General features: G+C 67.7%; 28 protein-coding genes (1 of these 28 only partly in view). 17 read left to right on the forward strand and 11 right to left on the reverse strand.

Features of this window, described 5'->3' with window-relative positions; translation table 11 throughout:
• The 7 genes from IPP98_08345 to IPP98_08375 all read right to left on the reverse strand — a co-directional run.
• Positions 1-21, reverse strand: partial view of a beta-ketoacyl-[acyl-carrier-protein] synthase family protein gene (locus tag IPP98_08345; protein ID MBL0179117.1) — the beginning only. 1,221 nt of this gene lie to the left of the window's left edge; only the first 21 of its 1,242 coding nucleotides appear in the window; it begins with the start codon at positions 19-21; the stop codon falls past the left edge of the window.
• On the reverse strand, positions 18-485 hold the full coding sequence (locus IPP98_08350) for an SRPBCC family protein (GenBank protein ID MBL0179118.1): 468 nt from the start codon (positions 483-485) through the stop codon (positions 18-20). Before IPP98_08350 ends, IPP98_08345 begins: the two co-directional genes overlap by 4 nt.
• Positions 485-1,186: a methyltransferase domain-containing protein gene (locus tag IPP98_08355; protein MBL0179119.1), complete on the reverse strand. Its 702-nt coding sequence runs from the start codon at positions 1,184-1,186 to the stop codon at positions 485-487. The genes IPP98_08350 and IPP98_08355 overlap by 1 nt, the downstream gene beginning before the upstream one ends.
• Positions 1,187-1,663, reverse strand: a complete 477-nt coding sequence (locus IPP98_08360) for a flavin reductase family protein (protein ID MBL0179120.1) — start codon at positions 1,661-1,663, stop codon at positions 1,187-1,189.
• 134 nt (positions 1,664-1,797) lie between these two features.
• On the reverse strand, positions 1,798-3,009 hold the full coding sequence (locus tag IPP98_08365; GenBank protein MBL0179121.1) for an FAD-dependent monooxygenase: 1,212 nt from the start codon (positions 3,007-3,009) through the stop codon (positions 1,798-1,800).
• Complete coding sequence (locus IPP98_08370) at positions 3,002-3,253, reverse strand: zf-HC2 domain-containing protein (GenBank protein ID MBL0179122.1); 252 nt, start codon at positions 3,251-3,253, stop codon at positions 3,002-3,004. Before IPP98_08370 ends, IPP98_08365 begins: the two co-directional genes overlap by 8 nt.
• Positions 3,250-3,834 carry a sigma-70 family RNA polymerase sigma factor gene (locus tag IPP98_08375; protein MBL0179123.1) on the reverse strand — a complete coding sequence of 195 codons (585 nt, stop codon included), beginning with the start codon at positions 3,832-3,834 and terminating at the stop codon, positions 3,250-3,252. Before IPP98_08375 ends, IPP98_08370 begins: the two co-directional genes overlap by 4 nt.
• 125 nt (positions 3,835-3,959) lie before the next feature.
• Here IPP98_08375 and IPP98_08380 point away from each other — a divergent pair, with 125 nt between their 5' ends.
• From IPP98_08380 to IPP98_08415, 8 genes are all read left to right on the forward strand, one after another.
• Complete coding sequence (locus IPP98_08380; GenBank protein ID MBL0179124.1) at positions 3,960-4,586, forward strand: hypothetical protein; 627 nt, start codon at positions 3,960-3,962, stop codon at positions 4,584-4,586.
• A complete protein-coding gene (locus IPP98_08385) occupies positions 4,583-5,761 on the forward strand; it encodes an aminopeptidase P family protein (protein ID MBL0179125.1) in 1,179 nt (392 codons plus the stop codon). The genes IPP98_08380 and IPP98_08385 overlap by 4 nt, the downstream gene beginning before the upstream one ends.
• Before the next feature lie 480 nt (positions 5,762-6,241).
• On the forward strand, positions 6,242-8,083 hold the full coding sequence (locus IPP98_08390; protein ID MBL0179126.1) for a carboxypeptidase regulatory-like domain-containing protein: 1,842 nt from the start codon (positions 6,242-6,244) through the stop codon (positions 8,081-8,083).
• A gap of 1,428 nt (positions 8,084-9,511) precedes the next feature.
• Positions 9,512-10,576, forward strand: coding sequence for a hypothetical protein (locus IPP98_08395; GenBank protein MBL0179127.1), 1,065 nt, complete (start codon positions 9,512-9,514; stop codon positions 10,574-10,576).
• 425 nt (positions 10,577-11,001) lie between these two features.
• A complete protein-coding gene (locus tag IPP98_08400) occupies positions 11,002-13,437 on the forward strand; it encodes a hypothetical protein (GenBank protein ID MBL0179128.1) in 2,436 nt (811 codons plus the stop codon).
• Positions 13,438-13,537: 100 nt separating this feature from the next.
• Positions 13,538-14,662 (forward strand): PorV/PorQ family protein, encoded by a 1,125-nt coding sequence (locus IPP98_08405; protein MBL0179129.1) that lies wholly within the window; start codon positions 13,538-13,540, stop codon positions 14,660-14,662.
• Positions 14,663-14,723: 61 nt separating this feature from the next.
• Positions 14,724-16,133, forward strand: coding sequence for a GWxTD domain-containing protein (locus tag IPP98_08410; protein MBL0179130.1), 1,410 nt, complete (start codon positions 14,724-14,726; stop codon positions 16,131-16,133).
• A 67-nt stretch (positions 16,134-16,200) separates the two neighbouring features.
• The gene (locus IPP98_08415) at positions 16,201-17,595 is read left to right on the forward strand and encodes a hypothetical protein (GenBank protein ID MBL0179131.1); all 1,395 of its coding nucleotides are present in this window, start codon (positions 16,201-16,203) and stop codon (positions 17,593-17,595) included.
• 231 nt (positions 17,596-17,826) lie between these two features.
• On the opposite strand, the gene IPP98_08420 is transcribed toward IPP98_08415, so the two are convergent.
• On the reverse strand, positions 17,827-19,632 hold the full coding sequence (locus IPP98_08420; protein MBL0179132.1) for an ATP-binding cassette domain-containing protein: 1,806 nt from the start codon (positions 19,630-19,632) through the stop codon (positions 17,827-17,829).
• Entirely contained in the window at positions 19,629-20,636 is a 1,008-nt protein-coding gene (locus IPP98_08425) for a protoheme IX farnesyltransferase (protein MBL0179133.1), read from the reverse strand. The genes IPP98_08420 and IPP98_08425 overlap by 4 nt, the downstream gene beginning before the upstream one ends.
• Positions 20,637-20,746: 110 nt before the next feature.
• On the opposite strand from IPP98_08425, the gene IPP98_08430 reads away from it, so the two are divergent.
• The 3 genes from IPP98_08430 to IPP98_08440 all read left to right on the forward strand — a co-directional run bounded on the left by IPP98_08430 (position 20,747) and on the right by IPP98_08440 (position 25,925).
• On the forward strand, positions 20,747-22,072 hold the full coding sequence (locus tag IPP98_08430; GenBank protein MBL0179134.1) for an amino acid permease: 1,326 nt from the start codon (positions 20,747-20,749) through the stop codon (positions 22,070-22,072).
• A 194-nt stretch (positions 22,073-22,266) separates the two neighbouring features.
• Positions 22,267-25,506: a TonB-dependent receptor gene (locus IPP98_08435; GenBank protein MBL0179135.1), complete on the forward strand. Its 3,240-nt coding sequence runs from the start codon at positions 22,267-22,269 to the stop codon at positions 25,504-25,506.
• 143 nt (positions 25,507-25,649) lie between these two features.
• Positions 25,650-25,925 (forward strand): hypothetical protein, encoded by a 276-nt coding sequence (locus IPP98_08440; protein MBL0179136.1) that lies wholly within the window; start codon positions 25,650-25,652, stop codon positions 25,923-25,925.
• Positions 25,926-25,953: 28 nt separating this feature from the next.
• On the opposite strand, the gene IPP98_08445 is transcribed toward IPP98_08440, so the two are convergent.
• Entirely contained in the window at positions 25,954-27,048 is a 1,095-nt protein-coding gene (locus IPP98_08445) for an LptF/LptG family permease (GenBank protein MBL0179137.1), read from the reverse strand.
• A complete protein-coding gene (locus IPP98_08450) occupies positions 27,045-28,952 on the reverse strand; it encodes an LptF/LptG family permease (GenBank protein ID MBL0179138.1) in 1,908 nt (635 codons plus the stop codon). Before IPP98_08450 ends, IPP98_08445 begins: the two co-directional genes overlap by 4 nt.
• Positions 28,953-29,044: 92 nt before the next feature.
• Between IPP98_08450 and IPP98_08455 the strand changes: the two genes are divergently transcribed.
• From IPP98_08455 to IPP98_08480, 6 genes are all read left to right on the forward strand, one after another.
• Positions 29,045-35,104 (forward strand): hypothetical protein, encoded by a 6,060-nt coding sequence (locus tag IPP98_08455; protein MBL0179139.1) that lies wholly within the window; start codon positions 29,045-29,047, stop codon positions 35,102-35,104.
• The gene (locus tag IPP98_08460; GenBank protein ID MBL0179140.1) at positions 35,101-36,024 is read left to right on the forward strand and encodes a M28 family peptidase; all 924 of its coding nucleotides are present in this window, start codon (positions 35,101-35,103) and stop codon (positions 36,022-36,024) included. The genes IPP98_08455 and IPP98_08460 overlap by 4 nt, the downstream gene beginning before the upstream one ends.
• A gap of 83 nt (positions 36,025-36,107) precedes the next feature.
• A complete protein-coding gene (locus tag IPP98_08465; protein ID MBL0179141.1) occupies positions 36,108-36,722 on the forward strand; it encodes a ComEA family DNA-binding protein in 615 nt (204 codons plus the stop codon).
• A gap of 61 nt (positions 36,723-36,783) precedes the next feature.
• Positions 36,784-38,532: a type IV-A pilus assembly ATPase PilB gene (pilB, locus tag IPP98_08470; protein ID MBL0179142.1), complete on the forward strand. Its 1,749-nt coding sequence runs from the start codon at positions 36,784-36,786 to the stop codon at positions 38,530-38,532.
• The gene (locus tag IPP98_08475; GenBank protein ID MBL0179143.1) at positions 38,529-39,683 is read left to right on the forward strand and encodes a type IV pilus twitching motility protein PilT; all 1,155 of its coding nucleotides are present in this window, start codon (positions 38,529-38,531) and stop codon (positions 39,681-39,683) included. Before pilB ends, IPP98_08475 begins: the two co-directional genes overlap by 4 nt.
• 12 nt (positions 39,684-39,695) lie before the next feature.
• The gene (locus IPP98_08480) at positions 39,696-40,901 is read left to right on the forward strand and encodes a type II secretion system F family protein (protein ID MBL0179144.1); all 1,206 of its coding nucleotides are present in this window, start codon (positions 39,696-39,698) and stop codon (positions 40,899-40,901) included.
• The last annotated feature ends 57 nt before the right edge of the window (positions 40,902-40,958 follow it).

Consider the following 40,958-nt stretch of genomic DNA (forward strand, 5'->3'; position numbering starts at 1 on the left):
GACCACCACGCGGCGCGTCACGCGTCACGCTCGGCGGCGCGTGCCACGCCGGCCAGCGTCTGCTCGGCAATGCCATGCACGAACACCGGCCCGATCACGACCTCGGCGGCGATGCGGCGAATCAACGGCCAGGGGGGGCCGTCCCAGGTATGCACGATCGTCACGTCACTGCCGCCATCTGCGGTGGGGAGAATGCTCCAGCGCACATCCATTCCGGTGGTGATGCCACCGATGTGCCGGTATCGAACCTCGTGCTTCGCGGCGTCAACCCAGATCCGGCTGCGCCACCAGGTGGGCCAGTTGAGCGGGCCGCCGAAGCGGCGGTACGCCGACATCTCGACGATGCCATCGCCGAAGCGCTCGCCTTCGGTGCGCGTCACGTAGCGATAGTGCGGCAGGATCTCGGGCCAGCGCTCCACCTCGGCGGCATGCGGCCAGACCCGCTCGGGTGGCGCATGCACGAGGCGCCGATCGACGACGTGCATCACTGGTCGGTCCGCCACGCGGCAATGACGCGGGCACCCGGCAACCGCCAGACGTCGACGTCGTGACCGACGGCCTCGCGCGCGATGGCGCGCAATGCGGCGGGATGCAGCCCGCGCGCCAGCGACACCACGCCATCGCTCACCGTGAGCGGATGCATCCGCAGGAAGGGACCCGCGAGGCGATAGCCGAGTGCGGCGAGTCGGGACGGCCGCAGGTCGGCGATCACCACACCCCGCCTGGCGATCGCATCGCACTCGGCGAGCAGCCTGACCGCCGACGCGCGGTCGAGGTGGTGCACCATCTGACTCACCAACACGAGGTCGACGCCCTTGCGGCGGATTGGCAGGCTCCCTGCGCAGCCGAGCAGCACCGGGAGTCCGCCGCGGTGTGCCAACTGGGCCGCGGCCGGAATGCGCTCGAGCCCGGTGGGGACGATCGTCACGCCACGTTTGGCGGCCCAGCGCACCGCGTCGTGCGGCAGATCGCCGGCCCCGGTGCCGATGTCGAGCAGCGTCAGCGTGCGGCCCGCATCACCGGCGTCGAGGAGTCGGCGCAGGCCGGCGCGCATCGCGAGCCGCCCGCCGAACCAGCGATTGCTGCGGGCAATGTCGACCAGCATCCGCTCGACCAGCGCCGGTGGCGTCGTGGGGTCGTCCAGCGCTTCGTGGCCGACCGGCGAGAGGGTGAGCGTGGCCGGCACCTAGAGGGTGTCGGGCTCGGTGTAGCCGCCGCGATAGTAGAGCAACGGCCGACCGTGCTCCGCCGCCGTGCCACCCACCACCTGCCCGATGATCAGCGTGTGGTCGCCCGCCTCGACGGTGTTGACGCGTTCGCAGCAGATGTGGGCCAGCGCGCCGTCGAGCAGAATGCGGCCGAGCGCATCGGGGGCGAAGCCGATCCCCTCGAAGCGATCGGGGTTGCCCGAGGCGAAGCGCCGCGACAACGACTCCTGGTGCGACTCGAGGATGTTGATGGTGTAGTGCGTGGTGCCGAGCAGCACCTCGTGCATCGACGCCGCGTGGTCGATCGCCAGCAGCACCAGCGGCGGTTCGAGCGAGACCGAGGTGAAGGAATTCACCGTCATCCCCGCCGGCCGCCCCTCGGCGTCGCGCGCGGTGACCACGGCGATCCCGGTGGCGAAGCGACCGCAGAGTTGACGGAAATCGTAGCCATCCATACGAGGGACCTTTCGAGAAGCGAGAAGCGAGAAGCGAGAAGCGAAGAACGTGACACGTGAAACGTGAAACGGGCGGTACGAACGTTTCACCACTCACGTCTTACGACCTACGACTTACGACTTACGACCGTCCCCTAAACCACCATCCGCCCCAAAAACCACGGATTCACCACCCGCCACGGCGAGACGAAATCTCCCGTCACGCCGATCAGCGTATCGGCCATCCCGCGGCGGTCGAGGCGTGCCACGGCCCGGTCGAAGAGTCGTGGTGACAACATGGCGTACCCGATCAGGCGCTCGACGATCCACTTGCCGAGGAAGGCGCGGCGGCGGGCATGGCGATAGCTCGCGAGTCGCCCTGCGGTGACTGGTCCGCTCGCCCTGAGCGCCTCGTCGAGCGTCTCGGCGGCGAACGCCGCGCCGGCGAGTGCGCTGCAGACCCCTTCGCCGGTGAACGGGTCGAAGAAGTCGGCGGCGTCGCCAACGAGCAGCAGCCCATCGGCGGTGCTCCGGCGCGACGACGCGGCGAACGGTCCGGTGACCATCACCTCGCGCACGGTGCGCGCAGGATCGACACGACCGTGCACGCCGGGGAGTTGTTCGAGCTGCCGATGGAAGAAGGCGGCGGCGTCGCCGCGTGCCTGCGCCGCCAGCGCCGCGGGAACGACCAGTGCCACGTTGGCGATGCCATGGCCCAAAGGATTGAGTCCGACGTAGCCCGTCTTTCCGACATGCATTTCGGCGACGCGGCCGAGGCCGGTGACGCCCTCGACATGCGCGACGAACGCCACCCGCTTGAGCCATCCCTGCCGATGCAGCCCGGCCTGTCGGGCCACGACGCTGCGCAGGCCATCGGCGCCGACGACGCAGCGCGCCTGGACGTCGTGGCGTGCGCCCGCTGCATCCTCGAGGGTGACGGTCCGTCCATGGGCGTTCATGCCAGAGAGGACGCGCAACGTCGTCTCTTCGTGCACCGTCACCCCCGCGACGCGCGCGGCGTCGAGGAGCGTGGCGTCGAGGATGCGGCGCGGCATCGCCAGGCCGGTCGCTCGAAAGGGGGAGCCGCCGGCATCGGCGAAGCGGCCGATCAACGACGCACCGTGCGCGGCACGGACCCGCGTCCCTTCGAGCGCGGTGCCGCCGTGCGCGTCGAGCGCGTCGAGGACGCCAAGCGTCGCGAGGTGCCGCACGGTCTCGGGGGAGAGGTATTCGGAACAGGCCTTCTCGCGCGGAAAACGGGCGCGGTCGATCAGCGTCACGGCGTGGCCGGCGCGGGCGAGGTGAATCGCGGTGGCGCTTCCGGCCGGGCCTGCGCCGACGATCACCACACCGGCACGCTCAGCCACTCGACGGCCCTTCCGCGAGGAGCGCGGCAATGCGCGCGCGCAGCGCATCCGGGCACTCGGTGCCCGCGCCCAGCCGCTGCAGGCGGCTCCGGAAGGCCTGCTCGTACCGGCCGATCTGGGTGCAGTGCCGACAGCGGGTCAGGTGGCCCTGCATCCGCTCGACGCTCTCCACTGGCAACTCGCCGCGCAGGAAGGCGTCGAGTTCGGCGAGCGCGTCGGTGCAATTCAATTCCGGGTCGCTCATGGGGTCGGCTCCGTGGGGCGGATCAGTCCGCTCTCTTCCGCATAACGCCGCAACTGCCCCTGCAGGATCCGTCGGGCGCGGAAGATCCGCGACTTCACGGTCCCGAGCGGGATGCCGAGGGCCTCGGCGACTTCGGCGTAGGGCATCCCTTCCAGGTCACTCAGCACCACCACCTCGCGGAACTCCTCGGGGAGTTGGTCGAGTGCCGCCAGGACCTCGTCGTCCACCAGCTCGGCGAAGAAGCGCCCTTCGGGGTCCGGGTCGGCCAGGTCGGGCAGCTCCGGGATCGCCTCGACATCGACTGGCTGGGCCCCGCGCCGGGCGCTGCGCCAGCCGGTGATGAACTGGTTGCGGAGGATGGTCACCAGCCAGGCGCGCGCGTTGCTACCGGGGCGGAAGGAGCCCCAGGCCCGCAACGCGCGGAGCATGGTGTCCTGCACCAGATCTTCCGCGGCGGCCGGATTGGTGGTCAGCCGAAGCGCCACCCGGTAGAGGGTGTCGAGGTGGGGCAGGGCTTCGGTTTCGAAGCTGGGCGGGGGGCGCTCAGGGCATGGAAGGCTAGGTGGGTGAGCGGTGAACAGTGACCGGTGAGGGTGAGGGTGAGGGGGTGGTGCATCCCGAGCGTCGCACCCCAGACACTCCAGGTCCCGCCTGGCCGCCGCATCGCCATCACCCCTCACCCCTCACCCTGTTAAGATCGTCGCCAATGCTTTCCTCCGTCCCCGCCCTCCTGCCGCTCTCCCTGTTGGAAGCGGTCCAGAACATCGACACTCCAGCCGACGATGGACTCGGTGCGCTCCAGGATGAGCTCGCTTCGAAGCGCCTCGGCCTCTCGCCCACGGTGGCGGCGCAGGTCGCGCGGTACCGGCAGCGCGCCGTCGACGGCGAGCCGGTGCCGGCCGACGAGGTCCTCGCGGTCTTCCGGCTGGTGGGTCGCCGCCCCGATGCGGGGCTGGTGTATGCCGACGCCGGGCGGCGGGCGGCGCGCTATGCCGCCAAGGAAATCGGCCCCGGGGTGAAGGGGATGTTGGCGGTGGCCCCGGGGAAGCGGACCAAGCTGGCGATCGGGCTGCGGGCGGCGTCGAAGCTGTCGCAGCGCTGGTTGCTGGCGGACCTGCAGCCGGCCGACGGGTTGGCGCGCTGTGAACTGCTCGACTCGTTGCCGATGCAGGCGCGCGAGGATGGGGTGGCGTGTGCCTTCTACACCGCGGCGCTGGCCGAGCTGTTGCGGCTGGTGGCGGGGGTGGAGGGGGCCATGGTGCATCGCAGCTGTCGCGGTCGCGGCGACCGCAGCTGTGTCTGGCTTGCCGCAGAGGCGGGGGGATACCAATGAGCGCGTTGGACACGATCGATCGGGCGATGGTCACGTCGACCCTGGAGCGGCTCGGCGCGGACGGCTGGCTGCTGTTCGACTTTCACGGCTGCAACCCGGTGGCGCAGCGACTGCTGCCCGGCGGCGGGCTGGTCACGCGGCGGACTTTCGTCTGGATTCCGCGGCAGGGGCCGATGGTGGCGATCGTGCACAAGATCGAGATGCAGCCGTTCCTCGGCTTTCCGGGGACGGTGATCCCGTTCGCGCGGCACGCCGAGCTGCAGGCCGCGCTGGAAGGGACATTGCGGGGGAAGCGGGCGGCGATGGAGATCTCGCCGAAGGACGCCGTGCCGTATCTGGACCGGATTCCCTGGGGCGTGGTGGACCTGCTGCAGAGCCTCGGCGTGACGGTGGTGCCGAGCGCCGACTTGGTGACCCGCTTTGCGGCGACGTGGAGCGAGGCCGAGGCGGCGGAGCATATGCAGGCGGCGGAGCTGCTGCGGGAGATCGCGCTCAACGCCTTGCACGGCGCGGTGCGTCGGGCGGGGACGGGGCTGCGCGAATCGGCGCTGCAGCAGGAAGTCGTCGCGGCGATGGAGGGGGCGGGGATGTTCCTCACCACGCATCCGATCGTCGGCTTCGGGCCGAACGCCGCGAACCCGCACTACGAGCCGCGTCCCGGGGCGGACCGTGCGCTCGAGCCTGATCAGGTCGTGCTGCTCGACCTCTGGGGCGGGATGCGCGAGGGGGCGGTCTTCGCGGATCAGACGTGGATGGGCTTCTCGGGAAGTGCCGTGCCCGAGCGGGTGCAGACGGTGTGGACCACGGTGCGCGACGCCCGTGACGCGGCGATCAGCCGGATGCAGGGACTGGCGGCGTCCGGGGCGCCGGTGCAGGGGTATCTGGGCGACCAGGCGGCGCGGCAGGTGATCGAGGCGGCGGGCTTCGGCGAGTATTTCGTGCACCGGACGGGGCACTCGATCGACCGCGACCTGCACGGGTCGGGGCCCCACCTGGACGACTACGAGACGCACGACGACCGCGCGATGCTGCCCGGGACGGGCTGTTCGGTGGAGCCGGGGATCTATCTGCCGGGCGATTTCGGGGTCCGGAGCGAGATCAACCTCTATTGGGGGGCGTCGGGGATCGTGGTGACGCCGGGGGAGCGGCAGGTGGAGCTGATCGTGCCTACTTGAGATCGGTTAATCGATCATCGATGATCGATCATCGATGATCGATACGTAGATCTCAATAAGGGACGGGGCTGTTTCATTCGGTGACCTCCGTAGGCTGGTTGTTCGCAATCTGTTACGCTTGCTTGACACTCGCCCGAAGCGCGGGCATATTCATCTCATCCCGGCACTCAGTCGGGGCTTTCCGATCGTCACAGACAGAGTAGACCCCAGGAACCGCGCGGGTTTCAGGCGTGTTGACGTCACCCCCCAGGTGGCTTCGTGCGCCGCCGGTTCCCCGATCCACGACGCTCCCGTCGTGCGGCATCGGATTCACCGTCTCTCCACGCCAGTGGAGCGACGCAGTACGCGGTCCCAGCGTCGATTGGCGCCGGTGACTGGCACGAAGGAGCGGCATCTCCAGTGTTTACGCCTTCGGAGGACGGTTCAATGACTCAGAATTGTGTGAGAGCCCTCGCCCGCACAGCGCTTGCGCTTGCGGCGGTGGCATTCGGGGCAGGCGCCTCGACCCTTCACGCGCAGGGCTCGACCGGCAAGATCGACGGTCGCGTCAAGGACGCCGCGGGACAACCGCTGGCGGGTGCGCGCGTGATCATCGTCGGGACGGCCTTTACCGCGACGACCAACCAGCAGGGGTACTACTTCTTCAACAGCGTCTCGGCTGGTTCGGTGACGCTGCGGGCGACCTACATCGGCTACAAGTCGTCGCAGGTCGAGAATCTCCGCGTGCTCTCTGGCCAGACGTCCCCCCAGGACATCATCATGGAGCAGAGCGCCGTGAACGTCGGCGACATCACGGTGACGTCGGCGGCGCAGCCGCTGGTGCCGCGTGACCAGGTGGCCACCAAGCAGCTGATCGACGGCGGTTTCGTCGACAAGCTCCCGGTGGACAACGTGTCGCGCGTGCTGCAGCTGCAGCCGGGTGTGACCACCACGAACGGTGGCGGCATCTCGGTCCGCGGTTCGCGGACGGACGAGCAGAACACCTACATCGACGGCGTGCCGGTCCAGAGCGGTGTCCGCTCGGGTGGCGCGTCGGGCGGCTTCTCGGCCGGCATCAGCGTCGTCGCGGTGAACGGCTTCGAAGACGCCTCGATCACCACCGGCGCCGCGTCGGCCGAATTCGGCAACGCGCAGGGCGGTATCGTCGCCATCACCACCAAGACGGGCGGCTCGAAGTTCGCCGGCAACGTCTCGTGGGAAACGGACATGCTGGCGCCGGCCCGCTATCGCGGCGGCTTCAACATGTTCCAGGGCGGCTTCGGCGGTCCGATCAAGGGCGCGCTGACGTTCTACGTCTCCGGTCGTCTCGAAGGCTCGCAGGGCGGCAACCGCGGCTATCAGGCGTGGGAGCTGCCGACCTGGGCGCCGGTCGGGATCGACACGACGTTCACGCTGCCGAAGACCTTCGGCAACGTCCGCTCCGACTCGATTGTGGTCCCGGTCTACCAGTACGCCGTGATCTCGGGCGAGTGCGACAAGATGGACTTCGTCACCAACGCCGCGCTGCAGGCGATGCGCGACAACTACGGCCAGAGCTGCGCCTCGAACTCGTCGCGCAACGGCGGCGTGAACACGCAGTACAACGGCACCGCCAAGCTGAACTACACCTTCGGCGGCGGCTCGCGCATTTCGGCGACCTACCTCCTCTCGGGCAACCAGGCGCGCAATCGCAAGGCTGACGGCTTGACCGCCGGTTCCGAGAACTGGTCAAACGTGGCGACGCTGAACTGGAACCAGCAGCTCATCCGCGGGGCGTCGAAGTCCCTCTCGATCGACGCCTACGCGTCGTACCAGTGGAACTCGTCGTTGGCCGGCCGCATCACCGATGCGTCGGAAGCCGGCAGCCGTGATCCGGCGTTCGGCATCCTGCTCAAGAAGCTTGACTACGTCTACACGGCGGACAACTTCCCGCTCGACTCGACGTTGCTCAAGAACATCCTGAACAACAAGGTGACGAACCGTATCGGTCTCACCGACCGGATCAACACCTCGCAGTACTCCGCCCAGGGCAATTACAACCTGACTCACCAACCAAGGCGTGCCGACAGTCGACGGCATCGGCTACGGTGCCGGCGGCGGTGGCTACGACAACGCCGTCAACTACCAGATCGAGAACCGCAAGGTCTTCAAGGCCAACCTCGACTGGCAGGCCGACCGCTACAACCGGATCAAGTTCGGTGGCGAGTACACCGGCTACGACATTACCGCGTACGGTGGCGGCAACATCTCCACCTATCTCGTGAAGCCGTACCGCTACAACTTCTTCGCCGAAGACCGCATCGACCTGGGCGACGTGATCGTCGTCGGTGGTCTGCGTTATGACTACTTCCTGTCGAACGCACGCCGCTGGAAGGACTTCCCGCGCATCTCGACCGCGCCGGGCTTCACGCCCGACTCGCTCGACAACTTCCTGGTGACCGATCCGTCGCACGATTACATCTCGCCGGCGATCCAGGTGGCCTTCCCCGTCACGGAGAAGACCAACTTCCGCCTCTCGTACCGCCACCAGGCGCAGTCGCCTGACCTCGGCCTCGTCCTGCAGAACTCGCTGACCGACATCGATGCCGGCGGCGCGAACTCCCGTTCGAACTGGGGCGGCGACCTCGACTTCGGCAAGACGATCCTGTTCGAGTTCGGCGTCCGTCATGCCTTCTCGGATGACATGGTCCTCGACCTGGCCGCGTACAACAAGGACAACCTGGCCAACGCGTCGTACCAGTTCTCCTTCCCGGTCGACCCGGTTGGCGGGCAGCCGACGCGTATCTTCCAGGCCCAGAACTCCGACTTCGGCAACACCCGAGGCCTCGACCTCCGCCTCGATCGCCGCATCGGCAACTACGTGAACGGCTCGCTGTCCTATTCCTTCCAGGACACCAAGAGCACCGGCTCGGACCCGACGTCGTACCGGAACTTCTACGAGCCGCTCCCGGGCAACCGCGCGCCGCTCGCGGCCACCACGACGACCTTCTCGCGCCCGCACACGATCGCCGGCTCGTTCCAGGTCACCCTCCCGGCTGACTTCCAGCAGGGCTCGGTGCTCGGTGCCGTCCTGAAGCGCACCGGCTTCTACGCCACCTTCCGTCTCGCCTCGGGTACGCCGTACACACGGTGCGACCCGACGGACCCGGGTTCGATCGGCGTTCGGAGCGGTGGCAGCTGCGCCATCGAGCCGGCGCAGTCGTCCTTCCTTGGCGCGCGTCTCCCGGCGGCGAAGGAGTTCGACCTCCGTGTCACCAAGAACTTCCAGCTCGGCAAGTTCGACATGACCGGCTACCTCGACGGCCGCAACATCCTGAACCTGAAGGTCGTCAACTCGGTGTGGAGCACGACCGGGACGACCACGAACGGTGCCCAGCAGGATCGCGAGTGGAATGCCGACTCGCTGACCTACGCAACCTTCGGCACCCAGAACGGTTTCCGTCGGGTCTCGGATGCCGCCCTGGTCCTGCCGACGACCGACGCGGCCTGCGCCTTGTCGGGCAACGGCACGAACACCACCGGCCCCCAGTGCTTCTACTACCGGAAGTCGGAGCAGCGCTTCGGCAACGGTGACGCGATCTACACGCTCGCGGAGCAGCGCGTCGCGTCGGATAACAACCGGGCGGCAGGCAGGCACATCAGCAATTACGTGGGCGCCGGTCGGCGTCTGCGCTTCGGCCTTGAAGTGAACTTCTGACCCCGGCCGGGGGGAGCGGGCGGTCATCCGACCGTCCGCCCTCTCCGGACGACTATATCAGACGCGAGGAATCAATGCACGCACTGCGTGGTATGCAGAAGATGTTCGTCGGGGCCGCCCTGACGATGTTGGCGCTCGGCCTGGCGCCGAGCACGGCTTCGGCCGGGCCGGCACCGGGGACGAAGCAGCAGCCGTACCGTCTCTTTGCCCGCTCCACGGGATTCATTGCCACCAACCGGGTCTTCTACGGTCTTGGCACGCGTGGTGAAATCGGTGCCGACTCGTCGGGCACCGGCACCACCGCCGGCGGCAACTGGCCGCGTGGCACCCAGAACTCCTACATGTTCAACTCCGGCTTCCAGTTTGCCGGCATCATCCGCGGCACCAAGCCGGCGAATCCGTGGGGTGGCGACACCTCGGCGGCGCTGCTCTTCGACGCCTCCGGTACCCACAAGCACGGCGCCGAGGTCATGCCGATCTACAACGGCCAGAATCCGGCCGACGTCGCCATCTGGCCGGAAGTCGCCAAGGTGCCGCAGGGCGACGAAAGCGAGTTGCTCTACAGCCCGCTCCTTCGCGGCCAGGTGAACGCCTCGCAGGGTGACGTCTACTGGATCTCGTGGGACGGCGACCCGGCGTTCATCGCGCAGCGTCCGCATCCGCTCGGCATTCTGGCCGAGCACCGCGGCGTGGCGTGGAACTACCCGACGGGCAACGAAGACATCCTGTACTTCATCATCACGTACTACAACATGACCTCGCTCGACCCGGCGGCGTATGCCAGCCACCGGCCGGCGATGCGGGACCTGCTCATTGCGCAGGCGCAGAAGTTCCACGCCATGAACAACGCCAAGTTCGGCATCACGTTGCCGACGGCCGGCTACACGATCGACCAGCTGTTTGCGGCCTATGCGGCGGACCCGGACGTCGGTCCTGGCGGCGGCGGCAACTATGCCGGCGTCAACCTGCCGTTCGCGATGGGCTTTGCCTACAAGGGGCGTTCGACCGTCCGGCGCCTGGGTCTACGATCCGTCGATCTTTGCCCCGCCGTTCTTCCAGGGCATCGGCTTCGTCGGGATGAAGTACCTCAAGGGCCCCGAGGGTCCGGGCGAAATTCAGCTCTTCTCGAACACCTGTAACGGCGGCTGCTTGCCCGACCCGGGCCAGGCCAAGCAGGTGTGGCGCTACCTCGCCGGCAAGAACGACGTCAACGTCGGCGACCAGGCTTGCACGATCAATGCGCCGGAAATCAATCACGTTTGCTTCGTGTTCACGGGGACCCCGGGCGTCGACATCCGGATGTTCGAATCCGCCAAGTCGTCCTCGCTGGCCCCGGGCGCTTCCGCCTCGGTCGTCATCGCGTTCGTCCACGCGGCGCCGGTCCTGATCCCCGGCTTCGCGCCGACGACCTCCACGTCAATCACGCCGGGCATCCCGACGCTGACGGCCTCGGTCGACTCGATGACCAAGTACAACGGCGCCAACAAGGTCGACTCGATCGCCGGTTTCCTCGGCTACTCAGACCTCCCGCCGTTCGGCAACAGCGATGGCATCCCGCAGCAGGGTGAGTTCTCGGGTTCGCCCGAACTCCCTCTACGGCAAGGCGCTCGTGGCGCAGACGGTGTTCGACGCCAAGTTCCTCCTCCCGTTCTCGCCGGAGCCGCCGGAGTTCTTCCTGATCCCGGGCGACGCCCAGGTGACGATCCTGTGGAAGCCGTCGGTCTCCGAGACCACGGGTGACCCGTACTTTGCGGTCGCCGGTTCGGCCACGACGACGGGGCCTGGCGGCACCGTCGCGAACAACCTGTACGACCCGAACTACCGCCGCTTCGACGTCGAAGGCTACCGCCTCTATCGCGGCCGCCTCGACGGCCCGGGGTCGCTCAAGCTGCTGAAGCAGTGGGACTACAACAACACGACCTTCAAGGACTTCGGCGGCCTCGTCATCGAGGGCGGCAACCTCGGTGACGCGGTCAACTGCGCTCCGGAAATCGGAGTCATGACCGCCTGCCGTGCGGCGTTCACGCCGATCACGCCGGGCGTCACCTCGACGGTCTCGTTCACCTACGACCTCGTCGGTCCGCTGGTCCAGGTCAACTACGGCGGTCGCGACAAGTTGGCCACCGGCGGCGTCGTGCTGAACCCGGGCGCGGCCGACTCGGCGCTGACCCGTGACGGCTTCCCGCAGCTGTCGAACAGCGGCGTGCCGTTCGTCTACACCGACACCGACGTCCGGAACGGCGTGCGCTACTACTACGCCGTCACGGCCTTCGACGTGAACTCCCTCCGATCGGCGCCCTCCTCGCTGGAGTCGGCGAAGATTTCGAAGCAGATCGTCGTTGGCGCGCCGGCCTCGAACGTCACGAGCAGTGGCAATGTCACGATCCTTGGTCCCTTCGGCCGGGGCGCCGCTGCGCTCAACGACCCGACGGCACCGACGATCGACCCGGCGACCGGCAAGTTCAGCAAGAAGTTCCAGCCGTCGAACGCGCTCTCGATCTCCCTCGGGGCGTTCGTCACGCAGGTGCTGAAGGCCGGCGAAGTTGCGGTTCGCCTCGACTCGATCAACCTGCTGTCGTCCTCGTCGGGTGCGTCGGGCAATGCCGATGCGCTCCAGTTCTTCTCGGTGATCGGGCCGACGGGTACCACCAAGATTTCCATTCCCGTCTCGATTGACCAGGCGAGCTACACCGAGCGTACCGTCACCGGTTCGTTCCTCGCGCTCGAGGCAGATCCCGACCTGGCCGGCGAATACGGCGGCGGCGCCGGGTACAACATCCCGGGCGGTTACACCCTGCACACGCAGGCGGGCTATATGACTGGCGTGAAGGGCCGTGGCTGCGTGAACGGTTCCGCCTCGACGGTCTTCGGCACCGGCCGTCAGTGCGACTACAACGGGCCACGCTGGTTCATCGGGGACAACGAGACCAAGTCCAACCCGAACAGCGCCAACCCGGGCAATTTCAACTTCGGGAATGCCGTCACGCAGGCCCACCTCAACAACGTTGGTGAGCTCGCGGGCGTGGCGAACATGTACATGCCACTCGAGTATGAGAACATCACCTCGGCGCACCGTGACATCGCGAACTCGCTGTCGCCGTTCCAGACTGCCGCGGATGTCCGCGTCTACTGGGGTGCCGCCGGCAAGATCGACTCGGTCATTGACCTGACGCACAACGTGGTGGTGCCGTTCTCCACGAACATTGGCGCCTCCTGGGGCATCTTGAACTCTGGCGTCACCGGGCACGACAACCGCCCGGAGCACAGCTTCACGGACTTCGGCTGCGTCATGCCGCTGAAGCCGACCGCCGCCTGGCAGGCCAACGCGCCGTGCACCGGCGCCACGGTCCAGCTGGTCAACACGGCGATTCCCGGTCCGGTGGTCATCGCGACCGGCGCGAGCCCGACGTTCACCACGCTCCGCACCGCCACGGCGCAGCCCAACGCCGGATTCGGTCTCTACCTCAAGGGCCACATGTACACGGTGGAACTTGCGGGCGGTGCGCTCCCGGCGTCCGGCACGCAGTGGACGGTCCGCGACTACATCGGCGGCGTCCGCGGCGGCAACGGCAATGCCGGCCAGTACGGTAATTACGCCTTCACCTCCGCGGCCTTCCGCCCCTTCACGGCGGTTGGTGCCTCGATGAAGTTCCAGTTCACCGTGACCAACTCGGTCGACGCGGTGACGGATGAGGCGCTGGCCAAGGTGCACACCGTTCCAGATCCGTACTATGTGACCTCCGCGTTCGACCGTCAGGTCGTCTCGAAGGTGATCAATTTCGTGAACGTGCCGACCGGCGCCCGGATTCGCATCTACACCACCAGTGGCATCCTGGTGCGGATCCTTGACGCCGCTGCGGATGCCCAGACCGGCACCGTGACGTGGGACGTGCGAAACCGCTCCAACCAGTTCGTGGCCTCGGGTGTGTACTTCTATCACATCGAAGCTGAAGGGAAGAGCAGGGTTGGCCGGTTGACGGTCGTCAACTTCGCCCAGTAGCGGTCGCCCGTAGGAACCACTGCCCGTCACGGGCAACCGATTCACTCGAGGTGTGGTGGCCAGCTCAGGCCGGCCACCGCACCACAGGAGACGAGACCAGATGATCCGGCATTCCGTCGCACGCGTTGTTGCCCTCACCCTGTTGGCTGCCACCCCCGCCGTTGTCGGGGCCCAGTCGACCGCGGTCAAGCGCGACAACACCGGCTACGGCACCACGGCCGCCGAGTTCCTCCTCATCGGAGCGAACGCACGCGGTATGGCACTCGGCGGCGGCTACCTGCCGCTGGCGACTGACCTTGGTGCCTTGTACGCCAACCCGGGTGCCCTCGCGCTGCTCAAGCGCGCTGGCGTCCAGGGATCGCAGTTGAACTATGTCGCCGACACCAAGCTGAACTGGGGCGGCGTCGCCACCCCGTACGGCGGCGGCTCGGGCGCCATCGGCTTCTCGATCGGGAGCTTCGGCTTCTCCGACCAGCCGGTGTACACCCCGCAGCAGCCGAACGGCACCGGCGAGTTCTACAGCGTCTCCGAGACCTACGCGGCCATGACCGTCGCGAAGAACTTCTCGGACCGCTTCTCCGTCGGCATCACCGCCAAGGGGGTCTTTGACCGCCTCGGTCAGGTGAGCGGCAACGCGTTCGCCGTCGACTTCGGCACGCACTTCCACTCGCAGCTCGCCGGCAAGCCGATTCGCTTCGCCTTCGCGCTGACCAACCTCGGCACCAACCTCACGTACAAGGGCGACCCGTTGAAGGTCACCTCGGTGCGCGACACCCTCCCGGGTGACGGTGACGTTCCGAGTGGTCCGGTGGCGTCGACGCGGCTGACCTCGCCGTTCTCGTTGCCGACCAAGTTCGCCGTCGGCTTGGCCTACGATTTCATCTCGACCTCGGACGCGCGCCTCACGGTGACGTCGGAGTTCAACCAGATGCGGTCGAACAAGGCCTCGTTCTCGGCCGGTGGCGAGTTTGCCGCCGAGCGGGTCGGTGGCTCGCCGTTCGGGGTCGCAGTCCGCGGCTCCTACACGTCGAACCCGTCGCTGGCCTATTCCTCGGCTGGCGTCGCCTTCGAGAAGCAGACCGATGACAAGTCGGCCGGTCTGGCGCTCGGTGGCGGTGTGTCGCTGGCCTCGCGCGGCGGCTTCGCGCTCGGCTTCGACTACGCCTGGAAGAAGATGGGCGCCCTGGGCGACGTCTCCTTCTTCACCGTTTCGTTGGGCTGGTAATCATGCGGCTCGAGCTCGTTCGGCAGGCTGACCTTTCCGGCGCCCTGGGGGTGGCACGGTGTTGAACGCCGTCGTCATGCTCGCGGCGCTGGCTGCCGGTGGAAGCGCCTCACAGCGCGACCAGGGGCTCGAGCTGGGAGTGACCCGATTCTTCCTCCCGGCCTCGGGGGAGACGCAAGTCCTCACCCAGGCCGGGGTGCCGTACCTCTTTGCGTCCGCGATCGGCTCGGGCGCCGACGCCCACGTCACCTACACGGTGACGGTCAAGGTGGTCGATGATCGCGGCACGGTACTGACCAGCGAGTCGTTCCAGCGGAGCGCGCCAGCGATGGCGCGGATCCCCGGCGCCGCTGGAGTGGAAAATTTCCGGTTCCTGCTCAAGCCCGGCACGTTCGTGATGCATGTGTCGGCCCGGGACTCGTTGACCGGGAAGACGATTGCCGATTCCGTGCGACTCGAGGCCTACGCCTCGGCGCCCACGGCGTCGGATCTGATGCTCGCGAACGAGATGCGACAAATGCCGGCAGGTGACACGACCTCGATGCCTGGGGAAGTCGCACGCGGCAATTACCGGATTCGCACCGCCCCGATGCTCCGGGTGGACATCGTCAACTCGAACATGGCGTACATGCTCGAGGCCTATTCCGCCACGGAGACCCACGGCGAACTTCGCCTGGCAATCCGGAAGCGGGATGGCACGACGGTGGCCGATCTTCCCCCGACGCGTCAGACCATTCCCGCCGGTGGCGGGCTGTTCAAGGGGCAGTTCTCGGTCGAAGGGTTGCCGGACGGCGACTACCTGATGCATGCCACCCTCGCGGTGGCCGGCAAGACGGTAACGATGCAGACGCCGTTCGTCGTCTCGCCCGCCGAGGAGGCCTTGAAGCGCAGCGTGGCGATCAGTCAGGCGAATCGTGGCACCGACGAGGGCTACTTCAATGCCCTCCCGGATGATTCGCTCGACGCGGCCGCCGAGGTCCTGTTCCTGACCGGCGCCCCGTCTCGCGAGCTGAACGTCTACAAGCAGGATATGTCGATGGCCGCGAAGCGTCGCTTCCTGATCGATTTCTGGTCGAGTCGCGACAAGAACAAGGCCACCGTGAACAATGAAGACCGCATCGCCTTCTACCAGGCCGTCGCCAACGTCAACCAGAAGTATGGCGAGCGCGGGCGGGTGGGTTGGAAGACCGATCGTGGTCGTGTTGCAGTGAAGTTCGGATCGCCGCCCAGTGAAATCCTGGCGCGACCGTCCGATGGCCGGGCGCCGCCGTATGAAGTGTGGCGCTACACGGTTGGCAAGCCGATCTGGTTCATTTTTGCCGACCGAGGCAACCAGGGCAACTTCATTCTGTTGAAGTCGAACGAGTTCCGGGAACCGGGATCCGCAGCCAACTGGCTGGAAATCCTGACTCCCGAAGTTGCCGACGAGATTGGCCGCTGGCTTGGCGTCAACCTCTCGAATGTGCCCTGAGTCTGGGCGCCACCATGTTCACCGATGAGTGCCCGAAGCACTCCGCTCTCTCCTGAGGAGTTTGACTATGAAGAAGATGGTTCGTGGGGCGATCGCCATCCTCGCGCTCTCGGGTCTGTCAGGATGCGTTGACGACCCCCTTCTCGACCTGAATACCGAACCCGTCGAAGTGCGGGCCAACCCGATCGTGCTGAACGTGAAGCAGGGGGACTCGTCGGCCGTGCTGCTCCGACTGATCAACCCGCTGAACAACGGCGTGCGGACGAGCTTCACGATCTCGGGCGCCGGGGCTGGCATCGCCGTCCACTACGATCCCCTCTACCGCCCCGAATATGTTGACGGCTCGGATACGCTGATTGTGCCGCTCGACAAGTCGCAACAGCGCTACTTCGTCCTCGGCGTGACGCCGGGTGAGTACACCTACACTGCGACGGCGGGCGGCCTCTCGGGGACCTTCAAGGTCCGCGTCGAACCGACCAACCTCGGCGCGGCCCTCTCGCGCACGACCGGCGTCGCCGGCGACGAGGTCACCATCACGGCGCCGAATGCCACCCGCTTCACCCAGACTGCCACGGTGACCTTCGCGACCGGTTCCAACGCGATCTCCTCGCGCTCGGCTGACGGCAAGACGATCAAGGTCCTGGTCGGCCCCGGCGTGACCGGTGCCGCGACGGTCGCTGGCGTCACGATGGATTACCTGACGGCAGCGGGCAACCTGACGCTTGCCTCGACCAACACGATGACCACCCCGGCGCTCCTGGCGGCCCCGACCACGTTGTCATCCGCCACGCCGAACATCGGCGCGCCGGTCACCGTCACGCTGGGCGGCTCAGTCCGCTTCCGCCGCGATGGCAAGGTCTTGATTGGCGGCGTGGAGGCCGGGATCACCGCTCTCAGCGCCGACTCTTCGACCGCGACGATCGTCCCTGCCTTGGGTTCGAGTGGCGATGTGACCTACACGGGAGTCGCCCTCTCATTCTTGAGCTCGGTCGCGCTCGCCCTGCCATCTGACGGCAAGACGATCGTTCCGACGGCCACATTCGGCGGCCCGACCTATGCCGGCGCGGATGCCTTTGCGACGGCTCCGACGGTCGTCTTGCCGACCGTGATCGGGCAGAGCCTGGTGACCACCGACAACGGCTCGACCTGGGGCACGCCGTCGCAGTGCACCGCCCTCGGTCTGGACAACTGCCGCATCTACAAGATCGTTGTGCCGGCCGGCCAGACGTTCGACGTGCTCGGTCGCTGGAACTCCGATGCGGACATGGGCATTGTGCGGTTCACCTCGACATTCACTGGCGCCTATGTCGCTGACAATTTGGGCCAGGACGCCAGCCGGTCGGAGCATGGCGCCCTGACCAACCTGACCGCCGGGACGTACTACATCGGTACGGGTTGGTTCGATTACGGCACTCCGCCGCTGCCGTCGATCGTCCAGCTGATCATCAAGCGGACGAACTAGGCGGACGATCACCAAAGACAGTAGGAATCGCCCCCGTCCGGGACATCGGACGGGGGCGATTTCGTTGGGGGGAGGAGCGATACCCGGCGCCGTCATCCCGAGCGGAGCGAGGGACCTGCGTGATAGCGAATGGGCCAAGGCCTGGCCCATCCCTGACTACGCAGGTCCCTCGCTCCGCTCGGGATGACACCAATCGCAGCCCGTTCGCCGTTCGCTATTCGCCGTTCGCGGTCACCCCTGCTGCTTCAACGCCGCCAACGCCTCCGCCAGGTTCTCCCCGCCGCGCCACTGCATCTGGAAGAGCCGCGCGTAGATGCCGCCGCGCCGCAGCAGCTCGGCGTGCGTCCCTTCCTCGACGATCTTGCCGGCGTCCAGCACGACCAGCCGGTCGGCGCGCTGCACCGTGCTGAGCCGGTGGGCGATGATCAGCGTGGTGCGCCCCACCAGTAGCCGTTCAAGCGCCATCTCGACCAACCGCTCGCTCTCGTTGTCCAGCGAGGACGTCGCCTCGTCGAGCACCAGCACCGCCGGGTCCTTGAGCACGGCCCGCGCGATCGCAATTCGCTGCCGCTGGCCGCCAGAGAGCTTGACGCCCCGTTCGCCGACCACGGTGTCGTATTGCTCGGGCAGGTTCACGATGAATTCGTGGGCATTGGCCACCTGGGCCGCCGCCACAACGTCTTCTGCCGAGGCGTCGGGGCGGGCATAGGCAATGTTCTCGCGCACGGTGCCGCTGAAGAGCGCCGGCTCCTGCGGGACGATGCCGATGGCGTGGCGGAGGTCGGCGAGCGTGAGGTCGCGAATGTCGATCCCGTCGAGACGGATCGCACCGCCGTCGACGTCCCAGAAGCGGGGCAGCAGCGATGCCAAAGTGGTCTTGCCGGCGCCTGAGGGGCCCACCACCGCCACGACCTCGCCCGGGGCAATGCGCAACGTCAGGCCCTGGATGGTCGGCTCTGCCGCGTCCGCCCTGTAGGCAAAGGTGACGTCGTCGAAGGTCACCGCCCCGCGCACCGGGTGGGGCAGCGGGACAGGGATCGGCGGGTCGGCCACCGGCGAGACGGTCTCGAGCAGCTCGAAGACCCGCTGCGCCGCACCCACGGCCTCCTGGTACGCCGAGAAGAAGGTCGCGAGCGCGCCAAAAGCGGCCGCGATGCTCACGGTGTAGAGGAGGAAGGAGACCATCTGGCCAGGGGTGAGCTGGCCCGAGAGAACCAGCCGCCCGCCCATCCAGAGTACCGCCGTCACCGCGGAGAAGGTGGTGAAGGTGATCACGCCGAAGAAGGTGGCGCGCACCCGCGCACGGTGCAGGGACGCCGTCACCACCCGCCCGACGCGCGTGGCGAAGCGCTCGCGCTCGTACGGCTCCTGCGCAAATCCCTGCACCACCCTGATCTGACCGAACGCCTCCTCGGCGAGTGCGGTCGAGTCGGCCAGCTGGTCTTGCACCGACGTGGTGATCGACTTGAGCCGCTTGCCGAAGATCAGCGCCGAGAGGGCCACGATCGGCACCACGCCGACAGCGGTCAGCATCAGCTTCGGCTGCATCCAGGTGAGGATGACCACGCCACCGACCAGTGCCAGCAGCTGCCTGGTGAAGTCGGCGAGCTGGTGCGAGAGAATTCCCTGCAGCAGACCGATGTCGACGGTGAGTCGCGAGGTCAGCTCGCCGGTGCGTCGGTCGGCGAAGAAGCCGGGCGGCATCTCCAGCAGCTTGCCGAAGAGCTCACGGCGCAGGCCGGCCACGGCGCGTTCACCGGTGGCCGAGAGGAAGTAGGTCTGGATGTAGTTGAGGACGGCGGTGGTCGCGAAGATGGCGAGGAGGCCGAGGGCGATCTGATCAAGCAGGTGGCGATCGTGGCGCTCGAACGCGGCGTCGAGGAGGTAGCGGACCACCAGCGGGAAGGAGAGCGCCAGACACGACGACAGCAACAGTGTGACCCCTGCGATCAGCAATCCGCGCCGATACGGCCGCACCCTCGGCCAGAGCCGGAGGAGCGGCTTGGGCGATGGGGGGCCCTTCCGCGGGGCGCTCAGCTCAGTGGTCGGTGTGGGCGCCGGACGCCGCGGGCGGCATCGGGAGTCAGTGGCGTGGCGCTGCCGAGCTGGATCTCCTGCGCCTGAATCGCGCGGTGGCCGAACGGCACCCAGCGATCGACGGCCATGGCGACGAAGAGCAGCGCCAGGTAGGAGAGCGAATACTTGTAGAGGCGCCAGGTCGTCGGGGTGACCCCCTCTTCCTTGGCGATCACCCAGCAGAGCTGGAGGAAGCGGGCGCCGAGCAGGGTGGCGGCCACGCCGTAGAAGAGCCCCTGGATGCCCACCACGGCCGGCATCAGCGTGAAGGGGATCAGCATCAGGGTGTAGAGCAGCATCTGCCGCTTCGTCTCGGGGACGCCGTGCACGTTCGGCATCATCGGGATCCCGGCGTTGCCGTAGTCGCGCTGCTTGTTGAGGGCCAGCGCCCAGAAATGCGGCGGGGTCCAGTAGAAGACGATCGCGAAGAGGTAGAGCGCGCCGAGGTCCACCGACCCGGTCATCGCGGCCCAGCCGACCAACGGCGGGAAGGCGCCGGCGGCCCCACCGATCACGATGTTCTGCGGCGACGAGCGCTTGAGCCACACCGTGTAGATGAAGACGTAGAAGAGCAGGCCGGCGAGCGCGAGCCAGGCCGAGAGCGGATTGACGAAGGTCCAGAAGAGCGTGAAGGCGACGGCGCCGAGGGTGATGCCGAAGAGGAGGGCGGCGTTGGCCGGCATCCGACCGGACGGGACCGGGCGCAGCTTGGTCCGCGTCATCCGGTCGTCGATGTCCCGATCGAACCACATGTTGATCGCGTTGGCGCCGCCGGCCATCAGGTACCCCGCCAGCGTGACCCAGCCGATCAGCGCCCAGCCCGGCATGCCGGCGGGGGTGATGAACATCGGGGCGATGGTGGTGACCAGCAGCAGCGAGATGATCCGCGGCTTGGTCAGGGTGACGAGGTCCGCCAGCAGGGAGGGCTGGGGCAGGGCCACGGCGTTGGGGGCAGCGTCAGTCATGGATCTATTGTTCCTCACGGTCGTCGCCCCTAGGCGCGACGGCCTCATGGTGTCAGTTTTCCAACCGGGCAATCTACCCCGCCGTCGGACCCCCCTCAAGGAATTCCCCCATGGACGAGCGCCTGCCGCGTCATCTTGGCCTCTGGAGTGCCGCCGCCGTCCTGGTGGGGACGACGATCGGGAGCGGGATCTTCCGCGTGCCGCGGGAAGTCGCGGCCGCCCTGGGCGATCCGAAGGCGATGCTGCTGATCTGGGTCGTGGGTGGCATCGTCACCCTGACGGGGGCGCTGACGATCGCCGAACTGGCAGCGGCCTACCCGCGCTCGGGGGGGATCTTTGCCTACATCCTCGAGGCCTTCGGGCCGTTGCCGGCCTTCCTCTACGGCTGGGCCGAGTTGACGGTGATCCGCGCGGCGGCGATCGGCGGGATCTCGCTGGTCTTCGCCACCTACCTGGGGGAGTTCTTCCCGCTGGATGACCGCCAGGAGCGCTGGGTGGCCTCCGGGGTCATTCTGCTGATCGCCTTGCTCAACTATCTGGGGGTGGGGCTGGCGTCGCTCCTGATGAACGTCACCACCATCCTCAAGTACGGCGCGATGCTCGGGCTGGGGCTGTTCGCCTTCACGGTGGGTGGCGGGACGGTGGCCAACTTCGTGACCCCCTCCCCGGCCGCCACGGTGACCCTCTCCACCATGCTGACGGCGCTGGTCCCGATCATGTGGACCTACGATGGCTGGTCCAACCTCTCCTTCATCGGCGGCGAGGTAAAGGAGCCAGGGCGGAACCTCCCGAGGGCGCTGATCCTCGGCACGGTGGCGATCGTGGCGATCTATCTCTTCGTGAACGCGGCCTACCTCTACATGATCCCGGCTGCCGAGATGGCCACGATCCAGCGAGTGGCGTCCGAGACGGCCTCCCGGATTGCGCTCTTTGGGGGGGCCGGGGCGGCGATCATCTCCGGGGTGGTGATGATCTCGTGCTTCGGCTCGGTCAATGGCTCGGTGATGACCGGCCCGCGGATCTTCTTCGCGATGAGCGAGCAGAAGCTGATCTTCCCGGTGATTGCCCGGGTCTCGCCCCGCTTCCAGACCCCCTCGGTGGCGATCTGGCTGACGGCGGCGCTTGGCGTCACCTATGTCATGCAGAACTCGTTTGCCGAACTGGCCGACCGCTTCGTGCTGGGGTCGTGGCCGTTCTACGCGATGGCGGTGGCGGGGGTCTTCGTGCTCCGGAAGCGGAGCCCGGACGTGGAGCGGCCCTACCGGACCCTGGGCTACCCGCTGACCCCGGCGATCTTCCTGCTGGCCTCGCTCGGGATGGTGGCCAACGCGCTGCTGTCGAATCCGGCCCAGAATGGGGTGACCTTCGGGATCATATTGGTGGGGGTGCCGGTGTATTTCGTGTGGCGGCGGTTTGGGGGGCCAGGGAGGGCGTGAGTGGTGGGGGGGGCCCCCTCCCCTCCCCCTCCACCTCTGTCATTCCCCTGCCTGACCCGTGACCCCCCTTGGGGGCGTTGCTTGCGCGACCTCCGATCGGGAACGACATTTCGCCTGCCGCTTTTGGGGGTGCCGGGTCCCTGACCCGGGCCCCTGCGACGGCCCCTCTTTTCCGCAATTCTTCAGGAGCAACGATGCAACGCTTTCTTCGTTTGGCACTGGCAGTGTCGAGCGCGATCGTCGCCATGCTGGCGCTGCCGACGGTCGGCCGCGCGCAGGGTGTCACGACGGGCGGTATTGCCGGTACGGTGATGGACTCGGCCGGCGGAGTGCTGGCTGGCGCGACGGTCCGGATCACCAGCCCGTCGACCGGCTTCGTGCGGGTCACGACGACGCGCGAGAACGGTCGCTATGTCGTCACCGGTCTCGAGACCGGCGTCTACCGTGTCGCGGTGGCCGCGATCGGCTTCGGCCCGCAGGCCCGCGAAGGGATCCGGGTGCTCCTCTCGCAGACGGCCCGTGCCGACTTCCTGATGGGCCGCCAGGCGGTGACGCTGCAGGAAATCGTCACCACGGCCACGGCTGCCAGCTCCGAGTTCGCCCCGACGCGGACCGGTGCGCAGACCTTCATCTCCGACTCCTCGGTGCGGCGCCTGCCGACGCTGAACCGGCAGCTGCAGGACTTCGTCCGGTTGACGCCGCAGGTGGTGACCAACCCGGCGCCCGCCAACGCGGGTGAAGTGTCGATCGCCGGCCAGAATTACCGTTACAACGCGATCCAGGTCGACGGCACCACGCAGAACGACAAGTTCGGCCTCTCCGACACCGGCGAGCTCGGTGGCCAGGCCAACGGCCGCGGCATCTCGCTCGAGGCGGTCAAGGAGTATCAGGTCGTCGTCTCGCCGTACAACGTGACCCAGGGCGGCTTCACCGGCGGCTTGATCAGCGCCGTGACCAAGAACGGCACCAACAAGTTCGCTGGCACCGGCTTCTACACGACCCGCAACCAGGACCTGGTGCCGAACGTGCCGCTCTATGCCGGCGCCAAGTTCCTCCGCCGGCAGTACGGCGGCTCGCTCGGCGGCCCGATCATCAAGGACAAGCTCCACTTCTTCGCCGCCGCGGAAGGCAACACCAGCAACCAGCCCGCGTTCGGCCCGTACATCGGCCAGCCGCAGGACGCCGGCCAGCAGCTGCGCGTCGACCAGGCGCTGGTGGATCGCTTCAATGCGGCGCTGGCGCAGTACGGGATCCAGGGTGGTTCGGGTGGGCAAGAGTTCAACAAGAACCCGATCACCAACCTCGTCGGCCGCCTCGACTGGGCGGTGTCCTCGAAGAACCGCGTGGTGCTCCGCGGCATCTACAACAAGTCGCAGGGCGATGACTTCTCGCGGTCGGCCTCGACGTTCACGCTCTCGTCGAACCGCTTCAAGCGCGACGAGTGGTCGTCGTCGATCACCGGCCAGTTCTTCTCGAACTTCAACAACGGCGCGACCAACGAATTGCAGCTCGGCGTGATCCGCCAGCGCTTTGCCCGCGTCTTCGACAACATCGGCCCGCAGGTCACGGTCACCAACATCCCGTCGCCGGTGGTTGCCGGTGCGCTGGTGGCGCTCCGTGCCGGTCCGGACTCGAACTCGCACATCAACCAGCTCGACCAGGACGTGCTCGAGTTCCGCAATGACTTCACCATCCCGGTGGGCAACGGCCACCTCGTGACGCTCGGCGCCCGCGCCGAGGTCTACAAGATCCGGAACGCCTTCTGGCAGAACGCCTTCGGCTCGTGGCGCTTCGAGTCGCTCGAGGCGCTCGAGGCCGGGACGCCGTTCGCGTACGGCGTCGGCGTCGGTCGTGGCGACCCGATTGCCCGCTTCACGACCTCGAACCTCTCGTTCTACCTGCAGGACCAGTGGACGGTGAATCCGTCGCTGACGCTGACCTACGGCGTCCGCGCGGAAGTGCCGCGCTTCAAGGACAAGCCGACGGTGCTCGAGGCTGCCTTCACGGACTTCGGCCGCAAGACCGACGAGATCCCGACCAACACCAACATCAATCCGCGCCTCGGCTTCAACCTGACCCCTGGCGGCTCGGACGGGAAGACCCAGTTCCGCGGCGGCGTCGGCTTCTTCTCCGGCACCCCGTCGTACGTCTGGATGTCGAACCTCTACACCGCCAACGGCAACAGCGGCATCGCCCAGTTCACCTGCCCGCAGGCGATTGCGCCGGCCTTCACGACGGAAAACGTCCTGAACGCCCCGCAGGTCTGCGCGAACGGCTCGGGCCCGGGCGTCGGCACCACCATCGGCACGATCAACACGGTCAACCCGAACTACAAGCAGCCGCAGGTGGTCCGTGCGACCTTCGGCATCGACCACAAGCTGCCGTGGGGCCTGACGGGCACCATGGACGCCGTCTACACCTACGCGACCAAGTCGCCGTTCATGGTGAACCTCGAGCTCGCCGATCCGACCACGACCGACATCGACGGTCGCGTGATGTACGGCACGCGCAACGCCACCACCGGCGTCCCGACCACGATCGCCAAGCACGGGACCAAGTACGGCGGCACCTCGGGCGGCGGCGTCTACGACCTCACCAACTCGAAGGGTGACTACGCCTACGGCGTGACGGCGGGCTTGGCGAAGCGCTTCGCCGGGTCGTTCGAGGCCAGCGCGTTCTATTCGTACCAGCGCTCGTACTCGGTGGCCGACTTCACCTCGTCGGTCGCCCGGTCGGTGTACCAGAATGGCCGGACTCAGGCGGGGAACCAGCTCGACACCCCGACGGCGCCGTCGGCCTTCGATCGCCCGCACCGCATCACGGCGTCGATGACCTATACGGCCCCGTGGAAGAACTACCCGACCGACATCTCGTTCATCTACATCGGCCAGTCGGGGACGAACTTCGTCTACACCTACTCGGGCGCCAGCAACCGCGGCGACCGCAACGCGGACGGCGTCTCGACCAACGACCCGATCTACATCGCCCCGAGCAGCGCGGAGATGGCGTTCGTGGTGAACGGTGCATTCTCGGCGGCCCAGCAGGCCGCGGCGTACGATGCGCTGCTCAAGGATGAGCCGTGCCTCGCCAAGCAGAAGGGCGAGATCATGGGGCGCAACTCCTGCCGCAATCCCTGGTTCAACCAGCTCGACCTCTCGCTGCGCCAGTCGCTGCCGGGCGTTCGGGGGCAGAAGCTGACGCTCCAGGCCGACATCTACAACTTCCTGAACTTCGTCAACTCGGACTGGGGCCAGTACAGGCAGAACAACCGCTTCCCCCAGGTCTCGCTGCTCAACGTCACCGGCCAGGCGGCCGATGGTCGTCCGACGGTGACGATGGACACGCGCATCGCCGACCGGAGCTTCCGCTATCCGAAGGCGCTCAACACGGTCTCGTACTGGCAGGGTCAGCTCTCCCTGCGGTACGCCTTCTGATCGGGTAGTCGATTCCGCATCACCACAGGCCCCCGGGCGCTTCGGCGTCCGGGGGCTTGTGGCGTTCAGGAAAGATGCGGGTCCGTTGAGGAGCGGTTGATCCCCGCGCCGTTCCGTGGAGCAGTCCTCGCCACGGAGCCCGGATGCCGCTGGTCCACCATCGCTGGAATCCGCAGTGCCCGGCGCGCGAGGCCACCGCGCACCACGCCGTCTGGCTTCGGGCCCGGATTGGCTCGGTGCTGATCGACTGGCCCGGCATCGCCCTCGACGCAGTCGACTGTTCGGCCGACGAGGTCACGCTTGCCGTGCGGGCGCGCGACGAGGCCACCGCGCGGGCATTCGCCCTGGCGGTGGAAGCGGAGCTTGGCCGAGCGATCGCGCGAAGGGGAGGGAGGTTGGGGATGATCGATGATCGATGATCGATCATCGATGGTCGATCATCGATCGCTAGCTTCTCACCTTCCGCAACAACCCCAGCGCCAGCACCAGAAACACCCCGTTCATTGCCCACGCCGCCACGGTCGGATCGACGTAGTCCTTGCCGCCGATCGCCTTCATGATCTGGGTGCCGGTGAGGTAGACCAGGGTGGTGCCGAGGGCGATCGCGAGGCCGAGGGCGGCGCCGGCGCGCGGGTTGGTGACCGCGAGTGGCGCGCCGAAGAGTGCGACGATCAGGCAGGCGAAGGGCAGGGCGAACTTGAGCCGATAGTCGACGGCAAGCATCCCCGGCTTGGTGCCGCTCCGTTCGAGCAGGTCGAGGTAGTCGCGGAATTCGCCGATCCGCATCTCCTCGCCCTTCTTCCCTTCGTCGAGCAGCATCGTCGGCGTCTCGCGCATCGTCTTGAGCCGGAGCGAGGTGAAGCGCACCGTCTCGACGCGCTGGCCGCTGTCGCCCACCTGGTACATCGCGCCCTGGTGGAGCACCCAGAGCTGCCGACGCTTGCTCCAGCGAGCCGAGTCGGCGCTGATGATCCACCCCTCCGGTTGGCCGGGCGCGGCCTGCGGCGGGGTGAGCAGGACGCCGAGCATGACGCCCTCCTTCCGCTGCAGCTCGTGGATCGCGTAGGTCCAGCCGCTGGTCGAGATGAAGGCGAAGTTGTAGCGACCGAGCGCCGACGACGCATTGAGCCGCTCCTGGTGCAGCTCCTTCTGCCGCGACGACGAGGTGGCGGCCGCTTCCTGCAGCGCGAAGTTCGCCGGCACGGCGAGGGTGGCGAGGAGGAGCATCGGCAGGATCAGCCGCCAGAACGACACGCCGCCCGCCTTCACCGCGGTGAGCTCGCTGTAGCGCCCCATCCCGTTCAGCGTGAAGACCGTCGCGAAGAGGACCGCCGCCGGCAGCAGCGTGGTCATCTGGTACGGCAGGAAGTAGAGCTCGCCGAGGAGGATGTCGGGGACCGGCACGCCCTTCCGGGTCAGCGGGCCGAAGCGCTCGGAGAGATTGATCAGCACCGCGACGAGCGGAATGCCGATCGCCGAGAGGAGGAAGGTCCCCAGCCATTGCCGGAGGACGTATCGGTCGAGGGTGCCGAGCAGCTTCACGCCGCCTCCGGTCGACGGCGACGGATCAGCGACTGCACCGCTTCGCCAATGGCCTGCAGGATGCCGCTGGTGCGGGACGTCCCCATCTCGCGGTTGGCCGATGCCACCATCACCAGCCCGAGCAGGGTGAAGATCACCAGTGGCCCGTACATCGCCACGGCGGCCGAGATGTAGCCGACGTTGGCAAGGTTCTCGCCGCCGATCAGCAGGACGTAGAATCCGAGGAAGATCAGCAGCGAGCCGCCGATGACGAGGCCGATGCCGCTGCGTGGATACTTGAGCGCGAGCGCCATCGCCACGAGCACGAAGCCGAAGGCCGAGAGCGGGATCGCGAACTTCTTGTGATACTCGACGGCGAACTCGCGGGTCGTCTTCAGGTTCCGTTCATCCTGGTATCGCGCGCTGTTGACCTCGACGATGTTCGAGGCGAGCCCGGTGACCGGCGCGACTTCGGTCGGTGGCACGAGGAAGTCTTGCGGTGGCGCGGTCACGGTGGCCTGGCCCGCGCCGCTCAGATCCACAAGCGGTGCCGGCGCCCCGTCGACGGTTGCGGCGGCCGTGGGCGGCGTGACGATCGCGGCCGGCGGCACCGTCGCCGTCGTCTCGGCGGGCAGCGTTGCCGGCCGCGTCTTCAGCACCGGGGCGGTCACGGAATCCGCCGGCTTCGGGGGCGTGGAGTCCGGCTTCACCGCTGAGTCCGGCTTCGCCGCCGAGTCCGGCGTGACGCTTCCCGGCGCAGGCTGCCCCGGCAGGCGGTAGATCACGCCGGGAGGAGGCGTGGCCGGCGTGACCACGGTGCCTCCGGGAGCCGGCATGGCTGGCAGCGCAGGGCGGAAGCTGTCGACCGTCTTGGTGGTCTCCGCTGGTGCGGCCGGGGCAGCGGGTGGCAACACCGGCGGCGTGAGCGCCGTGTCGTTCTTCCCCAGAATCAGCCGCTCGAACCACCGCTCCACCGGCTGATATGCGGCGCAGCGGGTCGGCAGCGCCGGCATCTGGCGGATGGCGGGTGGCGGGAGTGCCGGCAACCCGGCCAAGCGGCGCAAGTCCCGGCGGGTGAGCACCTCGCGCTCGCTCTTTCCCTCCTTCCGGTACCAGGCCGCCGAGTCGATCCCCATCAACAGCTCGCAGCCGGTGAGTTCGCGGTCGCTGCGGTCCCACTGGTTCGAGCTGCGGGTCAACTGGTTGGCGACGCCGGGGACACGGACGCGGTTCACCGCGAAGGTCGTCCGCTCCAGCCGCCCCGGTTCGATCGACTTCACTTCGGTCGCCACGCCGTCGTACAGTGTCAGCACCAGGTCGGTGCCGTTCGGCGCCTCGCCCATCACGCCGCGCATCGCCCGGATGACCCGCGACCCCTGATAGGAGGAGAGGTCGTAGATGGTCACGTCCGTCAGCGCCCCGGAGACCGGGTCGATCTCCGCGGCGCGGAGGACGTACTGGTTCGGCAATGGGTTGAGCACCTGCGGACGCAGGGTGAGCGTCGGCAGCTTCTGGACGACGTCCTGTTGCAACGTCGTGAAACGGGCGTTGCTTCGCGGAACGATCTGGTCGAACACCAGAAAGTTGATCATCGAGATGACGCAGGCGGCGATCAGCGCCGGGCGCGCCATCCGCCAGACCGAGACGCCGTTGGCGTACATCGCGACCATCTCGAGATCGGCGGCGAGCTGGCCGTAGGCGTAGAGGGCCGAGGTCAGGACGGACATCGGCAGGGTCAGGGTCAGCAGGGCGGGGAGGGCGAGCAGGATTGCCTCGCCCATGACGGAAAAGGGGAGCCCCTTCCCGCCGAACCGGTCGATCAGGCTGTAGAGTTGGTTCAGCAACAGCATCCCCGTCAACGCCACGACCCCCCACCCGAACGGGGCGGCGAGGGAGCGCAGGATGTGACGCGAGAGGAGGCGCATGCGGATGTCGTGGGCGTGGTTGTGGCGCCCCGCCGGAGGGGCGTAGTTTTCTGGCCGGTCTCCAAGCTAATCGCTCAGTCCCCCCATTCGCGGTGCCACCCACGCCGATCGCGCTGCTTACGCTGCTGGCCCTGCTGCCGATTGCCCTGGCAGCGCAGGAGCCGGCCCCGACCCTCCCCGCCGTCGCCGCGGACACCGTCCGGCAGCCGCTGACCTTTCGCGTGCCGCCGGCCAACGTCCTCGACACGCTGGTGCGCGCCTCGGTGCTGCGGGCGCCCTGGGTGGTGCCCGGCAGCCTGACGCCGTGGTCGATGCGCGCCACCTTCGACTCGACGCTCGCGGCACGGCTCGCGGTTCGGTCGCGCCAGGCGGCCACCGAACGGCTCCTCGCCGCGCTGCAGACGCGTGACAGCACCGGCCGGCTCGCGGACGATCGCGGATTGTTCGGGCTCCGGCGGCAAGTCGCCGACATCACCTTCGACGGGCAGCTGCGCCTCGAAGTGGCCACGTCGCGGCAGCGGAACCTCGCCTGCACGCCATTGCTGCTGAACGACCCGCTGTCGGGATGTCGCGGCGGATTCACGGCGCCGAAGATCGACAACATCCTGAACTTCGAGGCGCGCGGGGCCATCGGCCAGCGCTTCTTCCTCGACTTCAACCTCGACACGCAGGCCGACTACGGCAGCAACAAGAACGTCATCCGCGCCTGGTACCAGGGCCTCCCGGATGAAGTCGTCAAGCGGATCGAGGTCGGCACCACGACCTTCCGGGCGCCGCGGTCGCGCTACCTCACCGCCGGGATTCCGTCGAACAACTTCGGCGTCAACGCCACCTTCGAAGTCGGGCCGCTCGAGTTGCAGGCGATCGCCGCGACCCAGAAGGGGAGCAACGTCGCCGACCGCACCTACACGATCGGCAGCGAGACGGTGCAGCCGCAGGATCGCAAGACGCGCGACCTCGACTTCGAGGGTGGCCGGTTCTTCTGGACCGTCGATCCCCGCACCCTGCCGGGGTGGCCGGCGGTCGACATCCTGAACGTCGACAACTTGACGATCCCCCCGGCCGAACGGCCCGTCGAGCTGCGTGTCTATCAGTACGTCCCCACCACGCTGGGCGAGGGCGGACAGTACGACGGCATCACCGCCACCGCCCTCAATGGCAGCGAGCAGGCGGGACCCTTCCGCTGGAAGCCGCTGGTCGCCGGCAAGGATTTCTGGGCCGATCCCTCGGGGCTCTGGTTCGTGCTCGCGTCGCGCATCGGGCCGAGCGACTTCCTCGCGGTCTCCTATCGCACCGCCAATGGCGGCACCGTCGGTACCTTCCCGTCCGACGACAATCCGGCACGGGGCGACCAGCTGCTGCTGGTGAGCGCGCCCAACCGGACGGTGGCCTCGCCGGTCTTCTTTCACGCCATGCGGCAGATCTATCGCGTCGCCGGTGGCGACCTCGTCCGCAATTCCACCAAGGCGGCCCTGACCGTCTCGCGGTCGGAGCGGCCGATCGGCGGCACCGGGACCTACCTCGCGCTGCTCGGCATGGCGTTCCCGACCGATCAGGCACTGCTCGACACCGACAACCGTCTCTTCCCGCGACTGCGCGATCCCGGCGCGGATCAGGTGATTCGCGACGTCTTCATGGTGTTCCCGAGCGCGCAGCCGTTCGCCGACCCTCGACTCACCACGTCGGAGCGCAATGACTCGCTCTACCGCACCCCCGAGTATCTCCTCTACTCGCAGGGCCCGCCGTCGAAGTTCGAGGTGCGGCTGCAGTACGACGCGCGCGGCGGCGAGGATCGCGGCTCGCTGATGCTCGGGGCGGTGCAGTTGCGCGAGGAGAGTGAGGAGTTGACGGTCGACGGCCGCACCCTCAAGCGCGGCGTCGACTACAGCATCGAGTATCTGACCGGCAAGGTCACCTTCCTCAATCCCGACGCGCTCTTCGGGTCGCGGCAGTCCACCGTGACGGCGCGCTTCGAGGAGCGGGCCTTCTTCGCCGTGGCCCCGACGACCATCGCCGGGCTGACCGCCAAGTGGCAGGTCGGTCGCTTCGGCACCGTGGAGGCCCTGGGCCTCTATCAGGCCGAGGCCACCGCGTACAACCGTCCGCCGCTCGGCTTCGAACCGACCGCCTCGCTGATCGGTGGCGCCGTCGCCGACTTCCGCTTCAGCGTCCCCGCGGTGAGCCGTTTCATGAACCGGCTCACGCGGCGGAACGGCACTGCCCCGTCCGCGCTCTCGCTCACCGCGGAACTCGCCTTCTCGCGGCCCGATCCGAATCGCTCGGGCGAGGCGTTCCTCGAGGAGTTCGAGAACGACGGCGCCCGGCAACTCCTGTTGAACGAGTTGGCGTGGATCCCGGGCTCGCGACCGAAGAGCACCGCCGGCCTCGACGACCTCGGGCTCGGGTCGTCGTTCGACCTTGCCGACGCGGTGCAGGTCGTCTGGCAGAATCTGATTCCCGACGGGAAGAACGGCGCCGTCCAGATCGCGCCGCAGGACATCGATTCGCTGATCGCGACGACCTCGAGCCGCGTGCAAGCGATCGAGACGGTCTTGTACATGACGCTGCACGCCGACACGGCCGGCGGGCAGGTCGACAGGTCGAACAAGTCGCACTGGAGCCAGCCGCGCCGTGACTTCCGGCCGCGCTGGCGGACGCTGACGACGTCGCTCTCGCCCACGGGGCTCGACATCTCGCGCAACGAGGCGCTGGAGTTCTGGGTGTACGAGGGCGAGACCCGCCCGACGCGGACCTCGGGGATGCGACTGGTGCTCGACTTCGGCAACGTGAGCGAGGACGCCGTCTCGATGGCGCCCGAGAGTTTCACCGTCACCGGCAGCGACACCACCTTCGTCGGGCGACAGTACGTCGGCGTGGGCAAGCTCAACACCGAACGCTCACCGTTCGGCTCGTTCAACGCACGCACCGACGACATCGGCATCCTGGGCGACCGCCCCGACACGCTGCGCGGTCCCGGCGGCGAGGTGGTCGAGAAGCTCGCGCTCTGCTCGCAGCGGCTTTCGAGCGACGTCGCCCTCTATCCCTGGGGTGACCTCGGCGCGCGCTGCTCCAACGGCAACGGCGGCCTCGACGGCGAGGACCTCGACGACGACCTCGTCCTCGACGCGCTCGGCGCCAACGACAACGTCTATCGCTTCGTGGTCGATCTGGCGGACCCGAAGTATGCGGTGCGCGACCGAACCGTCGTCGACGCCGCCGGCCGTCCGGCACACTGGACGCTCTACCGGATTCCGCTGCGGACCCCGGATGCCACCATCGGCTCGCCGGACCTGCGGCTCGTGAAGCAGTTGCGGATCGGCTTCATCACGCCACCCGATCAGGGGCTCGCCGATCCGGTGGTGCGCTTCGGGTTGGCGCGGATGCGCCTCACCGGCGCGCCGTGGATCCGTCGCAGCGATCGTCCGGTCGCCAACCTGGCCGGCGCCACCGCCGAGCCGCGGGGCGAAGTGCTGGTCTCGTCCATCTCGACCGAGAACATCGAACTCGGCTACGTCTCGCCGCCGGGCGTGCGCAACGGGCCGAGCACGATCACCGCGAATGCCGGGTCGACGGTGCAGCAGGTCAACGAGAAGTCGCTGCGCATCATTGCCCGTGACCTGCGCCTCGGCGAGCGTGCCGAGGCCTATACGCGCCTGCCGGCCGGCTCGCAGACCTTGCAGGCGTATCGCGAGTTGCGGGTCTGGTTCCGCGGTCGGGGCCCGGGGTGGGAGAATGGCCAGTTGCAGGCCTTCGTGAAGGTCGGCACCGACGCCTCGAACTTCTATCTCTTCCGCGCGCCGGCGCGCACCACGACGTGGGATCCCGAGGCGGTCGTCGATCTCGAGCGGTGGCGGACGCTGCGGGCTGAACTCGAGCAACGCGTCCTCAGCAACGAGGCGCCGAGCGGGGCCGCCGAGTGCGGTGGCGATCCGACGGCCTACGTGATCTGCGACGGGCCGTATCTGGTGCACATCCGCGACCCGCGCGTCTCGCCGCCGAACCTGAGTGCCATCCAGGAGCTGAGCACCGGCTTCTATCGCACGATCGCGGGGACGCCGATCGCCGAGACGGAACTGTGGGTCGATGACATCCGCATTGCCAAGCCGGTGGCGGAGACCGGCGTGGCCGCGGCGCTCGGCGCCCATCTCGAGGCGAGTGATGTGGCGACGGTCGACCTCGCCTACACGCACGTCGACGGCCGTTTCCGCCAGATCGGCCAGACGCCGAGCTATCGCACCGTCGGCGGAATGTCGGCCTTGGCGACGCTGCAGCTCGACCGCTTCCTCCCGCCGAGCTTCGGTCTGGCGATGCCGTTCCAGATCAACCACTCGTCCGGACGCGTCGACCCCCAGCTGCTCACCGGCACCGACATTCCGGGCGCGGCGCTCCAGGGGCTGCGCCGTCCCCGGAACAGCATCACTTCATGGAACCTGAACGTCCGCCGGATGGCGCCCTCCGCGACGTCGCGGACCATGCGCCTCCTGCTCGACCCGCTGGCCTTCTCGGCGGCGCGGACCGGTGCGTCGACCGTGAACGAATTGAGCGACGCCTCGTCGTCGCTCTGGAACGTCTCGCTCGGCTACTTCCTCTCGACCCCGGCGCGCGGTCGGTCGTTGGGCCTCGGCGGGCTGCCACGACGGCTGCCGAAGTGGCTGGCCCAGAGCGAGGCCGTGCAGGGCGTCGCCAACGGCCGGATCGCCCCGTGGCCGACCTCGGTGCGCTTCGGCTCGACGCTGTCGCGCGCGGTGAGCGACTTCACCTCGTACAGCGTCCCGCTTGAGCGGGCCAGCGACACGCTGCTCCGCCCGGTCACCGCGATCCAGCACCTGTGGCGCAACGATGCCGGCATCGGCTGGCAGCCGATCGGCATGCTGTCGGTCAACGGCAATTGGCAGAGCACCCGGGATCTGCGCCACTACGATGACTCCACTTCCCTGGGCCGACTGGCGGGCGCCTCGCGCCGCGAGTTCGCCGGGATGGATGTCGGGGTCGAGCGCGATCGGGTGATTTCCAGCGCGATCAATCTGACGCCGCGATTCACGAGCTGGTTGCGGCCGCGAGTCGGGACCTCCTCCAGTTTCCTGCTCTCGCGCTCGCTGACGTCGCGCAATCCGGTGCGCGTCCTTGGCGACACCGCCGGGGCGTACATCCTTCCGCAGACCGTCAACAACTCGCGTACCATGGAGCTCGGCCTCTCGGTCGATCCATCGATGCTCGCCCGGCGCCTCCTCGGCGACAGCAGTCGCGCCTCGCGCTGGTTCGGGCAGTTGCGTCCCATCGAGTTCTCCCGTCGTCGGACCCGGCAGTCGACCTTCGACCTGGCGACCTTCGATCCTGGCATGGACTACCAGCTCGCGCTCGGCGGCTTCAACGACTTCCTCACCCGCAACGGCACCCGCGCCACCGGCGCGCTGGACGCGCTCGAGATCACGGCCACCAGCACGCTCGATTTCCCGCTGGGCTTGTCGGCCACGCTGCAGTTTGCCCGGTCGGAAAGCGACCGCTATCAGCGGCTGCAGACGGCCGGCTTCCTGGTGACCTCGGCACGCACGACCGAGTGGCCGAGCGGGACGTTCACCTTCACGCGCCCGATGTCACGGGGACCGCTGCTGCTGGTCACCGCCAGCACCAACATCCGCAAGCAGACGGCCGACGCGAGGAATCCACTGCTGACCGGGGCTGGCAGCACCCGCATTTATACCTCGTCGACCTCGCTCGACCCCAACATCACGCTGACGTTCCGGGGCAGCCTCGTGGTGGTCGGACGGAGCAGCAACGAGAAGGGCATCACCGAATCGAACGGCAACATCACGCGGCAGACCAACCATCGGCACACCGGACGGGTCGACTGGACCGTGGCGCTGCCGGCGAAGCTGTCGCAGCTGCGCAAGCCGCTGCGCAGTTCACTCACGGTGACGCGCCTCAACAATGTCTCCTGCCTGGCGCGGACCGACGAGGAGTGTACGCCGTACTCCGACATTCGTCAGTGGGAGGTGCGCGGCGGCCTGAGCACCGACATCCGGGGCAGCATCCAGACCGGTCTCAACGTCGGGTGGACGCTCAACGATGTCCGCCACCTCCAGCGCAAGAGTTCGAATCTCGCGCTCTCGCTCTTTTTCAGCATGCCACTTTCTTCTCTGGACTTCCAATGAGACGCAGCTTCCTGCCCGCCGCCATCGTCCTGCTCGCCGGCTGTGCCGACGGCAGCGAGGCGCAGCTGGTGAAGGAGTTCGACGGTGCGGCGGCGCTGACGCGCGTCGAGCAGCAGCTGGCCTTCGGCCCACGCATTCCCGGCACGCCGGGGCACGCGGCGATGGCGGCCTGGCTCGACTCGCTGGCGCGCGCGGGAGCGGACACGGTGGTGGTGCAGCGGTGGTGGCATCGGACGCTCACCGGCGACTCGATCCCGCAGGTCAACGTCATCGCCCGCTTCAACCCGGCGGCGACGGAGCGGATCCTCTACGTGGCCCACTGGGACTCACGGCCGCGGACCGACGGTCCCGGGCAGACGGACACCACGCAGGCGGTGCCCGGTGCCAACGATGGCGGGTCGGGAGTGGCCATCCTGCTCGGCGTCATGGATGCCCTCAAGAAGCTGCGGCCGGCACAGGGCGTCGACCTGCTCTTCGCCGACGGCGAGGATTACGGCCACTTCACCACGCCACTTGGGCCCGATGTACTGATCGGGTCGACCTACTACGCCAAGAACCTGCTGGGGCCGGCGAAGCCGCGCTTCGCCGTCCTCTTCGACATGGTGGGCGACAAGGATCTCCGCCTCCCGATCGAGGGCTTCTCGCAGATCGCTGCCCCGGATGTGGTCGAGCTGGTCTGGGCGACGGCGGAGAAGATGGGGTTCGGCCACATCTTTGTCCGGGAATCCGGGCAGGCGATGACCGATGACCACACCCCGCTTATCGCCGCCGGGATCCGCACCATCGACGTGATCGACTTCACCTACCCGCCCTGGCACACCAAGGACGACACCATCGACAAGCTCTCGGCGGCGAGCCTCGGTGCCGTAGGGAACGTGGCCGTCGGGACGATCCGTCGTGCCGAGGCGGGCGGCAAATAGCGCGTCCTGCCGCCGCGTGCGGCGGTACCGCTCCGCGGCATGCAGGTCCAATGACGGCGCGGGGTACCGGCGAGGCTTGCCAGGTGACCCGCGCCGAACGCCGTTCCCTCCTCACCCTCGGGGTGCTGGCCCTTGGTGGCCATTTTCTCCTCGCCGCCAGGGGGGCCGCTGACGTCGCGCCGGGGGCCGTCACCCTCCTCGACCCGGCCGGCGACGGCGATCCGCTGGCGCATCGCGACAGCGCCGCCGCCCTCGCCGCGCCGCTTGGCGCGACGGAGCGGGTCGACATCGACCGCGCAGGCGTGGCCGAACTGCAGCGGCTACCGGGGGTCGGGCCGGCACTGGCCAAACGGATCGTGGCGGATCGCGAGAGGCGCGGGGCGTTTGGCGGCACGGCCGGGCTCGACCGTGTCGCCGGCGTCGGCCCCGCGATGCTCGCCAAGCTGGCCCCCCACCTCAGCTTCAGTGGCCCGACGGCCGATGCTGGGGGAGTGGTCACTGCCGCGGGATTCGACCCGAATCGCGCGGGAGTGGCAGAATGGGATGCCTTGCCGGGCATCGGCCCGACTCGAGCGAAGGCGATTGTAGCATTTCGCGACAGCGCGGGCCCATTTCGCCGCCTGGACGACCTCCGCCGGGTCCCCGGACTGCCTGCCAGCGTGCTCCGCGGCCTCGCCGCACACCTCCAACTGCCCTGACCGTGATGCCGTTGGCCCGGTGCCGGGGTTCAAGGCATTGCCTTTGCACTTCCGGAGTGGAATGACTGCACCGACGACCTCCAAGACCGCTGGCCGCGACGACGGCCCCCAGGCCGCCGAGCGGCTGGGGGACCTGTTGGTGTCCCAGGGGCTGATCAACAAGGAACAGCTGAACCAGGCGCTCCACGAACAGCGGACCACGCACCAGCGGCTCGGGCTGATCCTCGTGAAGCAGGGGCTGATCCCCGAGCTGGAGCTCACCAAGGTGCTGGCGCGCCAGTACCGGATGCCGGCGGTCGACCTCTCCCATTTCGAGGCCGACCCCCGGGTCCTGCGGTTGATCCCGAGCGACCTGGCGATGAAGCGGATGGTCCTGCCCCTCAAGCGCGAGGGACGCACGCTGACCGTGGCGGTGGCCGACCCCGCCGACCAGGGACTCCTCGAGGACCTGAAGTTCATCACCCGCTTCGACCTCTTTCCGGTCCTGGCCGGCGAGCAGACCCTCAAGACGCTGATCGAGAAGCACTTCGAGACCGGCGACGAGCAGCTGCAGACCATCCTCCGCGAGATGGAGGGGATCGGCGAAGATGTCGAGGTGGTGGCCGACGAAGAGGAGGAAGTCACCACCGCGTTGCAGGCCGCGGTCGACGACGCGCCGGTGGTCAAGCTCATCAACGGCATCCTCACCGATGCCGTCAAGCGCGGCGCCTCGGACATTCACGTCGAGCCGTTCGAGCACGAGATCCGGATCCGGTACCGCATCGACGGCGCGCTGCTCGACGTGATGAAGCCGCCGCTCAAGATGAAGGCGGCGCTCACCAGCCGGATCAAGATTCTCTCCTCGCTGAACATCGCCGAGCGGCGGGTGCCGCAGGACGGCCGGCTCAAGCTGAAGATGGGGACCCGGGTCATCGACTTCCGCGTCTCGACGCTGCCGGTGCTCTTCGGCGAGAAGATCGTGATGCGAATCCTGGACAAGGGGAACCTGACGCTGGACCTGACCAAGTTCGGCTTCGAGCCGAAGGCGGAAAAGGACCTGATGCGGGCGATCCTCAATCCGTACGGGATGGTGCTGGTGACCGGGCCGACCGGCTCGGGCAAGACGACGACGCTCTATTCCGCGCTGCAGCGGATCAACACCGTCGAGACCAACATCATGACGGCGGAGGACCCGGTCGAGTACAATCTCCCGGGGATCAACCAGGTGCAGGTGCGCAGCGAGATCGGGCTGACCTTCGCGGTGGCGCTCCGGGCCTTCCTCCGCCAGGACCCGAACATCGTGATGATCGGCGAAATTCGAGACCTCGAGACCGGCGGCATCGCCATCAAGGCGGCTCTCACCGGCCACCTGGTGCTCTCGACGCTGCACACCAACGACGCGCCGAGCACCATCGTCCGGATGATCGACATGGGGATCGAGGCGTTCAACGTCGCCAGCGCGGTCAACCTGGTGGTGGCGCAGCGCCTGGTGCGACGCATCTGCAGCAAGTGCAAGGCACCGGTGACCTACACCGACGAGGAGTTGCATGCGCTGGACCCCGATCTCGAGGCAATGCGCAAGCTCCAGTTCTTCCGCGGCACCGGCTGCGAGAACTGCAGCGGCAGCGGCTACCGCGGCCGCGCCGGCCTCTATGAAGTGATGGCGATGACGCCGGCCCTGCGCCGGCTGATCCTGGTGGGCGGCTCCACCGCCGAACTGCGCGACCTGGCCGTCTCCGAGGGGATGCTGACGCTCCGGATGGACGGCATGAAGAAGCTCGAACGTGGCGTGACCACGCTGGAAGAAATCGTGAAGGAGACCGCCCAATGACCACCCCCGGCACCACGCAGCCCTCGGCTCCCGCCTCGTCCGGGGCCTCCAGTGCGCTGAACCTCCGTGCGCTGCTCGAGGAGGTCATGACCCGCGACGCCTCCGACCTGCACCTCACGGCCGGCGAGCGCCCGAAGCTGCGCGTCGACGGCGAGATCGTCGACGCCTCGGTCGACCACGTCATGTCGCCGAAGGACACGCTCTCCCTGGCCTACTCGGTGCTGACCGAGGCGCAGAAGAAGCGCTTCGAGCAGGAGGACGAGCTCGACTTCTCCTTCGGCATCCAGAACATGGCGCGCTTCCGCGGCAACGTCTTCAAGCAGCGCGGCTGCGTGTCGATGGTGGTCCGGATGATTCCCTTCTCGGTCAAGACCTTCGACGAGCTCAAGCTGCCGCCGGTGACGGCGAAGCTGGCGGAGCGGCCGCGCGGCCTGGTGCTGGTCACCGGCCCGACCGGCTCCGGCAAGAGCACCACGCTGGCCGCGATGATCGACAAGATCAACAAGGAACGGCGCGGGCACATCATCACGGTCGAAGACCCGATCGAGTTCATCCACAAGCACCAGAAGTGCATCGTCAACCAGCGCGAGGTCGGCACCGACACGCGCTCGTTCGCGTCGGCGCTCAAGTACGCGCTGCGCGAGGACCCGGACGTGATCCTCGTCGGCGAAATGCGCGACCTGGAGACCATCTCCGCCGCGCTGACGATTGCCGAGACGGGCCACCTGGCGCTCGCGACGCTGCACACCAACTCGGCCCCCGAGGCCATCAACCGGATGATCGACGTCTTCCCGAGCAACCAGCAGGCGCAGGTCCGCGCCCAGCTGGCGTTCGTGCTCGAGGGGATCGTGACCCAGACGCTGCTCCCGCGCGCCTCGGGGCGCGGCCGCGTGATGGCCGCCGAGATCATGATCGCGACGCCGGCCATCCGCGCCGTGATCCGCGACGACAAGGTGCACCAGATCTACTCGCTGATGCAGGCGGGGAAGAAGTTCGGCATGCAGACGATGAACGATTCGCTGTACCAGCTCTACATGAGCCGCGAGGTCACCAAGGACGAATGCCTCCGCGTCTCTGCGAACCCGAGCGAGTTCCTGCGCGCCATCGGCGAGACGCCGATGGAAGAGCAGGCCATCGCGGCGATGCGATAACCGGAGATCCCCATGCCCGTCTTTGAATACACCGCGAAGAACGCCACGACCGGCCAGATCATGAAGGGGAGCCTGGACGTCGCCACCCGCGACGACCTGATCGGCCACCTCCGGAAGAACCGGCTGCTGCTCGTCTCGATGCGCGAGGCCCCGAAGGAGATCAAGCTCTCGATGCCCGGGGGCGGGATCGGCACCCGCGACGTCGTGATCTTCACGCGGCAGTTCGCCACGATGATCAACTCCGGCCTGCCGCTGGTGCAGTCGCTGACGATTCTCGCGGCCCAGACCGAGAACCAGAAGCTCAAGGACATCACCCGCGCCGTCGTCTTCGACGTCGAGGCCGGCAACACGCTGGCCGACGCCTTCGCCAAGCACCCGAAGGCGTTCTCGCAGCTGTACGTGAACATGGTCGCCGCCGGCGAGGCGGGCGGCATTCTCGACACCATCCTGCTCCGCCTGGCGACCTTCCTCGAGAAGAACGACAAGCTGATCCGGAAGGTGAAGAGCGCCATGATCTACCCGGGCGTCATTCTCACCGTGGCGGCCGGCGCGATCGCGATCCTGCTGATCTTCGTCATCCCGGTCTTCCAGGAGATGTTCACGTCGGCGGCGATCGAGTTGCCGATGCCGACGCGGATCGTGATCGGCCTCTCGGAATTCCTGCAGGGCTACTGGTGGGCCGTCATCCTGGTGATTGCCGGCCTCGCGGTGGCGTTCAAGAAGTTCTACGAGACCTCCGCCGGCAAGCGCCGGATCGACGGCATCTTCCTGCAGATGCCGGTGCTCGGCGACGTCATCCGGAAGTCGGCGGTGTCGCGCTTCACCCGCACCCTCGGCACGCTGATCTCCTCCGGCGTCTCGATCCTCGACGGCCTCGAAATCACCGCCAAGACCGCCGGCAACACCGTCATCCAGGACGCCATCATGGCGTCGCGCTCCTCGATCGCCGGCGGTGACACGATTGCCGCCCCGCTCGACAAGTCCGGCGTCTTCCCCCCGATGGTGATCTCGATGATCGCCGTCGGCGAACAGACCGGCGGCCTCGACGAAATGCTCACCAAGATCGCCGACTTCTACGACGACGAAGTCGACGTCGCCGTCAGCGGCCTGCTGGCCCTCATGGAACCGGTGATGATCCTCTTCCTCGGCGTGGTCGTCGGCGGCATCATCGTCGCGATGTACCTGCCGATCTTCGGGATGATGCAGGCGGTGCAGTAGGTCGTAAGTCGTAAGTCGCAGGTCGTAGGTCAAGAGTCGTGGGATCTCGGGATGGAC

The organism is Gemmatimonadota bacterium, assembly GCA_016720805.1.
In the GTDB taxonomy this organism is placed as follows: domain Bacteria; phylum Gemmatimonadota; class Gemmatimonadetes; order Gemmatimonadales; family GWC2-71-9; genus Palsa-1233.

Coding starts and splice junctions, on each gene's coding strand:
- IPP98_08350 (MBL0179118.1), bottom strand. CDS start 485: ATGCACGTCGTCGATCGGCGCCTCGTGCATGCGCCACCCGAGCGGGTC.
- IPP98_08360 (MBL0179120.1), bottom strand. CDS start 1,663: ATGGATGGCTACGATTTCCGTCAACTCTGCGGTCGCTTCGCCACCGGG.
- IPP98_08370 (MBL0179122.1), bottom strand. CDS start 3,253: ATGAGCGACCCGGAATTGAATTGCACCGACGCGCTCGCCGAACTCGAC.
- IPP98_08380 (MBL0179124.1), top strand. CDS start 3,960: ATGCTTTCCTCCGTCCCCGCCCTCCTGCCGCTCTCCCTGTTGGAAGCG.
- IPP98_08385 (MBL0179125.1), top strand. CDS start 4,583: ATGAGCGCGTTGGACACGATCGATCGGGCGATGGTCACGTCGACCCTG.
- IPP98_08395 (MBL0179127.1), top strand. CDS start 9,512: ATGCACGCACTGCGTGGTATGCAGAAGATGTTCGTCGGGGCCGCCCTG.
- IPP98_08405 (MBL0179129.1), top strand. CDS start 13,538: ATGATCCGGCATTCCGTCGCACGCGTTGTTGCCCTCACCCTGTTGGCT.
- IPP98_08415 (MBL0179131.1), top strand. CDS start 16,201: ATGAAGAAGATGGTTCGTGGGGCGATCGCCATCCTCGCGCTCTCGGGT.
- IPP98_08425 (MBL0179133.1), bottom strand. CDS start 20,636: ATGACTGACGCTGCCCCCAACGCCGTGGCCCTGCCCCAGCCCTCCCTG.
- IPP98_08430 (MBL0179134.1), top strand. CDS start 20,747: ATGGACGAGCGCCTGCCGCGTCATCTTGGCCTCTGGAGTGCCGCCGCC.
- IPP98_08435 (MBL0179135.1), top strand. CDS start 22,267: ATGCAACGCTTTCTTCGTTTGGCACTGGCAGTGTCGAGCGCGATCGTC.
- IPP98_08440 (MBL0179136.1), top strand. CDS start 25,650: ATGCCGCTGGTCCACCATCGCTGGAATCCGCAGTGCCCGGCGCGCGAG.
- IPP98_08450 (MBL0179138.1), bottom strand. CDS start 28,952: ATGCGCCTCCTCTCGCGTCACATCCTGCGCTCCCTCGCCGCCCCGTTC.
- IPP98_08460 (MBL0179140.1), top strand. CDS start 35,101: ATGAGACGCAGCTTCCTGCCCGCCGCCATCGTCCTGCTCGCCGGCTGT.
- pilB (MBL0179142.1), top strand. CDS start 36,784: ATGACTGCACCGACGACCTCCAAGACCGCTGGCCGCGACGACGGCCCC.
- IPP98_08475 (MBL0179143.1), top strand. CDS start 38,529: ATGACCACCCCCGGCACCACGCAGCCCTCGGCTCCCGCCTCGTCCGGG.
- IPP98_08480 (MBL0179144.1), top strand. CDS start 39,696: ATGCCCGTCTTTGAATACACCGCGAAGAACGCCACGACCGGCCAGATC.